The sequence below is a fragment of the Methylobacterium sp. E-025 genome, from assembly GCF_022829705.1.
Classification (GTDB): Bacteria; Pseudomonadota; Alphaproteobacteria; order Rhizobiales; family Beijerinckiaceae; genus Methylobacterium.
This window is the reverse complement of sequence record NZ_JAKSYR010000102.1, coordinates 394,277-451,443: the sequence shown is the minus strand read 5'-3', so window position 1 is coordinate 451,443 and position 57,167 is coordinate 394,277. Positions and strand designations below refer to the sequence as shown.

At 71.8% G+C, this 57,167-nt stretch carries 48 protein-coding genes; 32 read left to right on the top strand and 16 right to left on the bottom strand.

The window, feature by feature from the left end:
• Positions 1–85: 85 nt before the first annotated feature.
• The 5 genes from nadA to MKK64_RS14300 all read left to right on the top strand — a co-directional run bounded on the left by nadA (position 86) and on the right by MKK64_RS14300 (position 6,192).
• A complete protein-coding gene (gene nadA, locus MKK64_RS14320; protein WP_243935561.1) occupies positions 86–1,108 on the top strand; it encodes a quinolinate synthase NadA in 1,023 nt (340 codons plus the stop codon).
• Positions 1,105–2,631 (top strand): L-aspartate oxidase, encoded by a 1,527-nt coding sequence (locus tag MKK64_RS14315; protein ID WP_243935560.1) that lies wholly within the window; start codon positions 1,105–1,107, stop codon positions 2,629–2,631. The genes nadA and MKK64_RS14315 overlap by 4 nt, the downstream gene beginning before the upstream one ends.
• A complete protein-coding gene (gene nadC / locus MKK64_RS14310) occupies positions 2,628–3,482 on the top strand; it encodes a carboxylating nicotinate-nucleotide diphosphorylase (RefSeq protein WP_243935559.1) in 855 nt (284 codons plus the stop codon). The genes MKK64_RS14315 and nadC overlap by 4 nt, the downstream gene beginning before the upstream one ends.
• 136 nt (positions 3,483–3,618) lie before the next feature.
• On the top strand, positions 3,619–5,016 hold the full coding sequence (locus MKK64_RS14305) for a cytochrome P450 (protein ID WP_243935558.1): 1,398 nt from the start codon (positions 3,619–3,621) through the stop codon (positions 5,014–5,016).
• 516 nt (positions 5,017–5,532) lie between these two features.
• Entirely contained in the window at positions 5,533–6,192 is a 660-nt protein-coding gene (locus MKK64_RS14300; protein WP_147843841.1) for a L,D-transpeptidase, read from the top strand.
• 87 nt (positions 6,193–6,279) lie between these two features.
• Here the strand turns inward: MKK64_RS14300 and MKK64_RS14295 are convergent, their stop codons facing one another.
• Positions 6,280–6,729: a gamma-butyrobetaine hydroxylase-like domain-containing protein gene (locus MKK64_RS14295; RefSeq protein WP_243935557.1), complete on the bottom strand. Its 450-nt coding sequence runs from the start codon at positions 6,727–6,729 to the stop codon at positions 6,280–6,282.
• Between the two features lie 153 nt (positions 6,730–6,882).
• Between MKK64_RS14295 and moaA the strand changes: the two genes are divergently transcribed.
• Positions 6,883–7,902 (top strand): GTP 3',8-cyclase MoaA, encoded by a 1,020-nt coding sequence (moaA, locus tag MKK64_RS14290; protein ID WP_147843840.1) that lies wholly within the window; start codon positions 6,883–6,885, stop codon positions 7,900–7,902.
• A gap of 144 nt (positions 7,903–8,046) precedes the next feature.
• On the opposite strand, the gene MKK64_RS14285 is transcribed toward moaA, so the two are convergent.
• Genes MKK64_RS14285 through MKK64_RS14275 form a run of 3 tightly spaced genes read right to left on the bottom strand, consistent with a single transcriptional unit; the run spans position 8,047 to position 10,094 of the window.
• On the bottom strand, positions 8,047–8,673 hold the full coding sequence (locus tag MKK64_RS14285) for a TPM domain-containing protein (protein ID WP_243935555.1): 627 nt from the start codon (positions 8,671–8,673) through the stop codon (positions 8,047–8,049).
• Entirely contained in the window at positions 8,663–9,445 is a 783-nt protein-coding gene (locus MKK64_RS14280) for a TPM domain-containing protein (RefSeq protein ID WP_243935554.1), read from the bottom strand. The genes MKK64_RS14285 and MKK64_RS14280 overlap by 11 nt, the downstream gene beginning before the upstream one ends.
• Before the next feature lie 13 nt (positions 9,446–9,458).
• Positions 9,459–10,094, bottom strand: a complete 636-nt coding sequence (locus MKK64_RS14275; protein ID WP_147859166.1) for a LemA family protein — start codon at positions 10,092–10,094, stop codon at positions 9,459–9,461.
• A 179-nt stretch (positions 10,095–10,273) separates the two neighbouring features.
• Here MKK64_RS14275 and MKK64_RS14270 point away from each other — a divergent pair, with 179 nt between their 5' ends.
• Together MKK64_RS14270 and MKK64_RS14265 are read left to right on the top strand one after the other, a co-directional pair.
• Entirely contained in the window at positions 10,274–10,603 is a 330-nt protein-coding gene (locus MKK64_RS14270) for a SelT/SelW/SelH family protein (RefSeq protein ID WP_243935553.1), read from the top strand.
• A 7-nt stretch (positions 10,604–10,610) separates the two neighbouring features.
• Positions 10,611–12,872: a sensor histidine kinase gene (locus MKK64_RS14265; protein ID WP_243935552.1), complete on the top strand. Its 2,262-nt coding sequence runs from the start codon at positions 10,611–10,613 to the stop codon at positions 12,870–12,872.
• A 337-nt stretch (positions 12,873–13,209) separates the two neighbouring features.
• On the opposite strand, the gene MKK64_RS14260 is transcribed toward MKK64_RS14265, so the two are convergent.
• Both MKK64_RS14260 and MKK64_RS14255 read right to left on the bottom strand, forming a co-directional pair.
• Positions 13,210–16,473 (bottom strand): autotransporter domain-containing protein, encoded by a 3,264-nt coding sequence (locus MKK64_RS14260; protein ID WP_243935551.1) that lies wholly within the window; start codon positions 16,471–16,473, stop codon positions 13,210–13,212.
• A gap of 194 nt (positions 16,474–16,667) precedes the next feature.
• The gene (locus tag MKK64_RS14255) at positions 16,668–17,648 is read right to left on the bottom strand and encodes an NUDIX hydrolase (protein ID WP_147729042.1); all 981 of its coding nucleotides are present in this window, start codon (positions 17,646–17,648) and stop codon (positions 16,668–16,670) included.
• Between the two features lie 250 nt (positions 17,649–17,898).
• Between MKK64_RS14255 and thiE the strand changes: the two genes are divergently transcribed.
• From thiE to MKK64_RS14240, 3 genes are all read left to right on the top strand, one after another.
• Positions 17,899–18,624, top strand: a complete 726-nt coding sequence (gene thiE, locus MKK64_RS14250; protein ID WP_243935550.1) for a thiamine phosphate synthase — start codon at positions 17,899–17,901, stop codon at positions 18,622–18,624.
• Positions 18,621–19,433, top strand: a complete 813-nt coding sequence (gene thiD, locus MKK64_RS14245; RefSeq protein ID WP_243935548.1) for a bifunctional hydroxymethylpyrimidine kinase/phosphomethylpyrimidine kinase — start codon at positions 18,621–18,623, stop codon at positions 19,431–19,433. Before thiE ends, thiD begins: the two co-directional genes overlap by 4 nt.
• A gap of 126 nt (positions 19,434–19,559) precedes the next feature.
• Positions 19,560–20,183 (top strand): helix-turn-helix domain-containing protein, encoded by a 624-nt coding sequence (locus MKK64_RS14240; RefSeq protein ID WP_147729642.1) that lies wholly within the window; start codon positions 19,560–19,562, stop codon positions 20,181–20,183.
• 13 nt (positions 20,184–20,196) lie between these two features.
• Here the strand turns inward: MKK64_RS14240 and MKK64_RS14235 are convergent, their stop codons facing one another.
• The 5 genes from MKK64_RS14235 to MKK64_RS14215 form a co-directional block, all read right to left on the bottom strand.
• Positions 20,197–20,784 carry an ABC-type transport auxiliary lipoprotein family protein gene (locus tag MKK64_RS14235; protein ID WP_243935546.1) on the bottom strand — a complete coding sequence of 196 codons (588 nt, stop codon included), beginning with the start codon at positions 20,782–20,784 and terminating at the stop codon, positions 20,197–20,199.
• Positions 20,785–20,905: 121 nt separating this feature from the next.
• Positions 20,906–21,988, bottom strand: a complete 1,083-nt coding sequence (locus MKK64_RS14230) for an MlaD family protein (RefSeq protein ID WP_147729241.1) — start codon at positions 21,986–21,988, stop codon at positions 20,906–20,908.
• Positions 21,989–22,077: 89 nt separating this feature from the next.
• Complete coding sequence (locus tag MKK64_RS14225) at positions 22,078–22,887, bottom strand: ABC transporter ATP-binding protein (RefSeq protein ID WP_187275573.1); 810 nt, start codon at positions 22,885–22,887, stop codon at positions 22,078–22,080.
• A 25-nt stretch (positions 22,888–22,912) separates the two neighbouring features.
• Positions 22,913–24,013, bottom strand: coding sequence for an ABC transporter permease (locus MKK64_RS14220; protein ID WP_243935603.1), 1,101 nt, complete (start codon positions 24,011–24,013; stop codon positions 22,913–22,915).
• A gap of 110 nt (positions 24,014–24,123) precedes the next feature.
• Positions 24,124–25,347: an MFS transporter gene (locus tag MKK64_RS14215; protein ID WP_243935544.1), complete on the bottom strand. Its 1,224-nt coding sequence runs from the start codon at positions 25,345–25,347 to the stop codon at positions 24,124–24,126.
• A 151-nt stretch (positions 25,348–25,498) separates the two neighbouring features.
• Here MKK64_RS14215 and MKK64_RS14210 point away from each other — a divergent pair, with 151 nt between their 5' ends.
• The 3 genes from MKK64_RS14210 (at position 25,499) to MKK64_RS14200 (ending at position 28,006) form a co-directional block, all read left to right on the top strand.
• The gene (locus tag MKK64_RS14210) at positions 25,499–26,524 is read left to right on the top strand and encodes a hypothetical protein (RefSeq protein WP_243935542.1); all 1,026 of its coding nucleotides are present in this window, start codon (positions 25,499–25,501) and stop codon (positions 26,522–26,524) included.
• Positions 26,525–26,721: 197 nt separating this feature from the next.
• A complete protein-coding gene (locus MKK64_RS14205) occupies positions 26,722–27,450 on the top strand; it encodes an AAA family ATPase (RefSeq protein WP_243935541.1) in 729 nt (242 codons plus the stop codon).
• Between the two features lie 115 nt (positions 27,451–27,565).
• Complete coding sequence (locus MKK64_RS14200; RefSeq protein WP_147728889.1) at positions 27,566–28,006, top strand: DUF1489 family protein; 441 nt, start codon at positions 27,566–27,568, stop codon at positions 28,004–28,006.
• Between the two features lie 55 nt (positions 28,007–28,061).
• Here the strand turns inward: MKK64_RS14200 and MKK64_RS14195 are convergent, their stop codons facing one another.
• Entirely contained in the window at positions 28,062–35,180 is a 7,119-nt protein-coding gene (locus tag MKK64_RS14195; RefSeq protein WP_243935540.1) for a hypothetical protein, read from the bottom strand.
• Positions 35,181–35,452: 272 nt separating this feature from the next.
• Here MKK64_RS14195 and MKK64_RS14190 point away from each other — a divergent pair, with 272 nt between their 5' ends.
• Together MKK64_RS14190 and MKK64_RS14185 are read left to right on the top strand one after the other, a co-directional pair.
• The gene (locus MKK64_RS14190) at positions 35,453–35,767 is read left to right on the top strand and encodes an Hpt domain-containing protein (RefSeq protein ID WP_243935539.1); all 315 of its coding nucleotides are present in this window, start codon (positions 35,453–35,455) and stop codon (positions 35,765–35,767) included.
• Between the two features lie 217 nt (positions 35,768–35,984).
• Positions 35,985–36,305 carry a 2Fe-2S iron-sulfur cluster-binding protein gene (locus MKK64_RS14185; RefSeq protein WP_147726980.1) on the top strand — a complete coding sequence of 107 codons (321 nt, stop codon included), beginning with the start codon at positions 35,985–35,987 and terminating at the stop codon, positions 36,303–36,305.
• Between the two features lie 10 nt (positions 36,306–36,315).
• Here MKK64_RS14185 and MKK64_RS14180 read toward each other — a convergent pair whose 3' ends face one another.
• Entirely contained in the window at positions 36,316–37,491 is a 1,176-nt protein-coding gene (locus MKK64_RS14180; RefSeq protein WP_243935538.1) for a vWA domain-containing protein, read from the bottom strand.
• 246 nt (positions 37,492–37,737) lie between these two features.
• Between MKK64_RS14180 and MKK64_RS14175 the strand changes: the two genes are divergently transcribed.
• Positions 37,738–38,154 (top strand): hypothetical protein, encoded by a 417-nt coding sequence (locus MKK64_RS14175; protein WP_147726978.1) that lies wholly within the window; start codon positions 37,738–37,740, stop codon positions 38,152–38,154.
• 28 nt (positions 38,155–38,182) lie between these two features.
• Here the strand turns inward: MKK64_RS14175 and MKK64_RS14170 are convergent, their stop codons facing one another.
• Complete coding sequence (locus MKK64_RS14170; protein ID WP_147726977.1) at positions 38,183–40,027, bottom strand: cation:proton antiporter; 1,845 nt, start codon at positions 40,025–40,027, stop codon at positions 38,183–38,185.
• 287 nt (positions 40,028–40,314) lie between these two features.
• On the opposite strand from MKK64_RS14170, the gene MKK64_RS14165 reads away from it, so the two are divergent.
• The 10 genes from MKK64_RS14165 to MKK64_RS14120 all read left to right on the top strand — a co-directional run bounded on the left by MKK64_RS14165 (position 40,315) and on the right by MKK64_RS14120 (position 51,157).
• Positions 40,315–41,538: an ATPase gene (locus MKK64_RS14165; protein ID WP_147726976.1), complete on the top strand. Its 1,224-nt coding sequence runs from the start codon at positions 40,315–40,317 to the stop codon at positions 41,536–41,538.
• On the top strand, positions 41,535–42,185 hold the full coding sequence (locus MKK64_RS14160; RefSeq protein WP_147726975.1) for a hypothetical protein: 651 nt from the start codon (positions 41,535–41,537) through the stop codon (positions 42,183–42,185). Before MKK64_RS14165 ends, MKK64_RS14160 begins: the two co-directional genes overlap by 4 nt.
• A 120-nt stretch (positions 42,186–42,305) precedes the next feature.
• Positions 42,306–45,059, top strand: a complete 2,754-nt coding sequence (locus MKK64_RS14155; RefSeq protein WP_243935537.1) for a hybrid sensor histidine kinase/response regulator — start codon at positions 42,306–42,308, stop codon at positions 45,057–45,059.
• A gap of 89 nt (positions 45,060–45,148) precedes the next feature.
• Positions 45,149–45,631, top strand: a complete 483-nt coding sequence (locus tag MKK64_RS14150) for a chemotaxis protein CheW (protein ID WP_147726973.1) — start codon at positions 45,149–45,151, stop codon at positions 45,629–45,631.
• Between the two features lie 43 nt (positions 45,632–45,674).
• On the top strand, positions 45,675–46,067 hold the full coding sequence (locus MKK64_RS14145; protein ID WP_147726982.1) for a response regulator: 393 nt from the start codon (positions 45,675–45,677) through the stop codon (positions 46,065–46,067).
• A gap of 100 nt (positions 46,068–46,167) precedes the next feature.
• Positions 46,168–47,337 (top strand): chemotaxis response regulator protein-glutamate methylesterase, encoded by a 1,170-nt coding sequence (locus MKK64_RS14140; RefSeq protein ID WP_409567951.1) that lies wholly within the window; start codon positions 46,168–46,170, stop codon positions 47,335–47,337.
• Entirely contained in the window at positions 47,334–48,209 is an 876-nt protein-coding gene (locus MKK64_RS14135; protein WP_243935536.1) for a CheR family methyltransferase, read from the top strand. The genes MKK64_RS14140 and MKK64_RS14135 overlap by 4 nt, the downstream gene beginning before the upstream one ends.
• Before the next feature lie 174 nt (positions 48,210–48,383).
• Positions 48,384–49,022, top strand: a complete 639-nt coding sequence (locus MKK64_RS14130; RefSeq protein WP_243935534.1) for a hypothetical protein — start codon at positions 48,384–48,386, stop codon at positions 49,020–49,022.
• Between the two features lie 157 nt (positions 49,023–49,179).
• Positions 49,180–50,181, top strand: a complete 1,002-nt coding sequence (locus tag MKK64_RS14125) for an asparaginase (RefSeq protein ID WP_243935533.1) — start codon at positions 49,180–49,182, stop codon at positions 50,179–50,181.
• An 82-nt stretch (positions 50,182–50,263) separates the two neighbouring features.
• A complete protein-coding gene (locus MKK64_RS14120; RefSeq protein WP_409567950.1) occupies positions 50,264–51,157 on the top strand; it encodes a 3'(2'),5'-bisphosphate nucleotidase CysQ in 894 nt (297 codons plus the stop codon).
• Here the strand turns inward: MKK64_RS14120 and MKK64_RS14115 are convergent.
• The gene (locus MKK64_RS14115) at positions 51,135–51,587 is read right to left on the bottom strand and encodes a YHS domain-containing (seleno)protein (RefSeq protein ID WP_243935531.1); all 453 of its coding nucleotides are present in this window, start codon (positions 51,585–51,587) and stop codon (positions 51,135–51,137) included. The two genes, MKK64_RS14120 and MKK64_RS14115, sit on opposite strands and share 23 nt — an antisense overlap.
• Before the next feature lie 172 nt (positions 51,588–51,759).
• On the opposite strand from MKK64_RS14115, the gene MKK64_RS14110 reads away from it, so the two are divergent.
• The 5 genes from MKK64_RS14110 to lysA all read left to right on the top strand — a co-directional run bounded on the left by MKK64_RS14110 (position 51,760) and on the right by lysA (position 55,608).
• A complete protein-coding gene (locus tag MKK64_RS14110; RefSeq protein ID WP_243935530.1) occupies positions 51,760–52,416 on the top strand; it encodes a DUF1134 domain-containing protein in 657 nt (218 codons plus the stop codon).
• Positions 52,417–52,615: 199 nt separating this feature from the next.
• Entirely contained in the window at positions 52,616–53,317 is a 702-nt protein-coding gene (locus MKK64_RS14105; protein WP_243935529.1) for a hypothetical protein, read from the top strand.
• Positions 53,318–53,447: 130 nt separating this feature from the next.
• Complete coding sequence (locus tag MKK64_RS14100; RefSeq protein ID WP_147729929.1) at positions 53,448–53,714, top strand: 3',5'-cyclic-nucleotide phosphodiesterase; 267 nt, start codon at positions 53,448–53,450, stop codon at positions 53,712–53,714.
• A 132-nt stretch (positions 53,715–53,846) separates the two neighbouring features.
• Complete coding sequence (gene lptM / locus MKK64_RS14095; protein ID WP_147841207.1) at positions 53,847–54,206, top strand: LPS translocon maturation chaperone LptM; 360 nt, start codon at positions 53,847–53,849, stop codon at positions 54,204–54,206.
• A gap of 133 nt (positions 54,207–54,339) precedes the next feature.
• Positions 54,340–55,608, top strand: a complete 1,269-nt coding sequence (lysA, locus tag MKK64_RS14090) for a diaminopimelate decarboxylase (protein ID WP_243935528.1) — start codon at positions 54,340–54,342, stop codon at positions 55,606–55,608.
• Between the two features lie 15 nt (positions 55,609–55,623).
• On the opposite strand, the gene MKK64_RS14085 is transcribed toward lysA, so the two are convergent.
• Positions 55,624–57,096: a SulP family inorganic anion transporter gene (locus MKK64_RS14085; RefSeq protein WP_243935527.1), complete on the bottom strand. Its 1,473-nt coding sequence runs from the start codon at positions 57,094–57,096 to the stop codon at positions 55,624–55,626.
• Between the last annotated feature and the right edge of the window lie 71 nt (positions 57,097–57,167).

Here is a 57,167-nt window from a genome sequence, read left to right as displayed (position 1 = left end):
TCAGTCTCAGCATATCTAGACACGGCGATCCGGCGCGCCTAACTTAGGCGACACAATGCTCAAACTGAGCATAATGGAGGGCGCCATGGCGTCGACCGTGTTTCCCGTCTCCGCCCCCCGCGCCGTTCCGGCAGGGATGCCGCTGCCCGAGATCTACGCCCGGGTCAGCCGCCACATCCCGGCGATCGAATGGCCGGCGCTCGCCCCCGACATCGAGGCGATCCTCCGCCTCAAGCGCGAGCGCAACGCCGTGATCCTGGCGCACAACTATCAGGCGCCGGAGATCTTCCACACGGTGGCTGACATCGTCGGCGACAGCCTGGCCCTCGCCCGCGAGGCGGCGACGGTGAAGGCCGACGTGATCGTGCTCGCCGGCGTGCACTTCATGGCCGAGACGGCCAAGCTGCTGAACCCGGGCAAGACCGTCCTGATCCCGGATCTCGGCGCCGGCTGCTCGCTCGCCGACTCGATCACCGCCGCCGACGTGCGCGGCCTGCGCGCCAAGTATCCCGGCGTGCCGATCGTGACCTACGTCAACACCTCCGCGGCGGTGAAGGCCGAGTCCGACCTGTGCTGCACCTCCGGCAACGCCGTCGAGGTGATCCGCTCGCTCGGCGTGAAGCGCGTGCTGATGATCCCCGACGAGTTCCTGGCGCAGAACGTCCAGGCGGTGCTGCCCGAGATCGAGATCCTCACCTGGGCCGGGCATTGCGAGGTGCACGAGCGCTTCACCCCAGCCGACATCCGCGAGGTGCGCGAGAGCTATCCCGGCGTCACCGTCATCGCCCACCCGGAATGCCCGCCGGACGTCGTCGCCGAATCCGACTTCTCGGGCTCGACCGCGATGATGATGAACTTCGTCACCGAGAAGCGCCCGGCGCAGGTCGTGCTCGTGACCGAGTGCTCGATGGCCGACAACATCGCGGCCGCGAACCCGGACATCGAGTTCATCAAGCCGTGCAACATGTGCCCGCACATGAAGCGGATGAGCCTGTCGAACATCCGGCACGCCCTGGAGACCCTGACCCACGAGGTCGTCGTCGACCCGGCTTTGGCCGACCGGGCGCGCGCCGCGGTGGAGCGCATGCTCGCGGTGGGTGCGCGATGAACGCGTTCTCGCGCAACCCCGCCGACCGCGTCGTCGTCGTCGGCGCCGGCGTCGCGGGCCTGAGCGTCGCCCTGCGGCTCGCGCCGCGGCCGGTGACGCTGGTCAGCGCCGCGCCCCTCGGGCTCGGCACCGCCACCGGCTGGGCGCAGGGCGGCATCGCCGCCGCGATCGGCGCCGACGACGCCCCGTCGCTCCATGCCGCCGACACCGAGGCTGCGGGTGCCGGCCTCACCGATCCTGCGGTCGCCCTTCGGGTGGCCGCGGAAGGTCCGCGGCTGATCGACTGGCTGGTCTCGCTCGGCGCGCCGTTCGACCGCGACGCCGACGGTGCTCTGGCGCTCGGCCTGGAGGCAGCTCACGGCCGCCGCCGAATCGTGCGGGCGGGCGGCGACTCCACCGGCGCGCGCGTCCTAGAGACCTTGGTGCGTGCGGTGTTCGCGACGCCCTCCATCGAGGTGGTGACCGCCTCGGTCCACGACCTGCTTCAGGACGAGAACGGGGCGGCGGCCGGCGTCGTGTGCGAGCGCGACGGCGCGCGCTTCCGCATCCGTGCCCGCGCCGTCGTGCTCGCCACGGGCGGGGTCGGCGCGCTCTACGCCTCGACCACGAACCCGCGCGGCGCCACCGGCCGCGGCCTCGCGCTGGCGGCCCGGGCCGGCGCGGTGATGCGCGACCTCGAATTCGTGCAGTTCCACCCGACGGCGATCGCCGTCGGCGCCGACCCGATGCCGCTCGCCACCGAGGCGCTGCGGGGGGAGGGCGCCCGGCTCGTCGACGAGACCGGCGCCGCCGTGATGGCCGGCATCGCCGGCGGCGACCTCGCGCCGCGCGACGTCGTCGCCCGCGGCATCTTCCAGGCCCTGGCGCGGGGCCGCACGGTCTACCTCGACACCCGCGGGACGCTCGGCGCGGCGATGCCGACGCGCTTCCCCACCGTCGCGGGCCTGTGCGCGACGGCCGGCATCGATCCGGCGCGGCAGGCGATCCCGGTGCGGCCGGCCGCGCACTACCACATGGGCGGCATCCAGGTGGACGGCACCGGCGCGTCGAGCGTTCCCGGTCTCTACGCCAACGGCGAGGTCGCCTCGACCGGCCTGCACGGCGCGAACCGGCTCGCCAGCAACTCGCTGCTCGAGGCGCTGGCCTTCTCCGGCTTCATCGCCGACGCCTTCGACGCGATGCCTCCGGCCGCCGTCCTGCCCGAGATCCGCACCGCGCGCGCATCGAGCGACCTGCCGGCGATCCGGGCGATCATGGAGCGCCATGTCGGCGTGGTCCGCGACGCGGCCGGCCTGCAGATCGCCGTCGACGGCCTGTCGCGCTTGGCCGAAACGGGCTGCGACGCCGCGCTCACCGCCCTGATGATGGCGCAGGCGGCACTCGGTCGCTGCGAGAGCCGCGGCGGCCACTGGCGCAGCGACCATCCGCACGCCGCGCCGGCCCGGCACACCGAGGCGACGCTGCGCAGCCCCGGCGCGGCCCCATCCGAACCCGCGCGCACCGACGAGGCGTTGGCCCGATGAGCGATATCCTGCCCCTGCCGCGGCTCCTCGTGGAGCCGATCGTCCGCGCCGCGCTGCTCGAGGATCTGGGCCGCGCCGGCGACATCACCACCGATGCGATCGTGCCGCCGGACGCACGCCTGGACGGCGTCATCGCCGCCCGCCAGGACGGCGTGATCTCCGGCGTCGACGCCGCGGTGATCGCCTTTGCCCTGATCGATCCGGCGGTGCGGGCCGTGGTCGAGCGCGGCGACGGCGCCCGCGTCGCGCCCGGCGACGTGGTGATCCGGCTGTCGGGGCCGGCCCGCGCGATCCTCACCGCCGAGCGCGTCGCGCTGAACCTGCTCTGCCGGATGTCGGGCGTCGCGACCGCCACGGCAGGGCTCGTCGAGGCGGCGCGGCCGCACGGCAAGGCCTCGATCGTCTGTACCCGCAAGACCACGCCGGGCCTGCGCGCGCTGGAGAAGCACGCGGTGCGCGCCGGCGGCGGCTCGAATCACCGCTTCGGCCTCGACGACGCGGTGTTGATCAAGGACAACCACGTGGCGGTGGCCGGCGGCATCGTCCCGGCGATCGAGCGGGCGCGCGCCCGGGCGGGGCACCTCGTCAAGATCGAGGTCGAGGTCGACACGCTCGACCAGCTGCAGGAGGCGCTTTCGGTCGGCGCCGACGCGGTGCTCCTCGACAACATGAATCCGGAGCAGCTCACCCGGGCGGTGGCGATGATCGACGGGCGTGCGCTGGCGGAAGCCTCGGGCCGGATCACCGCGGCGACCATCGGCGCGGTGGCGGCGTCGGGGGTCGACCTGATCTCCTGCGGCTGGATCACCCACAGCGCCGCGATCATCGATCTCGGCCTCGACGCCGCCTGACCGGAACACCCGGACCGGTAGGTGCCTCCCGGCATCAGCCCTTGTGCCGCGACCGTCGGATCGGCATGGGAGGGTCGTCTCGGGGCGAGGCGAGGCGGTCCGGCAGCATCCGGCCCGGTGATCGGGTTGGGGTTCCATGGCGGTCGGCGTATCGGACGACGTGGCGGAACGGGCGGCTTCGGCGGCCGGCGATCCGCCGATTCCCGGCATGCCGCCGCGTCCGGCTCGGCGGCTGCCGACCTGGACCTTCCTGAGGACCGCCGCGACCAACTCGCTCGCGGCCTGCGACGCCGAGCTGTTCGAGCGCCTGATCGTCCCGCGCAACTACTGGAGCCAGCAGGTCCTCTTCGTCAGCGATCCTGACGCGATCCGTCACGTGCTGATCGACCGGTTCGACAACTATCCCCGCGTGACCTCGATCCGCCGCCTGTTCGAGACCGATCTGCGCACCGGCACCCTGGCGAGCGAGGGCGAGGTCTGGCGGCGGCACCGCCGCGTCGCGACGCCGACGATCGATCCGCGCTCGATCCGTCCCGACATCCCGGCGATGCTGGAACTGGCCGGCCGCATCGCCGACGCGGTCGAGGCCGAGGGCTCGACCGCGCCGGTCGATATCGAGCGCTCGGTCGGAAGCCTCTCGACGCTGCTGTGGAACCAAGTGGTCACCGGCGGCGATCCTGCCGGGTTGCCGATCCTGCGCTGGCTTTCGAAGGTGCCGCACAAGCCGCGGCTGATCGACCTGATCCCGAAGCCGCCTTGGCTCGCGGACCGCCTCGTCCACCGCCGCCGCGACCCGGCCCTGCCGCTGCTCGACGCCGACCTGCACGCGATGATCGCCGCACGGCGAGGGCCGGACTACGCCGGCCCGCACGACCTGTTGTGGCGCCTCGCCCACGGGCGCGACCGGCAGACCGGCGAAGGCCTGCCGGATGCGGAGGTGCGCGACGAGGCCGCGAGCCTGATCGCCGGCGGCGCGGCCTCCGTGCGAGCGCTGACCTGGATCTGGTACCTCCTCGCCCTGCATCCCACCGTCGAGGCGCGCTTCCATGCCGAGCTCGACGCGGCGATGCCCGACGGCGTCGCGACCCCCGACGCCTTGGACAAGCTGCCCTATACCCGCCGCGTGCTCGACGAGGTGATGCGGCTGTATCCGCCGATCCCCGCCATCCTGCGGCAGGCCGCGGCTCGCGACGTCGTCGGCGGCCACCGGGTCCGGCGCGGCGCGATCATCGCCGTGATGCCGTGGATCGTGCACCGGCACCGAAAGCTCTGGCGCGATCCCGACCTGTTCGATCCCGAGCGCTTCACGGAAGGCAACGGCGTCGGCCGCCCGCGGCTCGCCTACCTGCCGTTCGCGACCGGCCCGCGGGTCTGCGTCGGGGCATCCTTCGCGCTGACGCAGATGCTGGTCGTGATCGCCGTGCTCGGGCGCCGCTTCCGCTTCCGCCTCGCCTCCGACGCGCCGGTGGTGCCGTTCGGCGCGATCAGCCTGCAGCCGAAGGGCGGCCTGCCGGTGCTGGTCGAGTCGCGCTGAGCCAGCGGTCGAGCCCTCCAAAAGGAAAAAGCGCGTCCTCGATCTTGAGGAACGCGCTTCGGAAGGTGGCCCGTGGTCTCAGGATACGGGCGACGATCTCCTATCCGGTGCGGCAGGCATCCGTATCGGGGCATGGTGCCGAACAGACTACAAAGCCCGCGCGATGTCGCGGCTAGGACAGCGCTCGACCGGATGACGATCGGTTCGCGTCACGTCGCGGCAGGTCCTCATCTCGATCCCGCCGCACCGTCGCCGTATTCGGCAGCTGCCGGTAAAAGATGTTTCAGCGTTCGTTATCCACAGCGCGCGACCCGGCCACGTTCTCGCTCCGATACGGCAAAGCTGCCACAGTGTTGCCACCGTGTCACGGCGCGACGCGAACCATGGTGCGGCGCGGTTTCAGGCTTGGCTTTGGGCCGCGCTCGTTTACCCCTTGGCGAGACTTGGCACGGCATCGTGCCGAAGCGTCGTCCACCGCGTTCTCCACAATTTTCGCCTGCCTTTTGAGAGGCCTTGATGCGTCGTAACTTCGCCCTGATCGGGCTCGTTTGTGCGGCTGCCGCCTGGGCGGCGCCTGCACTCGCCTACGAGATCGACCCGTTGACCCGTCAGCCGCTGGACAACGCGCTGTCGGTGCGCGTGCGCCCGCAGGCGGTCCAGGCCGTGGCGGTCCCGACGGCTAACGCTTCGCTCAACGCAGCCGACCCGATGGCCTCCGCCGTCCCGCAGATGTCGGCGGTTCCGCGCGAGACCGTGGCCTATAACGGCCCGTACTCGGCCGGCACCATCGTCGTCTCCACCGCCGAGCGCCGCCTGTACTACATCCTCGGCAACGGCGAGGCTCTGCGCTACGGCGTCGGCGTCGGCCGTCCCGGCTTCACCTGGGGCGGCGTGCAGAACATCACGATGAAGAAGGAATGGCCGGATTGGCGCCCGCCGGCGACCATGCTGCGCCGCCGCCCCGACCTGCCGCGCTTCATGAAGGGCGGCATTGAGAACCCGCTCGGCGCCCGCGCGATGTATCTCGGCGGCTCGATCTACCGCATCCACGGCTCGAACGAGCCGGAGACCATCGGCACCGCCGTGTCATCGGGCTGCATCCGCATGGCCAACGAGGACGTGATCGACCTCTACACCCGCGCCAAGGTCGGCACGAAGGTCATCGTCCAGCGCTGATCGGCCGATCGCCGGTCCGGAACGGGACGGTTGCAGAACGAGAAAGGCCGGCGGAGACGCCGGCCTTTCTCGTTTCGCTGGCGGGTCTCAGTGGCAGCCGCACCCGCCGCCGCTGCCGCATCCGCCCTTCGCGGCGGCGTCCTTGGGGGAGCCTCCTTTGATCGGGGCGACCTTCGCGGTCTCCCGGTCCAGGCCGCGCTCGGCCAGCTCGGTGAGATAGGTCGACCAGCGGGCGTCGTACTCGCGGCCGAGCTCGTGCAGGTAGCCCCAGCCGAAGATGCCGGTGTCGTGCATGTCGTCGAAGCCGAGCTTGACCGCGTAGTTGCCGACCGGCTGGATCTCGAGGATCGCGACCGCGCGCTTGCCGCCGATCACCTTGCGCTCGGCCGGCGAGTGGCCCTGCACCTCGGCCGACGGGCTCGACACCCGCAGATACTCCGCCGGCAGCGCGTAGCGCCCACCATCGTCGAAGGCGATGTTGAGCACGCGCTTGTCTCCCGAAAGGCGGATCTCGGTCGGCCAGCGTTCCTCGGTCACGGTTGAACTCCCTTGCAACTTCTGAGGCCGGCGGCGCGTCTGCGTCCCTGCACGCGCTTGCCCACGGGCCTGCGTCCCATCATATGCGCATCCATGCTAGGTTCGTCATCCGATCGCCGCGCGGAAACTGCATCGCCGCCTTCAGAGTCCCGCATGGGCCATCAAAGCCACGTTCAGCCGGCGCCGCTGATCGACCCGTTCCAGCGGGCGATCACCTACCTGCGCATCTCCGTGACCGACCGCTGCGACCTGCGCTGCGTCTACTGCATGTCGGAGGAGATGAACTTCCTGCCCAAGCGCGACCTGCTCACGCTGGAAGAGCTCGACCGGCTCTGCGGGGTGTTCATCGATCGCGGCGTGCGCAAGCTGCGGATCACCGGCGGCGAGCCGCTGGTGCGTCGCGACATCATGCACCTGTTCCGCCGCCTGTCCCGCCATCTCGGCACCGGTGCGCTGGACGAGCTGACGCTCACCACCAACGGCACCCAGCTCGGGCGCTTCGCGGCCGAGCTCGCCGAGCTCGGCATCCGCCGGGTCAACGTCTCGCTCGATACCCTCGACCCGGAGAAGTTCCGCGCGATCACCCGCCGCGGCGACCTGCCCGTGGTGCTCGACGGCATCGCGGCGGCGCGGGCCGCCGGCATCAAGGTGAAGATCAACGCGGTGGCGCTGAAGGGCGTCAACGAGGACGAGATCGCCGACATGATCGCCTGGGCCCACGGCCTCGGCATGGACATGACGCTGATCGAGGTGATGCCGCTGGGCGAGGTCGACGGCGACCGCACCGACCAGTTCCTGCCGCTCTCGGTCGCCCGCGCGCGTCTCGAGCACCGCTACACGATGACGCCGCTGCCCGACCGCACCGGCGGCCCGGCCCGCTACGTCCGCGTCGAGGAGACCGGCGGGCGCCTCGGCTTCATCACGCCGCTGACCCACAATTTCTGCGAGAGCTGCAACCGTGTGCGCCTGACCTGCACCGGCAAGCTCTACATGTGCCTCGGCCAGGAGGACGCCGCCGACCTCCGTGCGGCCTTGCGCGCCTCGCCGGACGACGCGCTCGTGACGGCGGCCGTGGTCGAGGCGATCTCGCGCAAGCCTAAGGGGCACGACTTCGTTATCGAGCGCCAGCGCCCGGCCGCGGTGCCGCGCCACATGAGCGTCACCGGCGGCTAGGACCGGCCCGACCCCTCGATTCTCATCCCCACAATTCTCACGGTGAGGGGGTGAGCGGATATCCGCTTCCGGTATCCCAGCCGGGCGATCGCCTCCGTCGCGGTGCGGGGAGCGTTTGCCGCCATCGTCCGGACCGCTGCGGTCCTATTCCACGACGATGACGTGGTTCGGCAGCTCGTCCGGGTCGCCGCGGCCGGCCGGCACGTGACGCGCAAGCTCCGCTCCCATGCGTTCGACCGCGCGCAGAAGCCCGGCTTCCGCCTCGCCCTCGCGCAAGGCGGTGGTGAGGTCGGCGAGCGTCGCGGTCCAGTGCTCCGCGCCGACGCGATCCAGGATGCCCTGGTCGGCGACGATCTCGGCATGATGCTCGGCCAGCGACAGGTAGAGCAGGATCCCGGTCCGTCCGCGGGTGCGCCCCAGCCCGCGTGACCAGAACGCCCGGCGGGCGGCGTCGCGGGCCCGCGAGCGCCGGATACGACGCGGCGTCAGCGCGACGCGCAGCCGCTCCGACAGGGCCGCCGCGAGGAGGGCCGCCACGAGGGCGGCCTGCGCGAGCAGGATCGCTCCGGTGCTCCAGCTGGTCAGCACCAGCAGCGGCCAGGGTAGGATCAGGCCGGCGACGAGGGCCGTGACGTGCGCGACCGAGCGGTACTGCCCGGCACGGGCCGCCACCATCACCACGATCTCGCCGGCGGTGCCGGCCTCCGCGCGGCCAACGGCTCGCTCGATCCGTGCGTAGGCATCCGGCGTGAGCAGGGGGCTACCAATCACCCGAGGCACCTCCGCCGCCGGACGAGCCGCCGCCGCCCGAGAACCCGCCCCCATCGGAGAAGCCGCCGCCGAACCCGCCCGAGGTGCCGCCGCTCCAACCGCCGGTCCCCGGCCCAGGAAGAAAGACGATGCCGCCGCCGCGCCCGCGGCCGCCGCGGTTCATCCGCCACGCCACGAACAGGATGAGAAGGAACAGGCCGATGAAGATCGCGACCTGCGCCGGATCGACCTCGTCGGAACGGACCTTCGGCTTTCGCTGCCAGACCTCGGCGTCGCCCGAGAGGATCGAGAGCATGCCGTCGACGCCGGCGGTGATCCCGCCGGCGAAGTCGCCATCCTTGAAGCGCGGCGTGATCGCGCTCGCGATGATGACGCGGGACAGGGCGTCGGTGAGGGCGCCTTCGAAACCGTAGCCGACCTCGATGCGGACCTTGCGCTCGGTCGGCGCCACGATCAGCAGGGCGCCGTTGTTGGTCTTTGCCTGACCGATCTTCCACTCCCGGAACAGGCGGTTGGCGTAATCCTCGATCGTGGTGCCCTGAAGGTTCGGCACCGTCGCGACGACGACCTGATCGGAGGTCCTGTCCTCGTAGGCCTTGAGCTTGGCCTCCAGGGTCCCGCGCTGCTCGGGGGTGAGGATCCCGGCGGCGTCGACGACGCGCCCGGTCAGCTTCGGGAAGGTCAGCTCCGCAGCCGCCGCAGCCGTCCACAGCCCGGCGCAGGCCACGAGGGCGAGGACGAGGGGGAAGGCCCTGAGCGCTCCGCGCCGCATGCGCGGGAAATCCCTAGAACTTCACGTTCGGCGCCCGCTCGGAATTGGGCGTTGCCGTGAAGGTCTCCATCGGCTTCGATTCCGGGTAGAACCACGCCGCGATCCAGCGGCCGGGAATGGTGCGGATCTCGGTGTTGTAGGCCTGGACCGTGCCGATGTAGTCGCGCCGCGCCACCGCGATCCGGTTCTCGGTGCCCTCGAGCTGCGACTGCAGCGCCAGGAAGTTCTGGTTCGACTTCAGGTCGGGGTAGGCTTCGACCGTGGCCAGCAGGCGCCCGAGCGCACCGCTGAGCTGGTTCTGCGCGTCCTGGAACTGCTTGAACTTGGCCGGGTCGGTGATCGTCGAGGCGTCGACCTTGACGCTGGTGGCGTTGGCGCGGGCCTCGGTCACCTTGGTCAGGGTGTCCTGCTCCTGCTTGGCGTAGCCCTTCACCGTCTCGACGAGGTTCGGGATCAGGTCGGCCCGGCGCTGGTACTGGTTCTGCACCTCGCTCCAGGAGGATTTCGCCTGCTCCTCCAGCGTGGGAACGCGGTTGATCGCGCCGCAACCGGAGAGGCAGGACGCGAACAGCATCGCGATCAGCGCACCGGCGATGCGGGCGATGATCGGGCTGGTCCGCGGCGTTGCGAAGTCCGCACTCGACGACATGTCCACCACTCCTGCCTGCCTCGTCCGGCCCAGCTTGGCCGTAATCACGCCGACGTGAGATAGGGTGCCGCACCCGCCGGGAGAAGGGCCGCGCCGCGCGTTCGCGATGCATCGCGCGATCGTCCGGGCGGAGCCGATCGAGGTTGACAAGCCCATCGCCGCGGTGCGCTGTGCGCCCCATGGATGACACGCCTCAAGCTGCGGCGGACAAGCCGCGCGTTGCCATCACCTATTGTACCCAGTGCAACTGGCTCCTGCGGGCCGCCTGGATGGCGCAGGAACTGCTCTCGACCTTCTGCGACGACCTCGGCGAGGTCGCGCTGATCCCGGCGAGCGGCGGCGCCTTCTCGATCACCGTCGGCCCCGACACGGTCTGGGAGCGGACCCGCGACGGCGGCTTCCCCGACGTGAAGGCCCTGAAGCAGCGCGTGCGCGACCGGCTCGATCCGGCGCGCGATCTCGGCCATATCGACCGGCCGAGCTCCGATCGGCCGAAGTCCGACCCGTGATGGCGCGATGCTGCAGGACTACGCCCCCGATGACGCCGCCGCGCCCGCCCGCGATCCGGATGCTGCGGTGAGCCCGAGCGAGCTGCCCGCCGCCCGCGGCCGCCGCGGCCCGCGTCCGAGCTGGCTCCGCCGTCGCATCGAGCGGCTCGAGCGGAACGGCGCCTCGACGCAGGTCTACCTCGTCGCGCTGGTGATCGCGCTGATCGGGCCGGGCCTGATCTTCACCGCGATCCTGCTCGCCCGCTACGCCTCCGTCGAGCGTGCGCGCTTCGAGCAGGATGCCCGCGAGAACGTGCGCGGCATCGCCCTGTCGATCGATCGCGACACCGCCGGCCTGGTCTCGGTGCTGCAGACCCTCGCCACCTCGCCGCGCCTGAAGGATGGCGAGTTCGAGGCCTTCGACGCGCAGGCCCGTCTCGTCCGCGAGGCGATCGACCTCGACATCATGCTGCGCCGTCCCGACGGGCAGCAGATCGTCAACACCGGGATCAAGCGCGGCGGCATGCTGCCGATCACCGTGCTGCCGTTCGACAAGGAGATCGCCTCGGGCACCCAGCGGGCGATGGTGACCGGCTACCTTCCCGGGCCGATGCCGGGCGATGCCACCTACGGTGTCGCCGTGCCGGTGATGGTCGGCCCGAACGTCGCCTACATCCTCAGTTTCAGCGCGCCCGTGAGCCGCCTGCAGGCGATCCTCGCCCGCGAGGTCGTCGAGGGCTGGACCACCGGCATCTCCGACCGGCAGGCGCTGGTTCTCGCCCGCCTGCCCGACCCGGGCGCGATCGTCGGACGCCCGCGCCTCGCCAGCCTGCGGCAGATCCAGACCGAGACGCCCGGTGTCTGGCAGGGCAAGGACCGGCAGCACCGCCCGGTCGTCGTGGTGGAGGCGCGCTCGCGCCTCACCGGGTGGACGGTCGGCACCAGCATCCCGCAGACCCTCGTCGACGCGCGGCTGCGCCGCTGGGTCTGGGCCTTCGGCGGGTTCGGCCTTCTCGTCCTGGCGACGTCGTCGGCGCTCGCCGTCGTGCTGTGGTCGCGGGTGTCGCGTCCGCTGCGCCAGCTCGCGGCCTCCGGCCCGGCCCTGTCGCGCGGCGAGGCGATCCCGCGCATCGCCTCGCCGGTGCACGAGATCCGCCGCCTCGGCGACGTGCTCACCGACGCCTCGCTCCGGTTGAAGACCCGCGAGGGCGAGCGCGACCGCGCACTGGCCGACACCCGCCGCGGGCTCTCGGCGCTGCGGGAGAGCGAGGCGCGCTTCCGCCACATGGCCGATTCCGCGCCGGCGCTGATCTGGATGACGGACGAGGCTGCGACGGTCAGCTTCGTCAACATGCATTTCGAGCACATCTTCGGAATGCCGGCGACGGCGCTGGCCAACGAGGGCTGGCACAAGATCGTCCATCCCGACGACCTCGCCGGCTTCTCGGCCACCTTCACCGACGCCTTCGACGCGCGGAAGCCCTTCCGCACCGAGGTCCGGGTGATCGATCGCGACGGGGCGGTGCGCTGGCTCCGCTGCGAGGGCGTGCCGCGCCTCGACGACGGCGGCACCTTCCTCGGCTACACCGGCTGCAACGTCGACATCACCGATGCGAAGTCCGCCGAGGAGCACCTGCTCCTCCTGATCCACGAGCTGAACCACCGGGTGAAGAACACGCTGGCCACCGTCCAGTCGATCGCCAACCAGTCCCTGCGCAGCCTCGACGGGGCCGAGGCCGATGCGGCCCGCGGCGCCTTCGAGGCGCGGCTCCTGGCGCTCGCCCGCGTCCACGACGTGCTCACCCGCGAGAGCTGGGAGGGGGCCGAGATCGCCACGGTCGTCGCCGACGCGATCCGCCCGCTCGATTCCCCGGAGGTCTCGCGCTTCCGTGTCTCCGGGCCGCCGTTGCGGCTGCCGCCGCGGATCGCGTTGTCGATCGCCATGGCGCTGCACGAGCTCGGCACCAACGCGGTCAAGTACGGTGCGCTCTCGCGCGAAGGCGGCCGCATCGACATCGCCTGGACGCTCCGGCGCGACGACGAGGTCAGCCTCACCCTCCGATGGGTCGAGAGCGGCGGCCCGCCGGTGGCGAAGCCGACGCGCACCGGGTTCGGCTCGCGGCTGATCGAGCGCAGCCTCGCCCGCGAGCTCGCCGGCGAGGTCAATCTCGCCTTCGATCCCGCAGGCGTCGTCTGCACGATCGTGGCGCCGGTTCCGCCGCCCGGCCTGCTCGAGCGCAAGGGCGGCACCGACGTGCCCCGGATCGCGCCGCTGCCGCGATTCGGCTGATGGGGCGGGCGTTTCGGGATGGCCCGACGCAGACTCCACTGAGGTGCCTGCCGGCGTTCCGCGGATAGCGCGCACCGGAAGTCAAATGGGTAGGCGTCCCCCTATCCCAACCAACGCGCTCATCCTGAGGTGCTGCCTCGGCAGCCTCGAAGGAGCCCTCCTGCGATCGCGCGCCCGGCCGGCGGGCTCCTTCGAGGCTACCGGTTCTCGGAAGCGCTTAGGATCGAGATGAGGGGTTGGATCGGCGCGCAGGGACATCGCGTGAGACGCAAAATCGCCGCGACCCGAGGGTCGCGGCGGTGGAAATTTGGCCCGATCGTGATGGGTCCGAAACAGCTCAGAACCGGTAGGTGAAGTTTCCCTTGACGGCGTGGTCCTCGGCGCGGGACCCGACCTGCCCGGTGTAGGCGATGCCGAGGGTGGCGGCGGCCGAGACCCGCAGGTCGAGGCCGGCTTCCGCCACGAGGGCGTCGCGGTCGATCGGGATGCCCGCGGTGAGGAAGGCCGGGCCGGTGGCGCCGAAGGCCAGCAGCGCCGTCGGCACCACGTCGCCGAAGGCCCGGCGGTAGCCGAGCAGGCCGTGGGCCGAGACCGGCGCGCCGAGGCCGAGATCGAAGCTCGTCTGCGCCCGCACGCCGGCGGTGGCCGCCCCGAGGTCGTAGTCGCGGGCGAACCCGGTCAGCGCGGCGATCCCGCCGGTCTCGGTGAAGCGGTCGCGGCCGATCGCGACGACGGCGCCGCCGACGAAGGGCTCGATGTAGGACAGCTCCGCCGGGACCGGGGCGGCGTCCTGGCCGACGGGCGGCGCGGCGCCGCCCAGGAAGAGCTTGTAGCCGATCTCGCCGAAGCCCTGGATCGTCGAGCCGCCGGTGCGGGCGCTCGGCGTGTCGGCGAAGCCGGCGAACGCCACCGTCCGGGTCAGGCGCGCCGCGTTGTCGGCGTAGACCGCGCCCAGCCGCAGCGAGACCGGCCCGCGCTCGTAGCCGCCGTAGAGGCCGCCGAAGCCGCTCTCGATCGAGCCCGATTGCAGGCGCCCGGCCGTGTCGAGGCTGGTCGCGGTGTAGCCGCCGGCCACGCCGAGGCGGAAGCCGCCCGCGACGCGGACATCGGCGCCGAGCACGAAGCCCGAGGTCTGGCGCGACAGGCTCGCCGCGTTGCCGTCGCTGCGGGCCTGCCCGAAGCTGCCGAAGCCCTGGCCCCAGAGCCCGAACACCCGCGGGTCGAGGGTGCGGACGGCGACCGGCACCGGCGCGGCGCGGCGACCGGGCAGGTCGGCGGCGTAGGCGGCCGGCAGGCGGCCGTAATCGGCGCCCTCCGCGAAGCCGGGGGTGGCGCCCCAGCGCATCCGATCCAGGATCGCCTCGCGGACGAAGAACGCGGTCTCGAACTCGGCCGAGACCGTGCTCGCGTGGATGTCCCCGGTCAGCGCCCGGAAGGCTCCGACCGCCTCGGGCGTCGTCAGCCCGATGGTGCGGTCGTAGGCGCCGGTGCCGGGGCCCCCGGCCTGGATCGCGTTGGCGACCGCGCCCTGGTTGCGGGTCTGCGCAATCGTCGCGAACGCGATGTCGTTGCGGGTCAGCGTGAGGTCGACCTCGTTGGCCTGGTAGCGCAGCGTCGGGGTGAGGAAGGCGAAGTTCGCGGTCACACCCGCGAACTGCCCGGCCACGCCGCCGCCGGCGGTGAGGATCGCGTACTGCGTGCGCGGATCGTAGGTGCCGGGCGCCGCGAGCACCTGCACGGTGCCGCCGGCGAGCGTCGCCGTGCCGGCGACCGCGAGCCGGTCGGACTGGCCGGCGGCGTTGGCCTCGACCTGAAACACCGAGCCGGCCGCGAACGCCGCGTTGCCCGCGACGGTGAGCGTGCCGATGGAGTTGCCCGGCGCCACCGTGCCGCCCGAAAGCGCGCTGATGCCGCCGACCGTGCCGGTGCCGCCGAGCAGGCCGCCGTCGTTGACCGTGGCGAGGCCGGCGATTGTGCCGTTGGCGTAGAGCGCGCCGCCGTTGCCGACGGCGACGTTCGTCGTCAGCGCGTCGGCGGCATCCATCCGCAGGGCGCCGGTGACGTTCCCGAAGTAGCCGGCGGCCGAGTACAGGTCGAGACGGCTCCAGTAGCTCAGCGCCGTGCCGTAGAAGGCGGCGAGCGCGTTGGTCTCGGTGTTGAGGAGGATCTGGTTGATCGTGCCGGTCTGCAGGTTGCCGTAGAGGCCGCCGTTCGGCGCGATCGTCCTGGCGGCGGTCGTGCTGCCGCCGTAGAGCGGCGCCAGCAGGATCGAGGCGTCGGGGCCGTTGACGGGCGCCGTCTCGCGCGGCGCCTGGGCGAAGGTGAGGGTCGGCAGGCCGTAGGTCAGGCGGGCCTGGTACAGCGCCTGGTTGGCGGCGGAGGGCACGTACGGGTTGCTCGCGGTGTTGGCGGCACTCGCCGCGCAGGCCGCGACGGTGTTCCCGCACTGCGCCGCCTCGTAGGCCTGCAGCTCCGCCGCGGCCCGGGTGAACAGGCCCGGCATGTTGATCGCCGTGCCTGTCGTCGCGGCGTTGTTGATGTAGGCCGGGTTGGTGAAGGTCTGGGCGAGGTCGTAGGCCGAGAAGGCGCGCGAGGCGATGATGTCGAGCGGATAATGCACGCCGAGCACGATGCGGTCGTTGGCGTAGTCCGAGGCGCGCAGCAGCATGTTCTGGTACTGCTGCGGCACCAGCATCGCGAGCAGGTAGCCGTCGGTATAGGCGTACTGGGTGTGCCCGCTCGGGAAGGACGGGTTGGTGGCGATGCCGCTCAGCGCCGTCGGGTCGAACACGTTGTAGCGGCTCGCGGCGACCTGGATCGGCCGCGAGGAGCCGTAGACGTCCTGGCCCGCTTGCGTGTTGCGGACGCCGTAGGCGAGGTCGAGGACGCTGTCGAAGCGGTTGGGCAGCGTGCCGGTCGTCCCGGCCGCCCCGGCGGGCGAGCCGGCGGGGATCGTGTAGGGACCGGTGGGCAGGGTGTAGCCGGCCGGCGCCACCGCCGGGATCGGCGGCGCGTTGCCGGAGGGCGCGGTGCTCGGGTTGTTCGCTGCCCCGTTCGCGAAGTAGCTCTTCGCCACGCCGAGGTTGGCGCTGAGCACCGTGTAGGCCTGATTCAGGAGGTTGAAGGTATTGGTGAGCGGCCCGCTCGTCGCGGTGCTCGCCCGGATGCCGGTCTGGTAGATCGCGCCGAGCTGCGGCCCGAGCCCGCCCACGGGTTGGTAGGGGTTGAGGCCGCCCGGGCTCTGCGCCACCTGCAGCGGCAGGCCGCCCGCGAGGTTGTCGCCCGGCCCGAGATTGACCCGCGTCCCGTCGAGGAGGGTGATCGTCGTCGCGAAGGCGGCGCTTCCGGGCAGCGCCTTGTCGCTGATCGCCCGCTGCTGGTCGGCGACCGAGGCGCCCTGGTTCTGGGCGATGGCCTGCGAGAGGTTGAGCTGCAGCGTCTGCTGCCCGACCGCCGTTCCGTTCAGCGAGAGGAACGGCGCGAGCAGGTTCAGCACGTTGACGTTGGCCGGCGTCGTGTTCGCGGTCTGCGCCTGGACGGCTGCCGGCCCATAGGCCGCGACGACCACCGCGGCGATCGAGACACCCTGCTTGAAGTCCATGATTCGTCCCCTCGTGCCGATCTTCGGCGTTCTGAGAGCAGGACTAGCGAAGTCTACGTCGGAGTCTTCGTCATAATCCAGTCATAATATTGAGAAGTACGTGGGGTTGCTGAAAAGCAACAAGTATTATCATGTGCTGGCTAAATACCTCGGCCCGGAACACGGCGTCTCGAGGATGACTTTGCCGGCTCGCATCACTGCGACCGGCGCGACGGCGTCAGGCGCAGGCCGGGGGCGGGGCGCTCGAGCAGGACCTCACGGCGAAAGCGGACCAGGCGCGCCGGCCGCCCGGCGGTGCCGCTGGTGACGCCCTCGGTCTCCTCCACCAGCCCCTGCTGCGCCACCAGCCGGCGGAAGTTCTGCTTGTGGAGCTGCGTTCCCGACAGGGCCTCGACGGTGCGCTGAAGCTGGAGCAGCGTGAAGTGCGGCGGCATCAGCTCGAACACCACCGGGCGATACTTGATCTTGCCGCGCAGGCGTCCGATCGCGGTGGCGAGCACCCGGCGATGGTCGAACGCCATCGGCACTCCCGTCGGGTCGCCGGGGCGCGCGGGCCCGGCATTGCCGGCGGCTTCCGGGATCAGCCCCGCCTCGAACAGCAGCTCGTAGCGTTCCAGCACGCGCTCCTCGTTCCAGGTCGCGCCGTTAAGGCCGAAGGTGAGGCCGAGGCGGTCCGCGCGCGAGCGCCGGAGCTTGGCATCGGTCGGCGCGCCGGCCCAGGCCAGCAGCTCGGCCTCGATCGCATCGAGCTCGGGCGGCCGGCCCTTCCGGAAATCCTCGTAGGGCAGGTAGCGGTACCAGTTGCGCCAGGCCGCCTCGGCCAGGCCCGCCGGGCGCTCCTCGCGCACGAGGGCGAGGTAGGCCACCGACAGGGTGTGGACGCCTGCCCTGGCGTCGGCCTGCCGGTCGCGGTCGCCGAAGGTGTAGAGCTGCTCGACGTAGCCCAGGCGCTGGTGGGTCTGGCGCTCGACCCAGGCGCGCAGGCCGCGCTCCAGGGTGGCATGCTCCGACACGAGCGGCCCGGCCGGCAGCCCGTCGCCGCGTCCCGCGGCTTGGTCGGCCACCTGGACGGTCAGCGCCCGCGGCTCGCCCTCGGTGGCGGCGATGATCGCCGCGGCGAGCCCCACGGAGGAGGGGCTGGGCACCGTCCCGGCCGCGCGCAAGTCCGCCGACATCGTCTTTCCCGTCGCCCTGTCCATCGCATGACCCGCCGCCCAAGGCCGAGCGGTCGTCGATGGAGCGGCCGCGCATCGACCTGTCGTTGCTTAAGCCGCAAACGGCCGCAATCCGTCAACGCGGCGCCGACATTCTGGCGGGGATGGCGCCCTCTTGCCTCCGAGGCCGAAAGCGCTTGCTAAGCGGCTCTGCGGTGGCCAGACAGGGCCGAACGCGCCGGGACGACAGCCGGTCGTGAGGAGGCGGGCGATGCAGGCGGGCGGCAGCCTCGGAAACGCGACGACCGGCCGCGCGTCCGGTCCGACGGTCGACCTGCGCCTCTACGGTCTCCTCGACGTCGGCGTCTGCGGCGACGACGGGCCTCGCCTCGCCGACATGGCGGCGGCGGCGGTCGCCGGGGGCTGCACCCTGTTCCAGTATCGCGAGAAGGACATCGCCGACGCCCGCGCCGCGCTCGCCCGCATCCGCGCGATCCATGCGGCCCTCGCCGGCCGCGCGCCGCTGCTGGTCAACGACCGGGTCGACCTCGCGCTGGCCGCGGGTTGCGAGGGCGTGCATCTCGGCCAGTCGGATCTGCACCCGGCCGATGCCCGCCGGCTGCTCGGCGACCGGGCGATCGTCGGGTTGACGCTGAAGACCGGCGCGCAGGCCGACGAGCTCTATCGGCTGCCGGTGGATTACGCCTGCATCGGCGGCGTCTTCGCCACGACCAGCAAGGACAACCCGGATCCACCGGTCGGCCTCGACGGGTTCGCGCGGATCGCGTTCCGCGCCAGGCTCGCCCGCGGCACCGCGGTGCCGGTCGGCGCGATCGCCGGCATCGACGCGAGCAACGCCGCCGCGGTGATCGCCGCCGGCGCCGACGGGATCGCGGTGATCTCGGCCCTGTTCGGGGCGGAGGCGGTCGAGGGCCGGGCGCGCGACCTGCGGGCGCGGGTCGACGCGGCGCTGGCCGAACGAGGAGCTGCCCGATGACGCCGATCGCGCTGACCATCGCAGGATCGGATTCGGGCGGCGGCGCCGGGATCCAGGCCGATCTGAAGACCTTCTCCGCGCTCGGCGTCTACGGCGCCAGCGCGATCACGGCGCTGACCGCGCAGAACACGCGCGGCGTCCAGGGCATCCACGACGTGCCCGCCGACTTCGTCGCCGCGCAGATCGACAGCGTCTTCTCTGACCTCGCCGTGACGGCGGTGAAGATCGGGATGCTGTCGCAGCCGGCGGTGATCGAGGCCGTGGCCGCGGCGCTCGAGCGCCACGCCATCCCGCGGCGCATCCCGGTGGTGCTCGATCCGGTGATGGTCGCCACCAGCGGCGACCGGTTGATCTCGGACGACGCGGTGATGCTGCTGCGCAGCCGCCTGATGCCGCTCGCCGACCTGATCACCCCGAACCTGCCCGAGGCGGCGAGCCTTCTCGACGAGGCACCGGCCGCCGACGAGAACGGCGCGGCCGCGCAGGCCAGGCGCCTCGTCGCGGCGGGCGCCCACGGCGTGCTGATCAAGGGCGGCCATGCCGCGGGCGACGAGAGCGTCGACCATCTGCTGACCTCGGAGGGGCTGGTGCGGCGCCTCTCGGGCGCACGCCACCCGACGCGCAACACCCACGGCACCGGCTGCACCCTGTCGGCCGCCGTCGCCGCCGGCCTCGCGAAGCGCCTCGGCCTCGAGGCGGCGGTCCGGGCCGCCAAGGCCTACGTCGCCGCCGCGATCGCTGCCGCCGACGACCTCGCGATCGGCGAGGGGCATGGGCCGGTCCACCACTTCTTCGCGATCTGGGCCTGAACGCCGAACCGGCACGCTGCCGCATCCGCGCCGGTCGCCTTGCATCCGCGGGGGGATTGCGTTTGTAGTAGCGCACGTTCGTTCCGATAAACGGAACGCGATGGCGGAACGCGGATGGCTTCGGCGATGCAGGAACAGGCGGAACGGCCGGGTCGGGGCCGGGACATGCTGAGCGGAGCGGCCGTGCTGTCGGGACAGCTCGGCAAGACGATCCAGCGCCTGCGCAAGGCCTACAACCTCTCGCTGTCGGAACTCGCCGAGCAATCCGGCGTCGCCAAGTCGATCATCAGCCAGATCGAGCGCAACGAGACCAACCCGACGCTGGCGACGATCTGGCGCCTGTCGCAGGCGCTCGACGTCTCGATCGAGCGGGTGCTGGCGGCCAACGACGAGGAGCCCTTCATCGAGAAGTCCTCGCGCGCCGACACGCCAATCCTCGTCTCCGAGGACGGCAAGGTGCGGCTGGCGATCATCGGCTGGGTCAAGACCATCGAGTGGCTGCAATGGTACGAGGTCTCGGCCGACCCGGGCGGGGTGCTCGATTCCGATCCGCACCAGCGCGGCTCGGTCGAATCGCTCTCGGTCTCGGAGGGCTGCTTCGAGGTCGACATCGGCGGTGTCGTTCAGCGCGCGCGCGCCGGCGAGACCCTGCGCTACCGCTGCGACCGCCAGCACGTCGTCCGCTGCACCGGCGATGTGCCGGGCCGCGCGACGATGGTGGTGATCATGAAGGCGGCGGTGATGGAGTGAGCGGCCCGGGCGCTCAGCGCCCGCCGTTCACCCAGCGCACCAGGTCCGCGAGCACGGTGCCGAGCGCCTGGTCGAGCGCCCGCGCGCCGTTGCCGGCATCGACCGCGGTGACGGGCACGCGCGCCGTGAAGATCCGGGCCGCGACCACCTTGCCGGTGCCGTCGGCGACCAGCTTGGCCGAGATGTCGACCACCGCCTCGCCGGTGCCGGCCGCGATGTCGAAGGCGCGGATCTCGGAGATGAGCTGGTAGTCGGCCACGACCTTGTCGCCGGGGCGCGAGACCGAGCGCAGGCGGCCGGCATTCTCCAGGCTCTGGATGATCCGGGTCTGGATCAGGCGCGGCAGGCGATCGGCCCATTGGCCGCCGCCGAGGAACGAGAGCGAGCCGCCGGCCTCGCGCACGATGATCCGATCGGCCTCGAACGGCTGGATGCCCACCGGCTCCGCGACCACGATCGCGCGCGCGCTCGCGGCCGGGCGGCCGGCGGCCGGCAGCGCCATGAGGTCGAAGGTCAGCGGCGCGGCGCCCCCGCCGCAGCCGCCGAGGATCGGGGCGACGAGCGAGGCGACCAGGGCCAGACCGGTAACGGGACGGAGCATACGCGATACCTGAACGTTCCCGGCCGGGTGGCCGGGAACGGATGAAGCTGTGCCGTTCAAACTATTCGGCCGCATGAAATGTGCCGTGCGGCGAGGCACATCGACCCGGAACGGCGCGACTTCAGCGGCCACCGTTGTATTCCGGCAACGACGGCTTGCCGCCGAAGATCACCTGCGAGGGGTCCCGCTCCAGCGTCCGGACCGTGCGGTTCAGGGTGTTGAGCGTGCGTTGCCCGTCGGTCGACAGGGCCTCGACCTCGCGTCGGCCGGTGCCGCTGAGCCGCCCGAAGCTCGTGGCGATGTTGGCGGTGCGCTTGTCAAGGTTCTCGGACAGGGTCCGGAACGCCTTGCCGGCGTCGCGCACCGAGATCGCGGCCTCGCGCACCTGCGTGAAGGTGCTGGCGCCGGCCTCGCCCGAGGCGGATCCGAGGAAGCCCTCAGCGCCCTTCAGCACGGCGTCGATCCGGTCGGCCGAGGCGTTGAGCTTGCCCGCCAGCGACCGGGCGTCGTGCAGGCCGGCCTCGATGTCCGGGCTCGACGTCGCGAGCGCGCTCGAGAACCGGTCGGCGTTGTCGATCACGCGGTTAAGCTTGCTGCCGTCCACCGCCTTCACCAGGCTCGAGACGGCGGGCCCGGCCTCGGCCAGCGTCTTCGAGAAGCTCTCGACGTTGGCGAGCGTGCGGGTGATCGCGCCCTCGTTGCCGGCGACCAGCTTGTCGAGGCGCTGGAGCACGTCGTCGGCCCGCTGCGCGATCTGCTTGGCGGCGGCCATCATGTCCTGGATGTCGGACGAGTCGGCGAAGATCGTCGGCATCTCGCCGTTCGTGCCCGGCGCCAGCGCCGGCGCGTCGGCGTTGCCGCCGTTGAGCGCGATCACCGAGACGCCGGTCAGCATCGCCGAATCGAGGCGCGCGCGGGTGTCGGCGCGCAGGGGCGTCGAGGGGGCCACCTTGATCTCGGCGATGACCCGGCGCGGGTCCTGCGGCAGCAGGTGGACGTCCGTCACCTCGCCGACCTTGATGCCGTTGAAGGTCACGCTCGACCCGCGCGACAGCCCGCCGACGCTGCCCGAGAACACGACGCGCACCGCCTGGCTCACCTGCCGCGACGAGCCGCCCGACAGCCACAGCACGAAGCCGAAGCCGACCAGGATCACCCCGAGGGTGAAGGCGCCGATGAGGGCGAAGTTCGCACGGGTCTCCATGATCTCAGGCCTTCCGCCAAGCTGTGGCATTCGTGCGGTGCGCGGGCGCACCCGCGCGGCGCGCTGGCATCCGCCCCCGGTGCGAGCGGTCACGCATGGGCGGGGACGCCCGTCCGCACCGGCGCCGCCGGGACGATCGCGCGGGCTCGCTTGCCGTGGAAGTACGAGCGCAGCCACGGGTGGTCGTGCGCCAGCATCTCGTCGATCGTGCCGGCGGCGATGATCTGTCCGTCGCCGAGCGCCGCGATGCGGTCGCATGCGGTGTAGAGGCTGTCGAGGTCGTGCGTCACCATGAAGACGGTGAGGCCCAGGGTCTGCTTGAGGGTCGCGACCAGCTCGTCGAACTCGCCGGCGCCGATCGGGTCGAGGCCCGAGGTCGGCTCGTCGAGGAACAGGATCTCGGGGTCGAGCGCGAGCGAGCGGGCCAGCGCCGCGCGCTTGATCATGCCGCCCGACAGTTCCGAGGGCAGCTTGTCGGCGGCATCCGGCTTGAGGCCGACCATCTCGATCTTGAGGCGCGCGAACTCGTCGAGCAGGCGCTCGGACAGGTTCAGGTGCTCGCGCATCGGCATCTGGATGTTCTGCTTCACGGTGAGCGCCGAGAACAGCGCGCCCTGCTGGAACAGCACGCCCCAGCGCTGCTCGACGCCGCGGCGCTCGGCGATGGTGAGGCCGTCCATGTCCTGCCCGAACACCTCGATGGTGCCCGAGCGCTTGGCGACGAGGCCGAGGATCGTGCGGGTCAGGACCGACTTGCCCTGGCCCGACGGGCCGACGAAGCCGAGGATCTCGCCGCGGCGGATGTCGAGGTTCAGGCCCTTCAGGATGGTGCGGTCGCGAAAGCCGACGACGAGGTCGCGGACGCGGATGATCGGTTCGGGTTCGGTCGTCTCGGGCATGGCGTCTGGGTTTCGCACCGGATCCTCAGAAATCGATCGCCGCGAAGAACACCGCGAACAACCCGTCGAGGACGATCACCATGAAGATGGATTTGACGACTGAGGCGGTGACGTGGCGCCCAAGCGATTCCGCCGAGCCCTCCACGGCGAACCCCTCGATCGTCGCGATGATGCCGATGATCAGCGCCATGAACGGCGCCTTGATCAGCCCGACGAGGACGTGGTGGACGCCGACCGCCGCCTGCAGCCGCGCCAGGAACTGCTCCAGCGTGAGCCCGCCATAGGCCATCGCCGTGAGGCCGCCGCCGGTCAGCGCCGCGAGCGCCGCGATCAGCGTCAGCATCGGCAGCCCGACGACGAGGGCGAGGATGCGCGGAACGATCAGGATCTCGATCGGGTCGAGCCCCATCACGCGCAGGGCGTCGACCTCCTCGCGCATCCGCATCGAGCCGATCTCGGCGGTGAAGGCCGAGCCGGAGCGTCCGGCCACCATGATCGAGGTGAGCAGCACGCCGAGCTCGCGCAGGATCAGGAGCCCGATCAGGTTGACGACGAAGGCCGCCGCCCCGAAGCGCTGGAGCTGGAAGATGCCCTGCTGCGCGACGATGCCGCCGACGAGGAACGAGATCAGGAAGATGATCGGCACGCCGCGGAAGGCGACCTGCTCGATCTGGTTGACGAAGGCCCGGCCGCGGAAGGTCGACGGACGCGACGCCACGCGCAGGCACGCGGCGATCACCTCGCCGAGGAAGGCCAGCCCCGTGATCAGGTCGTGCCCGCCGCGGACCACGCGGCGGCCGAGGCCGTCGAGCATCGCGAAGACCCGGCCCTGGCGGACGGGAGCGGCCGGCTCGGGATCGCGCAGGTGCATCTCGCCGAGCAGGATGCGGTGCTCAGGCCGCACGCCGGCATAGCTCAGGCGCCCGCCGGCCGCCTCGATCTCGCCGCGGGTCCGCTCCAGCACCCAGGCGCCGAGGGTGTCGAGGCGCGCGACGGCGCTCAGGTCGACCATCACGGGGCGGCTCCTGGCCTCGGCGGCGATCCGCGCCGCGGCGATCTCGACCGCGCCGCCCTGGTCGGCCGTCCAGCGCCCGTCGAGCGCGACGCGTCCGTCGCCCGGCGCGATGGTCGCGCCGGCGGGCTGCCGGTCGAGTCGATGCGTCGGCGTGGTGTCGTTGGCCTGCACGAAGCCTGTGTCCCTCGATCGGCGCGGTCTGCCTGCGCGATATGTTCAGATTAGGGTTGACGGTCCGTATCGTGCCGCACCGCAACCGGAGGCTGCCCGGTGGCAGGGACCCGGGCCGCGGCCCGGCTCGCGGCGGCCGCAGTCAGGGCGAGGCCCGCGACCGCGAGCGGCGCCATCGCCAGGAAGACGAGGGGCCCGCCGGCCCGGTATGCGAAGCCGCTGAGCAGCGTGGCGCCGGCCGCCGCCGTCGCGTTCGCGGCGCTGAGCGTGCCCTGCGCCCGGCCGCGGGCGCCGTCCGGGGCGAAGGCGGAGACGGCGGCCATTGCCCCGAGCTGCGTCGCGCCGAAGGTCAGCCCGTGCAGGGCCTGGAGGCCGACGAGGGCGGGCAAGGTGTCGCCGAGGGCGTACATCCCCACAGCGCGAACCAGCGCCGCCCCGCCGCCGAGGGCGAGATAGCGGAACGGCGTGCGCCACGCGGCCGGCAGGCGGGCGACGCAGGCGAACAGCACGATCTCGGCGACGACCCCGATGCCCCAGAGCGCGCCGACCGTCGCGGTCGAGAAGCCGTGCGCGGTCCAGTGGATGCTGCCGAAGGCGTAGATCGCCGCGTGGCTCGCCTGGATCGCGGCGGCGGCGGCGACGCAGAGCTTGAGGCGCAGCGGCAGCCGTGGACGAAGCCCCTCCGCGTGCTCCGGCGCCGGCGCGGCGACCGAGCGGCTGGTGAAGGCCACCACGCTCGCGATCAGCGCCAGCCCGGTGAGCAGCAGCGGCACCGCGAGGGTTTCGCCCATCGCCGTGAGCAGCGCCCCGCCGGCGAGGTTGGCGATGAGGAACGCCACCGAGCCCGACATCCGGATCCGCGCGTAGTCGAGCCGCGGCTGCCGGCGGACGGCGGCGAGGGTGAGGTAGTCGATGCTCGGAACCAGCGGCGCGCCGGCGACCGCGTTGAGCAGCACGAGGAGCGCCAGCGCAGGCCAGCTGATCCCGGCGCCGGCCGGCATCAGGGCGTAGGTCGCCGCCAGGGCGAGGCTGCCCGTCAGCAGCAGCGCCCGGGCGCCGACGCCGCGATCGATCAGGCTCATCAGCGGTGCGGTGGCGACGATGCGCGTGGCGATCGGCAGGGCGAGCAGCAGCCCGATCACCGAGGCGTCGAGGCCGAGCGCGGCGAGCCAGACCGGCATGAACGGCATCGCGATGCCGATCTCGACGAAGACCACCGCGTAGAGGAGCGACAGGCGGAAACGGCTGGGCTCGAGGGTCGGGGACGCGGCCAAGGTCTCGGATCGATGCGGGGTGGATCGGGACGGGAGCGGCCACCGTAAGCCGCCGTTAAACCGATCCTGTCAAATTGCGCTCTTGCCAGAGTTGCGCCGGAGCCGGGTCTCGTCCCACCGCGCGAGGCTATCGCCTTCGAGGACGCGTATCATGTCCGGTTCCCACTCGCTGACGGCCTTCGAGCTGACCGAGTACGAGGCCATCGAGGCGACCATGAGCGGGAGCGCCCGCGGGCGCTGGTTCCTCGCCGAGTATGCCCGCCGCAACCGCAGCGCCGACACGAACGTGCTGCTCGACGCGATCGCGCGGCTCGAATCCGCGGTTACGGACGGGCACGGCCCGGACGCGGTCAGCCATTTCCGCGGCGACATCATGGAGATGGCGAGCGCGATCAGCCGGACCAAGGCCGAGATCGCGGCGATCACCGATCCCGATCACGACCAGACCCGGCTCGGCATCGCCTCGGAGGCGCTGGACGCGATCGTCCAGGCGACCGAGCGGGCGACCACCGACATCCTCACCGCCGCCGAGCAGGTTCAGGAAAGCGCGTGGTCGCTGCGCGAGCACGGCATCGACGAGGCGGCCTGCGACGCCCTCGACCGCTACGCGACGCAGATCTACACCGCCTGCTCGTTCCAGGACCTCACGGCGCAGCGCACGAGCCGGATCGTGCAGACTTTGCGCTATCTCGAGGAACGCCTGATCGCGATGATGGCGATCTGGGGCGATGCCGGCGCTCCGGTCCCACCGGCGCCGGGCTACGCGACCTCGCGCCCGGCCCGCGAATCGCGGCCCGAGGACCTCGATCAGAGCGACGTCGACCGCTATCTCGGCATGGACGCGCCGGCGGTGATCGCCGCCGCGCATGCGGCTCTCCGCGCGATCGAACCCGGTGCGGTGCCGCTCCACGACGACATCGTGTTCCTGCCCTCGGCGCCCGAGCCCGAGCCCGAGCCCGAGTCGGCCGCGGAGGCGTCGGACGTCGAGGCCGAGCTGGATTGGGCCGACGATTTCGAGGCGCAGATCGCCTCCGAGGACGACGCCCTCGAGTTCCGGGCTGCCGACGCGGCACCCGCCGACATCAGCGCCGAATCGCATCCGCCCGCGGAACGTGCGCTCAGCTTCGCCGAGATCGATGCGCTCAGCGTCGAGGAGAAGCTGGCGCTGTTCTGCTAGGGCTCCGCCGAGCGAGCGCGAGACCGCCCTCCGATCCGGGACCGCGCCTGCGCCGGCGAACCACGGCGGGGCGACGCGTTCCCCGAAGCTCGGCATCGCGCCTCGCGCCGCTTGCGCCCCCGTGAGATCGCCGCCCCTATGGGCCAGAGGGGCGAAGCGACGGAGGCCGGGCGTTGCCGAGGTATCGGAACAAGTCGTTGCCGCCGCCGTACCTGAAGCGGGTCTGGCTGCCCGACGACGCGGTCTACGATAGCGACGCCTATCCCTACTGCCTTCCGCTGTTCCGGGAGGGCGGGTTCGAGCTCGCGTTCGATCGTCCGGTGACCATCATCGCCGGCGAGAACGGGGTCGGGAAATCCACCCTGCTGGAGGGCATCGCGGTCCTCGCCGGGTTCGACGAGAGCGGTGGCGGCGCGGGCTACCGCGCCGTCGACAACGCCCGGGCGCCCGAGACCAGCGGCGGCGACCTCGCGCGCGTGCTCCGGGCGAGCTGGCTGCCGAAGGTCGGTCGCGGCTGGTTCTTCCGGGCGGAGAGCTTCTTCTCCGTCGCCCGCTACCTCGACGAGGTCGGCAGCCCCAGCGCGGATTTCCTATCCTACTCGCATGGCGAGGGCTTCATCCGGTTCTTCGAGGAACGCTGCGCCAAGCCCGGGATCTTCCTCTTCGACGAGCCCGAATCCGCCCTGTCGCCGAACCGGCAATTCGACTTCCTCAAGCTCTTGAAGCGCATGGAGGCGGGCAACCAGACCCAGGTGCTGATCGTCACGCATTCGCCGATCATCATGGCCCATCCCGGCGCACGGCTGCTGCGGATGAGCCGGCACGGCCTCGAGCCCGTCGCCCTCCAGGACACCGAGCATTTCCGGATCCTGCGGCAGTTCGTGAGCGATCCCGAGGGCATGATCGAGGCGATGACCGACGCGTAGCGACGATCGCGCGGCCGGAACCGGTAGCCAGGACGAAGGGTCGCGCGTTCGCCGCAATGATCCGGCGTTACACCCTGCGCGCATCGCCCGGCGCCTGCGAGAGACCGACGACATCGTGGCCCTTCACCTGCTCAAGCTCTGCGTCGGCCCCGCCTCGATCGACGAGTTGGAGGCGCGTCAATCTCGATTCCGCGACGAGGCGTTGCGGCTCGGTGCCGATCCGGCGCCGGTCCACACCACGCGGATGGTCCCGAAGCGGCGGGCCGAGATCGCCGGGCACGGCTCGATCTACTGGGTGATCAAGGGCACGCTGAGCTGCCGCCAGGCGATCACCGCGATCGACCTCGTCACCGGCGACGACGGCATCGGCCGCTGCCGCCTCGTCCTCGATCCGGCGATCGTCGCGGTGACGCCGCGGCCGTGCCGACCGTTCCAGGGCTGGCGCTACCTGACCCAGCGCGATGCGCCGGGGGACCTCGGCATCGGCGCGGCCGCCGACCTCGCCGCCATGCCCGAGGCCCTGCGCCGCGAGCTGGTCGGTCTCGGTCTCCTATGATCGGACAAACGAAGGGCGGCCCCGATGGAGCCGCCCTTTTCGCGTCTGGCAGGCGTCAGGCGCCCTCGAACCGCCCGCTCGCATGGGCCAGCATCGTGTAGACCTTGCCGGTCTCGGAGGTCAGGTAGGCGTCGGCGCGGGCCGCGTCGCGGTCGTTGCGGGCCACGTCGCCGAGCAGGCGCTCGAACTCGCTGACGTAGCGGTCGACGGTGCGGTGGAACTCGGCGTCGGCACGGTAGCGGCGCTGCATCTCCAGGAAGGTCTGCTTGCCCTGCGGCGTGTAGATCTTGATGTCGAACAGGTTCGGCTCGCCGCGACGATAACGCTCCCACAGGTCGACCGCCGTGCGGTGGTCGATCATCCGCGCGATGTCGGCCGAGATCGTCTCCAGGGCGATCCGACCGGTCTCCACCGCGGCCTTCGACGTGCCCGGGGCAGGAACGGGGGGCTCGGCGACGCCGGCCTCGTCCTCGTCGTCGAGCGAGGCCCGCGTCAGCAGATCGGACAGCCAGCCGCGCTTGTCGCCGGAGGCCGGGCCTGCCGTCGGGCGGACCGGGGACGCGGGACGCGCGGCCGGGGTCTCGGCCCGTGCCGTCCCCACGGGCCGCGCCGGGGCGGCCGGGGCCGCCGGCCGGGCGGGAGCCGCCGAGGGAGGCGTCCGCGCCGCTGCCGGGGCGGAGGTCGCGGCCGCCGCCGGCTGCGCCGGAGCCGGGCGCGAAGCCGGAGCGGCACGACCGCCGGCCTCCGCCGTCCGCCGCTGCTCGGCCGCCTGCGGCTGAACCACGTCGACCGCACGGTTCGAGCGGGCGACGAGGGCCGAGAGCTCGTTCAGCGCCTTGATCTGATCGGAGACCACGCGCCGCATCTCGCCGGTGGCGTCCTGGGTCTCCTGCGGCAGCTCCAGCACGCCGCGGGCGAGGTCGGCGCGGGTGGCGTCGAGCTCGGTCCGGATCGCCCCGGCCATCTCGCGCATGCCGGCGACCGACTCGCCGAAGCGAGTCTGTGCCTCCGCGAAGACGGTGCGCATCTCGACCGAGGCGGCGGCGATGGCGGCGCGGACGGACTCGGCGGTCTTCTCGCCCTCCGCGTCGGCTCCAGTCCGGAGGCCGTCGAAGGCCTCCGAGACACGGGCGCCGGCGGCGCCGGCCGACTGCGTGAGGCTTTCGCCGACGGCGCGAGCGCGCTCCTCGGCGGCGCGCAGAGAACGCTCGATCGCCTCGGCGAAGGCCGCGGTCTGGCTCTCCAACGAAGCCGAGCGCTCCTGCAGGCCGGCCAGAGCCGTCTCCATCGCTTCCTCGCGGCCCGACAGGCTGGCGGCGAGCCGGCCCTCGACACCCTCGAGCGACCCGGCGGCGCGGCCGAGCTCGGCCACATGGGTGCGGGACTGCTCGGCCAGGGCGCGGCTGCGGCCGTCGAGGGCCTTGGCCAGGCTCGTGGCCTCGCGCACGGCCCCTTCGGCGACGCCGCGCAGGGCCTCGACCTGGGCCGAGACGCCCTCGCTCGCTGTCCCGGTCTGCGCCGCGACCTCCTGCAGCGCCTCCTGGATCTGCTGGACGCGGTTGGCGAGGCTGCCCTCGATCGCGCCGAGATTGGCATCGGCACCGGCGACGAGATCCATGAGGGCCGCGTTCGCCGCCTCGATCCGCGCGACCACGCTGCCGAGGTCGCGCCGCAGGCGGTCGTTGACCTCGGACAGGCCTGCGATGGAGCGGGCCGCACCGTTCTCGACCGCGGCGCGCAGCGCTTCGGCCGATTCGCGCGATTGCAGGGTCAGCGCCTCGGTGCGCTCGCGCAGCGCCTCGATCAGGGGCTCGCCGGTCTCGGCGAGCACCCGCTCGATCGCGGTGCCGCGCTCGGCCAGGGCGCCGGAGAGCTGCAGCACCGGTCCGTCGATCACCGCCCGCAGGCGGTCGATATGGCCCTTCATGGTGTCCGCGACCGTGCGGCCGGTCCCGTCGACGCGCTCGACCAGGGCGCCGCCGCCCTCCTCGATGCCGCGGACGATGGTCTCGGCGCTCTGCGCGAGGCGGCGTGCCAGGGCCTCGCCGCGGGAATCCACCAGCGTGCCGAGCGCGTCGGCGCGGCGTTCGAAGCCGGCGGACAGGGCCTCGGTCCGCTCGTCGAGCAGCGCCGCCATCGCGGCGTTGCGCTCGTCGAGGGTCGCCCCGAGCGCCGCCGTGTGGGCGTCGGCCAAAGCCGCGTGGCTGCGGGCGCGCTCGTCGAGCGCCGCCACGAGGGACGCCATCCGCTCCTCGACGAGGCCGGCGAAGGCGTCGTGGCGGTCGTCGAAGGCCGTGGCGAGCGCGTCGCCGCGCGAGGCCACCAGGGTGGCGAAGGTCTTCATCCGGCTGTCGATGCGCTGGGTGAAGGCCTCGCTGCGGCCATCGACGCTGACGGTGAGGGCCGTACCCTGCGCCTCGACGGTCTTGGCGAAGGCATCGGTCCGCGCCTGCAGCAGATCGGCGAGGTCGGCCATGCGGGCGTCGAAGGCCTCGGTGATTGCCCGGGTGCGGGCCTCGACGTCGCCGCCGAGGGCCGAGGTGCGGCTTTCGAGCAGGTGCTCGATCGTGCTGGTCGCCTCGTCGAAGAGGGCGCGCAGGCCGTCGGTGCGGGCCGCGACCATCCGGGCGAAGTGCTCGGCACGATCCTCGACGGCGCTGCCCAGCGCGTGGCCACTCTCGTCGAACAGGGAGCGCAGGGTCTGCGTCCGGGTGTCGACGGTCTCGGCCAGCTGCCGCCCGCGGCTCTCGACCAGGCCTTCGAGGGCGTCGTGCGCTTCGGCGAAGGCGGTGCGCAGGGCGGACGTGCGCTCGTCCAGCGCCTCGGTGAGCTGGCGCTCGCGGGCGTCAACGAGCTGCGCCAGCGCGGCCGGCGCCTCGTCGAACACCGCGCGCAGCGTCGCGACGCGGGCGTCCACGTTCGTGGCGAGATGATCGCCGCGGCCTTCGACCACCGCATCGAGGGCGGCATGCGCCTGCTCGAACAGGGCGCGCAGCATCTGCGCCCGGGCGTCCACGGTCTTGGCGAACTGTGTCCCGCGGCCGTCGACGAGGTCCGCCAGCGCATGCAGGCGCTCGTCGAACAGGGTTCCCATCGCCTGGGTCCGGTCGTCGAGGGTGCTCGTGGCGTGGCCGAGCGTGGTCGCGATGGTCTCGACCAGCTCGCGGCCGCGGCTGTCGAGGGCGTCGTGGAGCGGGCCCATGCGGCCGTCGAGGCTCGACGACAGGGTCGTGGCGTGCTCGTCGAGCAGGAGGCGGATCTGGTTTGTGCGGGCGTCGAGCAGGTCGTGGACCGTGCGCACGCCCTCGTCGAGCAGGCCGCTGATGTCCGAGGTGCGGGACGAGAGGGTGCGCCCGAGGCGCCCCTCGCCGTCGCCCAGCATGCGCTCCGCGTCGGCGATGGTCTGCTGCAGCTTGGCCAGCACGCTCTCGCCGCGCTGGTCGATGACCTCGCCGAGCGAGGTGCCGCCGCGGTCGAACAGGCGGGCCAGCTCGGTGATGCGGCCGCCGATGGCGCCGAACACCATGCGGCCCTTCTCGTCGAGCTCGTTCGACATCGCGGCGGTGCGCTCGTCGATGAGCTGGCCGAGCAGGTCCGAGCGCTCGGCGAAGGCGCGCCGTACCGTCTCGGTCTGGGTCGCGAGCGCCGCGTCGGCGCTGGTCGCCCGCTCCTCGATCAGGGCGACGAGTTCCTGGACGCGGCCGGCGAGCGCGACGTCGATGCCGCCGGTCCGCTCCTCGATCGCGCGGGTGAGGTCGGCGACGCGCGCGGCCATCGCCGCGTCGATGCCGCTGGTGCGGCTCTCGATCGTCTTCACGAGGTCGCGGGTCCGGCTGCCGAGTTCCTCGTCGACCGCGCGGGTGCGGCTCTCGATCAGGCGGATCGCCTCGAAGGCCTGGGCACCGAAGCGCTCGTCGACCAGGCGGCTGCGCTCTTCCAGCGCCGCGCCGATCGCCTCGAGGCGGCCGAGCACGCCGGTGTCGAACCGTCCGGCCCCCTCGTCGAGGCAGCGGGCGATCTCCTCGCTGCGGAGCGCGAGGGCGTCGCTGATGGCGACCGCGCGGGACGCGATGTCCTGGCCCAGGCCCTCGGTCCGGCTGTCCAGCGCCTGCACGAGGTCGCGGCTGCCCTCGGCCATGATCCGCGCCATCTCGCCGGTGCGGCCGACCAGGGCCTCGTTCAGCGCCGTCGCGCGGGTGCCGAGATGCCCGTCGATGTGGGTAACGAGGTTGGCAAAGGTCTCGCCGATCTCGCTGGAGCGCTTCGCCGAGCGCTCTTCCAGCGCGCCGAGATGGGTCTCGACCGCGTCCTGCGCGTCGCGGGTGCGTTCGGCGATGGATTCGGCGACCGCCTTGCCCTTCACGGAGATGATCCGGTCCATCTCGGCCAGGCTGCCGCCCATGGTCTCGCCGAGCGTGCTCGTGTCGCGGGAGATCTTGTCGGCGAGGATGTCGCCGCGGGCGATGATGTCCTGCAGGGCGGCGAGCCGGCTGCCGATGGTCTCGTCGATCGCCTTGACCCGCACGTCGGCGGTCTCGCCGAAGCTGGCGCCGCTCTGGTGGAGGGCGTCGGCGACGCGCGCGCCCTGCGTCGCGACCGCGAGGACGATGTCGCGTCCGGTCCCGGCGATCCGCGCCTGGGTCTCCTCGGCATGGCTGGCGAGGAGGTCGGTGACGCCGCGGCCGTGCTCGCCGAAGGCCGCCTCGATCGTGCGCATCCGGGCGGACAGCTCCTCGGCGACCTGATCGGCGGCGCGGGCGATGGCGCCTGTGGTCTCGTTCGAGCGCGTCGCGAATTCGGCGTTGAGCGAGCCCATCGCGGTGCGCAGGGCCTCGATCGCCGCCTCGGCGCGGCTGCCGAGCTCGCCCCCGGTCTCCTCCGAGGCGGCGCGGATCCGGCCGAGCAGGCCGGTCATGTGCGTCTCGACGGCACCCGTCACCTCGCCGGAGGTCGCGCGCAGCGCGTCCATCGCGGCGTCGACGCGGGCGGCCATCTCGGCGGTCTGGGTCGCGGTGGCGCCGTGCGCGGCGGTCGCCGCAAGGCCGATCGCCTCGGCGGCCTCGGCGCTGCGGGCCGCGAGGTCGGCGGCGGTGTCGGCCAGGCGACGCTCGAAGATCTGAACGGCCTCGACGGTGCGGGCCTCGAGCTCGCCGGTGGCGCCGGCGGCCGAGCGGCGCATCGCCTGCGCCGCCTCGGCACCGGTCGCGCCGATCGAGACCGTGGTCTCCTCCGCCGAGCGGCGGAAGCTGTCCACGGCCTCGGCGGTGCGCGCCGCGATCTCGGCCGAGAGGGTCGCGATGGTCTCGCGGAGCGAACCGGTGGCGCCCGAGGCGCCGTGGGCGAAGGTGTCGCCGAGGTTGGCGAAGGCGGCCTCCAGGCTGGAGGCGGCCTCCTGCGAGCGCTGGGCCACGAGGCTGCCGGCGCGCTCGCCCGCCGCGTCGAGGCGGGTCTCCAGGTCGCCGCCGTGGAGGGTGATGGTTTCGTGCAGGCGCCCGGCGATCGCCTCGATGCGGTCGGCGACGCCGCCGCCGCCGGTGGTGACCGCTTCCGCGACCCGCTCGGCGGTGCCGACAAGGTCGTCGCGGACGGCGGCGGCGCGCGACGCGAAGGTCTCGATGACCCCCGCGGCGGCGAGCGCCAGCCCGGCCTGGGCGTCGCGGCCGCGCGCCTCGATCGACGCGGCGACGCCGTCGCCGGCGGTCTCGATCTCGGTGCGGAGCGCGGCGCCGCGGCCGGCGATGTCTTCGGACAGGGCGGTGCCGGTGGCCGCGAAGTGCGCGCGCAGGGCGTCGCCGGTCTCGGCGAAGCGGGCGGTGATCTCGCCGCCGGTCTGGGTGAAGCGCTCGGCGAGCGCGTCGCCGCGGCTGAGGAACGTGGTCTCCAGGCTTCCCGCCGAGCGCTCGAAGCTCTCGCGCACCGTCGCGCCCTGGCGGTCGAGGGCGTCGATCACGCCGGCACCGGTCTCGGCGAGCGAGCGTGCGACTTGGCTGGCGTTCTCGGCCAGCCGCTCGGTCAGCGCGCCGCCGGTGCTCTCGAACACCCGGGTCACGTCGGCCGCGCGGGTCTCGAACGACCGCATCAGCGTCTCGCCGACCTCGGCGATCGAGCCGCGCACGCCTTCGCTGGTGGCGGCGAGCCGCGCGATCAGCTCGTCGCCGCGTCCCGACATCACGCCGACGACGCGGTCTCCGGCCTCGCCCAGCGACGTCGTGATGGCGTCGCCGCGCGCGTCGAGCGCGCCGGTGACGCGCTCGCCGGCGCCGGTCATCGCCGTGACGATGCGCTCGGCCGCGCCCTCCAGCTCCTGCGTCAGGCTCTGATGCGAGCCGGTGATCGCGCCACGCACGCGCTCGGCGTTGGCGACGATGGACTCGCGCTGCGCCACGAGCTCGTCGACCAGGGAGCGGATGCGGATCTCGTTGTCGGAATAGGCGCGTTCCAGGGTCGCGATCTCGCCGCGGACCAGGGTTTCAAGCTCGCCGGCCCGGGCCAGGGCCCGCTCGACGCCGTCGCCGACCGCCGCGACCTCGCGGCGGACGGTCTGCGACATCGTCAGCACCGCGTCGGTGGAGAAGCTCTCGGGCTCGGCCAGGCGGATCGCGACCTCTCCGACGGCGCGCGCCACGAGGCGCATCTCCTGGGCCCGCACGGCCAGCATGCCGGTGATCAGGAACAGCACCACCGGCCCGACCAGCGCGGCGGCGCCGACCGTGGCCTGCAGCGCGGTGAGGCCGGTCAGAAATCCCTTCAGGTCGCCGCCGGACTGGTTCCAGGCCAGCAGCGCGAGCCCGTTGACCCAGAGGAACGCCGCCAGCGCGGCCAGGATGTAGGGAGTCCGCGCCGGGCGCACGCGCAGCGTCTGCTGGAGGATTCCGATGTTGCGCCGGTCGTCGTTGGCCACCAGCGAGCGGTCGGGCGGAAGCAGGCCGCCTTCGCGATGCGCGCGCTCCCGGCCGGGCGGCGGCACGTCGGAGGCGAGCGGCGGATCGAGGTCGAGGCGCGGCGGGCTCAGGCGCCCGCCTTGCTCCTGCAGCGGGTCGCCGTCGCCTACATCGGGCAGGCGCGGCTCGGTCCGGGTCTCGGCCTCGGGCGTCAGGACCTCGAGGTTCAGCGCCTGCTCGATCGCAGAGAGCGCCGCCTCGGCCGGGTCCTTCAGCTTCTTTTCGGTGGCCATGCAACGCCTCGTTACGCGATCTCGCGACCGCCGGCGAGAGCCGGTGGCGGAGACACAACTACCCGTTTACCAAGTCAATTTAGACCCCGCCGGTCCCCCCGGATACCCGATCGGGGACCCCGCTTAGGAATTCCTTAACGGAATGGTTACCAAGGCGGAGCGGACCTGGCGGACAGGCCGCCAACCCATGATGCAGCAAGGATGATCCGGTGGCGACCGCTTTGCGGCGCGCCCTGTGGACAGCCGGGATGCAGATCCGAGGAAGCCCGACCGTGGACGCCATCGACCGTGCGCATCTCGACGCGCAGACGTTCGGAGACGCGGATCTGGCCGCCGAGCTCCTCGGCCTGTTCGCGGAGCAGTGCCTGCGGATCCTGCCGCGCCTGTCCGATGCGGCGCTGCCGGGGCAGGACCGTGCCGATCTCGCCCACACCCTGAAGGGCTCCGCCGCCTCGGTCGGCGCCGGGCGCGTGCGCGATCTCGCCGCCGCCGCCGAGTCGGCGCTGCGCGGGGGCGGCGACGGCGCAGACGCGGTGGCCGCCCTCGGACCGGCGGTCGCGGCCGTGCTCGCGGAGATCGCCGGCTGATCCTGAGCGGTCGACATCTGCGGCATAAGCGGTTCGGGTTGCAGGGGAGGGGAACACGCCGCGGCTTGCCGCGTAGCTTGCAGCGACAAACCCATCCCTCAGGTGTCCGCCGACGCGTCACAACGTTCGCGTGCTTGCAATCCGCGTCATGCCCCGCCAAGCAGGCCCGGCGCTCGCCGGACATTTGCCCGCCCGATCCACGAGCCCGGAGTTACGGATGCCCAAGATCACCTACGTCGATCATGCCGGAACGGCGAGGACCGTCGAGGGCAGCGTCGGCGCCACCGTCATGGAGACGGCGTTGCGCAACAACGTGCCGGGGATCGACGCGGAGTGCGGCGGCGCCTGCGCCTGCGCCACCTGCCACGTCTACGTGGCCGACGATTGGGCCGAGGCGGTCGGGCCGGCCGAGGACATGGAGCAGGACATGCTCGATTTCGCTTCCGACGTGAAGGCGACGTCCCGGCTCTCGTGCCAGATCCGCATCAAGCCCGAGTTCGACGGGCTCACGGTTACGACGCCGGCCCGCCAGGGCTGAGCGATCGGGTTCAACGCAGCAGCGCCCGCATCGCCCCGTCGAGGCCTTCCAGCGTCAGCGGGAACATGCGGTCGGAGAACAGCCGCCGCATCATCGCGATCGATTGCGTGTAGCCCCATTGCGGCGCCGGCACCGGGTTGAGCCACACCGCCTTCGGGAAGTGCGCGAGCACCCGCTGGACCCAGGCCGCGCCGGGCTCCTCGTTCGAGTGCTCCACCGATCCGCCGGGCGCCGCGATCTCGTAGGGGCTCATCGAGGCGTCGCCGACGAACACCACGCGGTAGTCCGACGGATAGGTGCGGATCACGTCGACGAGCGGCGTCGCCGCGTCGTGGCGGCGGCGGTTCTCGGTCCACACCGCCTCGTAGGGGCAGTTGTGGAAGTAGAAGTGCGCGAAGTGCTTGAACTCCGAGCGCGCGGCCGAGAACAGCTCCTCGACCTGCTCGACGTGCCAATCCATCGAGCCCCCGACGTCGAGAAACAGCAGCACCTTCACCGCGTTGCGCCGCTCCGGCCGCAGGCGCACGTCGATGTAGCCCTGGCGGGCGCTCTCGCGGATCGTGCCGTCGAGGTCGAGCTCGTCGGCCGCCCCGGTGCGGCCGAAGCGGCGCAGCCGCCGCAGGGCCAGCCGCATCGTGCGGGTCCCGAGCTCGACGGTGTCGTCGAGATCCTTGAACTCGCGCTTGTCCCAGACCTTCACCGCGCGGAAGTTGCGGTTGCCGTCCTGGCCGATGCGGATGCCCTCCGGGTTGTAGCCGTAGGCGCCGAGGGGCGAGGTGCCGCCGGTGCCGATCCACTTGGAGCCGCCCTGGTGGCGCTCCTTCTGCTCGGCGAGCCGCTGCTTCAGGGTCTCGAACAGCTTGTCCCAGCCGAGCGCCTTCATCTCCGCCTTTTCGGCATCGGTGAGGTACTTTTCGGCGAGCTTGCGCAGCCATTCCTCCGGAATCGCGGTTGGCGCCACAGCCTCGCCGACGGTTTCCAGGCCCTTGAAGACCGACCCGAACACCCGGTCGAACCGGTCGAGATGGCCCTCATCCTTCACCAGGGCCGTACGGGCGAGAAAGTAGAACTCCTCGACCCGCTTCTCGGCGAGGTCGCGCTCGAGCGCGCCCAGCAGGACCAGGTACTCGCGCAGGGAGACGGGGACGCGCGCCTCGCGCAGCGCGGTGAAGAACTGAAGCAGCATCGCTCGATAACGCGCCGCGGCGGGCAACGGGTCAAGCGCCGGTTGCGATCACCCGAAGGGCGGTGCGGCGGGACGATGGGCTCCGGCAGGCCAGGATTCCTGGGTACAAGTCCTCATTCCTGTTGATATCCCGTCGAGTCGGGCTCGCACGGTCACGCAAACAGTCATCGGAATCGATCATCTCGGATGCATCGAGTCCAGCCGGGCGTGGCGAGAGTCAACATGCCCGGAATCAGGAGGTCTGCGATGGCAGTCATCCTACGCAACATGTCCGAATTCAAGCGGTTTCTCGGGAAGCCGGGCGCGATGATTCAGGTCGTTCGCAACACCTTCATGGATCGCCAGCCCGAGGCGGCCCGCGCGGCCTACCGCGACAAGGGCATGTACCTGCCGCGCACGGTCCAGGCGATCTCGCGCAAGGCGGCGGTGTTCGCGCTGAAGGGGCATCCGGGAACGGTCTGGCTGTACTGGGACAAGGGCGCCCGCGGCTGGCGCTTCAACGGCGACACCGTGACGGTGCCGCTCTCGATGGGGCTGGGACCGCCCGACGAGATCGTCTACCGCTGCAGCTTCGCAGAGGGGCTCGAGCCGGCCCGCGCGGTCCGGGCGGCCAAGCCGGAGGCGCGCGACTGGCACGGCGAGGCGATGCCGAACCTGATCTGACCGCAGGCGCGCGGCGTCCGCGCCCGGCTCAGGCGCGCCGTACCACCGGAGCGGGCTCGTCCTTGGGAGGCGCCTCGCGCGGCGCCTCGTGCGCCTTGCCGACGGTGCGTCGCGCCCGGAAGACCGGGCGCGTATCGGTCTCCTTGCGCTTGAGCATCGCGCGGTACTCGTCGCGGCGCTCGTGGATCGAGGCGATGACGAGGCCCATCGGCACGCCGACATCCACCAGCACCGCCTCCGACAGCTGAAGCGAGGCCTCGATCGTCTCCGGCACCGCGTCGTCGACGCCGAGCTCGTAGAGCGCGGTCGCGTGCTTGGCGTCGCGGGCGCGCGCGACGATGGTCAGGTCCGCCCGCTCGGCGCGGGCGGCCATCACCACCGCCTCGACCGCGTGCGGGTTGTCGAGGGTCACCACCAGCGCCCGCGCGGTGGCGATGTCGCAGCGGCGCAGCAGCTCGGTGTTCGAGGAATCGCCGAAATAGACCGGCTTGCCGAGCCGGCGCTGCTCGGCGACGCGGGCGGCGTCCGCGTCGAGGGCGAGGTAGGGGATCTTGTGGCGGGCCAGCATCTCGCCGACCTGCCGACCGACCCGGCCGTAGCCGGCGACGATGACCCGGTCCTGCTGCTTGTCCGGCGGCGGGTCGGCCCGCACCCGCCCGGCCTGGTTCTTCGAGGCGCGCTTCCCGATCCGCCGGCCGAGCGCCGCGAGGCCCGGGATCATGATCATCGTCACGGTGGTGACGATCAGCGCCGCGCCCCCGACCGGCTCCGGCACCAGGCCGCCGGCCATCGCGCCGCCGATCAGCACGAAGGCGAACTCGCCGCCCGGCCCGAGCAGCATCGCGGTCTCCAGGGCGACGGCGCGGGAGAGCTTGAGCGCGGGCGCCGCCATCACCACGACCGCCGCCTTGATGAACAGCAGCGCGAAGGCGAGCCCGAGGATCGCGCCGGGCGCCGCCAGCAGCTGCGCGGGATCGAGGTTCATCCCCACGGAGACGAAGAACACCCCGAGCAGGAGCCCCTTGAACGGATCGATCGTGGCCTCGATCGCCCGGCGGTACTCGGTCTCGGCGAGCAGCAGCCCGGCGACGAAGGCGCCCAGCGTCATCGACAGGCCCGAGGCGGCCGCCGTCAGCGCGGTCGCGACGATGACGAGCAGGCAGGCCGCCATGAACAGCTCGGCCGACTTGGTGCGCGCCACGAGGTGGAACAGCGGCCGAAGCGCGAGGCGGCCGGCGACCACGATCAGCACCAGGGCGATCGCCGCCTGGGCGAGAGCCAGAGCCAGCGCGCCGCCCATGTCGGCGCCGTCGCTGCGGCCCGACACCGCGATCGCGAACAGGACCGGCGCCACGGCAAGGTCCTGGAACAGCAGCACCGCGAAGCTCGCGCGCCCGGCCGGCGTGTTGAGCCGCCGCTGCTCGGCCAGCACCGGCAGCACCACGGCGGTGGAGGACAGCGCCAGCGCGATGCCGACGATCACTGCGCCCGCCAGCGGGACCTTCAGCCCGAACAGGATCGACCCGATCACCAGGGCCGAGCAGATCACCTGGATCGAGCCGAGGCCGAAGACCAGGCGCCGCAGCGTGCGCAGCCGCTCCCAGGACAGCTCGACGCCGATCATGAACATCAGGAAGATCACGCCGAACTCGGCAAGATGCGCGATCTCGGTGCGGTTGCCGATCGTGAACAGCGAAACCCAGTGGAACTGGTCGGCGAAGCGACCGAGCCCGAACGGCCCGAGGAGCGCGCCGGCCCCGATGAAGCCCAGCACCGGGCTGATGCGCAGGCGATGGAACAGCGGCACCACCACGCCCGCGGTGACGAGGAACAGGATCGCTTCCTTGTAGGAGCCGGCATGGACGTCGGGCATCGGCGGTCGGTTCGAACCTCTTGGTCGGGTGGCGCTGCTTTGGGTCGCCGCGATCATGCGAGGTGGGCGCCGCGCGAGCAACCTCGAAACGCCGCCGCGGCGCGATTGGACGGCCGCCCCGCCCAAATTCGCGACTTCGAAGTGAGGCATTTGCGCCACCCCGGATGCGGTTCCGGTGGATGGCCGCCATGCGGCCCAAATTCGGCACAATGCCCGCTTAGCGAAAACGATTAACGAACGGTTACGCTCAACCGCGCGTCGCATACGATCCGAGCTTAGAGAGCCCCATGCGAAAGATGCCCCCGAGCCGGGAGGTCCAGCGCGAGCGCCGTGCCTGGGCTATCGAGTCCGACAGGTGGACGCACGAGCGCCATGTCGAGAAGGGCTATCGCATCAAGTGGGGCTACGTCGCGATCGCCTATCTCGTCGAGTTCATGGTCATCGGCGCCTCGCTCTGGGGCGCCTGGCTGTTCGCGGCGGTCTACAGCGACGGCGACAACCACGCCTTCTACTTCATGCTGCTGGCGCCGCTGGTCTACGCCGCGGTCGAGCTGTGCCGCGTGCCGCTGGGCATCCTGGCGCGGACGCAGCGCTCGTACTTTATTCGCGCGCTCGCGGTCGTCGGCATCATCTTCGCCGCCGGCGTGACGACGAAGTCGGTCTCGCAGCTCGGCGAGATGATGTTCCATCCCCGCCTGATGGAGGCCTCCAAGACCAAGACCGCGCTCAAGGACGCGCAGGCCGACCGGAGCACCATCGACAACCGCATCGCCTCGGCCGACGCCCGGGTCGCGCAGTACACGACCGAGCTCGACCAGATCGAGAAGCGCGCCGCCGACAACGCGGCGCAGCTCTCGGCGCTGCCGGCGCAGCGCTGCGAGAAGGTGTTCGGCACCAACAGCCGCGGCGTGCGCTACCAGAACCTGAAATGCGTCACCGACCCGCGCACCGCCACGCTCTCGTCGAGCGTCGCCAAGGCCTCGGCCGATCGCGGCGTGCTGACCAAAGACCTGGAAGAAGCGCGCAAGGCCCGTGCGCAGCTCGACCGCGGCGCCGCCGAGCGCAAGGTCGCAGACGCCGAGCAGGCCTACCGCAACGCCGTGAACCGCTCGCAGCTGCACTCCTTCACGGCGATGGTCTACGGCGTCGATCCGATCGACGTGTCCGAGCAGCAGGTGCACGCCTTCCTGCGCATCTTCGTGTTCCTGCCGGCCCTCTGCGCCGCCTTCGCCTCGACGATCCTGGCGCTCTGCGCTGTCTCGGTGCGCAAGACCTTCATGGACGAGGACGACCTCGGCGCTGCCGTGAACCCGGAGGCGACGCCCTACATGCTGGAATCGATCACCGAGGCGCTGAAGCAGAACCTCGAGCCGGTGCTGCCGCGGCAGAACCGTGAGGCGGCGACGGGCGCGGTGATCCCGATCAACCGCCCGGCCACGGGGATCGCCCCGGGGATCGCGGCCGCGAACCAGCCGAACCTTCCGGCCGCCAGCGCGGGAGCGGGCGCATGAGCTATGTCGCGCAGGGGTCGCCGGAGAACATCGCGCTCGCGCAGCAGGTCAACGGCCGGCTGCGGGCGGAATCCCGCATCGTCTTCGCCCGCGCCTTCCTGTTCCGGGCGGCCGGCGCGGGGATCTTCACCGCGCTGGCCGGCATCGGCATCGGCGCGGCGGCCTACGGCTGGGCCACAATGAACCAGTTCGACACCGCCGCCGAGAAGATAGCCGCCGCGATGCAGGCGGCGCTCTCCGACGTGACGCTCAAGACCAAGGGCGAGGTGACGCTGACCGACAACGTGCTGAAGCTCGAAGGCGGCCTGCCGAAGGCCGCTGGCGCCCCGACGCCGACGAAGGCGCAACTCGGGGCCGACGCGGCGCCGGCTTCGAAGGCGATCGTCAACACAACCTTCACCGTGTTCAAGCAGGTGCCCTATCTCGACGGGCAGATCGTGACCGGCTGGAACTTCAAGGACAGCGCCGACCAGCCCTACCAGCAGTACTGCTATTTCTCCCGGCGGTCCAACGAGTCGAAGGGCCAGGTGGAGATCAAGATCGATCTCGCGATGGACGGTAAAACCCTGCCGCAACCGCAAAAATCGGACGTGAATCTTGCGATCCTCGCCTCGAACTGCGTCTGGCACGATGGCAAGTCGCTGTAACGCAGGCCGACACGACGCCATCGCACGAAAAAACGGGTCCGAGGAAACGCTTCCCTAACCGCTCGCGCGCCAGGATGCGTCCGCACGAACGTGCGTGCAGACGTGATCCGAGTACCGCCGATGGACGACCTTCTGCGCGAGTTTCTGACTGAGAGCGGCGAGCATCTCGACACCGTCGACACGGAACTCGTCCGGTTCGAGCAGGATCCGAACAACGAGACGATCCTCCGGAATATCTTCCGCCTCGTGCACACCATCAAGGGAACCTGCGGCTTCCTCGGCCTGCCGCGGCTGGAAGCACTGGCGCATGCCGCCGAGACCCTGATGGGTCGCTTCCGCGACGGTCTCGCGGTGACCAGCCCGGCCGTCAGCCTGATCCTCGCGACGCTCGATCGCCTGAAGCTCATCCTCGCCGACCTCGAAGCCACCGGGACCGAGCCCGCGGGCAGCGACGCAGACCTGATCGAGGCGCTGGAGCGCATGTCGCTCGGCACGCCCGAGGCCGCCGCAGCTCCCGAGCCCAAGATCGCCGAGGCCAAGCTCCCGGAGCTTAAGATTCCGGAGCCGAAGCTGCCCGAGATCGTCGTGCGCGAGAGCAAGCCCGGCGAGGTCTCGCTCGAGGACCTCGAAGCCGCGTTCCTCGCGGCCCCCGGCCCCGACGATGCCCCCTCCGCCTGGATGCCCGAGCCGGCGCCGATCGCTCAGGCGCCGGTCGCCCCGGCTCCGATCGCACAGGCACCGGCGGCCCCCTTGCAGGAAGCTCCGGCCCCGCTCGCGAAGGCCCCGGTGTCGGGCGATGCGCCGGCCGAGGCCCCCGAGGGCGGCCTGGCCAAGATGCAGACCATCCGGGTGAACGTCGACACCCTCGAGCACCTCATGACGATGGTGTCCGAGCTGGTGCTGACCCGCAACCAGCTCCTCGAGATCGCGCGCAAGCACGAGGATTCGAGCTACAAGGTCCCGCTGCAGCGGCTCTCCCACGTCACGGCCGAGCTGCAGGAGGGCGTCATGAAGACGCGCATGCAGCCGATCGGCAACGCCTGGCAGAAGCTGCCGCGGGTGGTGCGCGACCTGTCGAGCGAGCTCGGCAAGCAGATCGACCTGGTGATGCTCGGCGCCGAGACCGAGCTCGACCGGCAGGTCCTCGAGGTCATCAAGGACCCGCTGACCCACATGGTCCGGAACTCGGCCGACCACGGCCTCGAATCGACCATGCAGCGGATCTCGGCCGGCAAGCCGGCCCGCGGCTCGATCCGCCTCTCGGCCTACCACGAGGGCGGGACCATCACGATCGAGATCGCCGACGACGGCAAGGGCCTCGATCTCGTCGCGATCCGCAAGAAGGCCGTGGAGCGCGGGATCGCGACCCAGGCCGACGTCGAGCGCATGACCGACGCGCAGGTCGCCAAGTTCATCTTCGACGCCGGGTTCTCCACCGCGGCCGCCGTCACCTCCGTGTCCGGCCGCGGCGTCGGCATGGACGTGGTGAAGACCAACATCGAGACCATCGGCGGCGTGATCGACATCGCCACGCAGAAGGGCGTCGGCACCACCTTCACCATCAAGATCCCGCTGACGCTGGCGATCGTCGCCGCCCTCATCGTCCGGGCCGGCGAGAGCCGCTTCGCGGTGCCGCAGCTCGCGGTGCTCGAGCTGGTGCGGGTCGACGCCACCGCGCCGCAGCGGATCGAGCGCATCAACGATGCGCCGGTGCTGCGCCTTCGCGAGCGGCTGCTGCCGATCGTGACCCTCAAGGGCCTGCTCGGCCAGGACGACACCGGGACCGAGACCGGCTTCGTGGTGGTGGCCCAGGTCGGGCGCCAGCGCTTCGGCATCCTCGTCGACGAGGTCTTCCATACGGAGGAGATCGTCGTGAAGCCGATGTCCTCGAAGCTGCGCCACATCCCGCTGTTCGCCGGCAACACCATCCTCGGCGACGGCGCCGTGGTGCTGATCGTCGACCCGAACGGCATCGCGCGGCAGGTCAGCCAGGGCGCGCAGGGCGGCGGCCCGATCGAGGCCGAGGCCGAGGCGGCCGAGCTCGGCGACCCGAAGACCACGCTCCTCGTGTTCAAGGGCGGCGCCGGCAGCTTCAAGGCGGTTCCGCTGTCGCTCGTCACGCGGCTGGAGGAGATCGACGCCGGCAAGGTCGAGTGGCTCGGCGGGCGTCCGCTGATCCAGTATCGCGGCCGGCTGATGCCGCTGGTCCCGGCCGACGAGGCCATCGCGATCCGCACCGAGGGGACGCAGGCGCTGGTGGTGTTCTCCGACGGCGACCGGGCGATGGGCCTCGTGGTCGACGAGATCGTCGACATCGTCGAGGAGCGCCTCGACATCGAGATCGCGGCCGAGCGTTCGGACCTGATCGGGTCGGCGGTGCTGCGCGGCCGCGCCACCGACATCATCAACATCGCCCACTTCCTGCCGCTGGCCTACGACGACTGGGCGCGCGGCGCGAAGGCGGCCTCGGCGAAGACCGCCACGCTGCTGCTCGTGGACGATTCGGCCTTCTTCCGCGACATGCTGAGCCCGGTGTTGAAGGCCGCCGGCTACCGCGTCGTCACGGCGCCCGGTGCCGAGGAGGCGCTCGCCATCCTCCAGGCGGATGGGCGGATCAGCATCGTGGTGACCGACCTGGAGATGCCGGGCCGCAGCGGCTTCGATCTCGTCGGCGCGATGCGGGCGGGCGACCCGCGGGTCGCCGGTCTGCCCGTGATCGGCCTCACCGGCACCATCGGGGCCGATGCGGTCGAGCGGGCCCGCACCCTCGCGATCAGCGACCTCGTGGCGAAGTTCGACCGCAGCGGCCTCGTCGCGGCGCTCGCCGAGCTCGATGCCGCGCCGAACGCGGCGCTCCGCGCCCACGCCGCCTGAGACCGGCCCGTCCCGACGGTGCCGCGCCGATCCCGGCGCGAACCGACCATCCTGGTTTGACGGCGCCGCGACGCCGGGGAGACACCACCATGCAGGCTGCCAACAGCAACGCCACGGAGGCGGGAACGACCCAGGACTTCGTGACCGTCTTCGTCGGCGACACGATGTTCGGGCTCGCCATCGACCGGGTGCACGACGTGTTCATCCCGGCCGGCGTCACGCCGGTGCCGTTGAGCCCGCCCGAGATCGTCGGCCTGCTGAACCTGCGCGGACGCGTCGTCACCGCGATCTGCCTGCGCCGCCGGCTCGGCCTTCCGGCGGCCGAAGGTGCGGCGCGCATGGCGATCGGCCTTGAGCAGGGCGGCGAGACCTTCGCCCTCGTGGTCGACGGCGTCGGCGAGGTGCTGAAGCTCGGTGTCGAGACGCACGAGCCGGTGCCGATCAACCTGGATGCCCGCTGGCGCGACCTCGCCCTCGGCGTCCATCGCCTCGACGGCCGGCTGCTCGTCATCCTCGACGTCAACGCGCTGCTGGTCTTCGCGTCCGAACGCGCCGGCGCGACCGCAGCGTGACGTCGCCGACAGCAAAGAGCCGAGAGGGCAAGACGCCGTGACCATCGCTTCAGCCGAAACCCGCACCTGCCTCGTGGTCGACGATTCCGCCGTGATCCGGAAGGTGGCGCGACGGATCATCGAGACGCTCGGCTTCGACGTCTCGGAAGCCGAGGACGGCAGCGACGCCCTGCTGCGCTGCGCCGAGGCGATGCCCCAGGTCATCCTGCTCGACTGGAACATGCCGAACATGGACGGCTACGCCTTCCTCCAGGCCCTGCGCCAGCGGCCCGACGGCAACGGCCCGAAGATCCTGTTCTGCACGACCGAGAATGACGTCGGCGCCATCGCCCGGGCCCTCCGGGCGGGCGCGGACGAGTACATCATGAAGCCGTTCGACCGCGACATCCTGACGGCCAAGCTCGAGCAGGTCGGCGTCGTCCAGGCCGCGGCCTGACGCAGGCCCGATCCGGCTGCCCACGTCGGCTCGGTCGAGCCGGCTGGACCGCGACGTCGAACGACCCCCACTCCCCCATCGTCATTGGGATGCCGAACCCATGCTGGCCGCCAACCCGAGCCTCGCGCCCAAGCCGTGGGCGACCGTGTCCGTGCCGATCAAGGTGCTGATCGCCGACGACTCGGCCGTGGTGCGCGGGCTCGTCGCGCGCTGGATCGGCGAGGCCGGCTTCACCGTCGTCGGCACCGCCTCGAACGGCCGCATCGCCGTGGAGATGATGACGCGGCACGATCCGGACGTGGTGCTGCTCGACATCGACATGCCCGAGCTCGACGGCACCGAGGCGCTGCCGCGCATGCTCGCGGCCAGCCCGACCGTGCAGGTCGTGATGATGTCGACGCTGACGACGCGCAACGCCGACATCTCGCTCAGGTGCCTCGCCCTCGGCGCGGTCGATTATCTCGCCAAGCCCGAGAGCAACCGCGGCGTCACCACCTCCGACGCCTTCCGCGCCGACCTCGTGGAGCGGGTGCGGCTGTTTGGCGCTGCCCGCGCCCGCCGCCGCGGCCCGGCGCCGGCCCCGATCGCGCCCGGCGCCGCCCCCTCGCCGATGCCGGCCCCGTCGGCGCCGCGCCCGAGCGCCCCGGTCACCCTGCGCCCGAAGGCCCGCACCGGCCTAACCCCCCGCGTCCTTCTCGTCGGCGCCTCGACCGGCGGCCCCCGGGCGGTCGGCGAGATGCTCGAGAAGATCGGCGCGGCGACGCTGCGCCGGCTGCCGATCCTGATCGTCCAGCACATGCCGCCGATCTTCACCGCGGTCTTCGCCGAGCACCTCGCCACCCGCACCGGACTCGTCGCGGCCGAGGGTAAGGCCGACGAACGGCTCAAGCCCGGGCGGATCTACGTCGCGCCGGGCGGGCGCCACATGGGCCTGACGGGGGGGGCCGGCCGAGAGCCGGTGATCCGCCTCGACGACGGACCACCGGTGAACTTCTGCCGGCCGGCCGTCGACGTCCTGTTCAAGGACGCCGCCGCCCTGTTCGGGGGCGCCACCCTCTCCGTCGTGCTCACCGGCATGGGCTCGGACGGCACCCACGGCGCCCGCGCGCTGTGCGAGGCCGGCGGCGCCGTGCTCGCACAGGACGAGGCGACGAGCACCGTCTGGGGCATGCCCGGCAGCATCGCCAAGGCGGGGCTGGCCCAGGCCATCCTGCCGCTTCCCGAGATCGGCCCTGCGCTGCGCGCCATGATCACGGGACAGGCGGCATGACCGAGCTCGAATTCGATTTCCTGCGCGCCTACCTCAAGCAGCGCTCCGGCCTCGCGCTCACCCCCGAGAAGCGCTACCTCGTCGAGAGCCGGCTCACCCCCGTCTGCCGCCGCTTCGGCCTCGCCACGCTGCGCGACCTCGTCGGCACCTTGAAGATCTCGCGCGATTCGTCGATCGAGAAGGCGGTCGTCGAAGCGATGACCACCAACGAGACCTTCTTCTTCCGCGATCGGACGCCGTTCGATCTGTTCCGCGACGTGCTGCTGCCTCAGGCGATGGCGCGCCGTGCCGGCCAGCGCCGGCTGCGCATCTGGTGCGCGGCGGCCTCGACCGGCCAGGAGCCGTATTCGCTCGCGATCCTGCTGCAGGAAGCTGGCGCCAAGCTTGCCGGCTGGCAGGTCGAGATCGTCGCGACGGACCTGTCCACCGAGGTGATCGAGAAGGGCAAGCTCGGGCTCTACAGCCATTTCGAGGTGCAGCGCGGGCTGCCCGTGCAGTGGCTGCTGAAGTACTTCACCCAGATCGGCGAGCAGTGGCAGATCGCCCCGGCCCTGCGCGCGATGATCGATTACCGGCCGCTCAATTTGCTCAACGGCTTCGAGGCGCTCGGCTGCTTCGACGTGATCTACTGCCGCAACGTGCTGATCTACTTCGATACGCCGACCAAGGCCGACATCCTCGGGCGGCTCGCCGAACGGCTTGCACCGGAAGGCGCGCTTCTTCTCGGCGCGGCCGAGACGGTGATCGGCCTCACCGACCGGCTGAGCCCGAACCCGCAGCACCGCGGCCTCTACGGCGTGGCGCAACCGGCCCTGCGCACGGCGCCTCCGCTCCCCGCCGCGTTCCCGCAATTGCGGGTCGCCGCCCGCTGACTCGGGCGAGCATCACAGTACGATTTACGCTGCGGGAAGAGGGGGGAACGACCGCTGGGCGCTGCTGGAAACATACCGAAACATTAAGGCGAACAGATCCTTAACCGCGGCGTGGGCACTTTGCACACGGACCCGCGGCCGGGCGTTTCCGGCAGCTTCACGGGAAAGCCGCCCATGAGTTCGATCTCCAGCACCACCGCCTCGCAGATCCAGGCGCCGCAGCGCCCGGCGCACGCCCACAAGAACCGGGTCGCCTCCGAGATCGACAGCGAGGCCTCGGCCGGCGCCATCTCCGCGACCGACGCCACCGCGCTCACCAGCGCCCTCGACTCGATCGACGCCAGCCTCAAGTCCGGCGAAACCGCGAACGGTGCCGCGTCGGCATCGTCGAGCACCGCCGCCGCGTCGCGGCTCGACCCCTCCCAGATCAAGAGCCGGATCGACGGCCTGATCGCCGACCAGGTCACCAACGGAACGCTGACCAGCGACCAAGCGGCGACGTTGACGTCGCTGTTCGCCAAGGGAGGCGCGAAGGGCGAGGCAAAGGATGGCGGGGTCGGCGGTGCGGGCGGCCCGCCCCCTGGACCGCCCCTCGGCGCGGCGCCGGACGGCAACGACCTGTCCGATGCGTCGAGCACGGATCCCGACGCCTCGGCCTCGGGCAGCACCAGCACCGCGTCGACGAGCGATCTGCTGGCGAGCTTCATCAAGCAGCTCCAATCGACGCAGGCGAGCGCGACCGGCTACGCGTCGAGCGGGTCTTTCAGCACGAGCAGCAACGCCTCGGCCCTCGTGTTCGACTTCCGCAGCTGAGCCGCCTCGACGCGCGCGGTGTCGCCATCCTCGGGGCGAGCGAGCCGGCACCGCGTCCTCGCCCGGCACATCGTCCGTCCCCGGCGATGCCGCGAGACAACCGCCGGCCTCAGCGGGTAGGACGCGGTCTCGACGCGAAGCGAGCAGGAGACATTCGATGACGGCAAGGCCGAAGGTCGCGTTCATCGGCACCGGCGGGACGATCTCGTCGCTCGGTCGCGATCCCCTCGACATCCTCGACTACACCGCGACCGGGAACCGCCTGGAGGCGCAGGCGATCCTCGATGCCGTGCCGGAGGTGCGCGCGGTCGCCGAGATGGTGCCGGTCGCCTTCCGCGCCGTGCCGAGCCCGGCGATCGGCTTCGCGGAATGGCGCGACCTGGCGACGACCTGCGAACGCCTCGTCGCGGAGCATCGCGACCTCGCCGGCATCGTCATCGGGCACGGCACCGCCACCCTCGAGGAGACCGCCTACGCCCTGAGCCTGACGCTCACCGTCGACGTCCCGGTGGTGCTCGTCGGGTCGCAGCGGCCGATGAGCGCCCTGTCGAGCGATGCCGGGCTCAACCTCGTCGCGGCGATCCGCACGGCGGCGTCGGCGCAGTCCCGCGGGCGCGGCGTCCTCGTCGTCCTAAACGACGAGATCCAGGCGGCACGCGAGGTGACCAAGACCTCGGTCGCCCGGCTTCAGACCTTCCGGACGCCGGATTTCGGGGTGCTCGGCCACGTCGACGGCGCCTCGGTGCAGTACTACCGCCGCTCGGAGCGGAGCCACGCTCCGGGAACGCCCTTCGACATCCGCGCGCTCGATGCGCTGCCGCGGGTCGACGTGTCCTACGGCTATGCCGACGCGGACGGCACGGCGGTGCGGGCCTTCCTCGCGGCCGGAGCGCAGGGCATCGTCTCGGCGGGGCTGGCGCCGGGCATGACGCCGCCGCGCGAAGCCGACGCCCTCGAGCAGGCGGCCGCCGCCGGGATCGTCGTGGTGCAGTCGACCCGGGCGGGCAGCGGCGTCGTCCCGCTCACCACCCGCCTGAGGGAGCGCGGCATCCTCAGCGCCGACAACCTGACGCCGCAGAAGGCCCGCATCCTGCTCGCGCTCGCCCTGACGGTGACGCGCGAGCCCGCGGAGATCGCGCGGATGTTCGCCACCTACTGAGACGCGTCGGGACGGGCCGAACCCGATTTCGGCCTCCGCCATCGACAAGGATCGGTGGGTGGAGCAAGACGGTGCCATGACAATGGCGGCATCATCCATCGTCTCCCTCTCCGGGCCGGAACGCGAGCGCATCGCCGCGTACCTGGCCGAGATCGCCTGCGCCGCCGGCGAGATCCTGCTCGGCCACCACGGCAACGACTGCCCGCACGTGCTCAAGGTGGACGGCTCGCCCTCGAGCCATGCCGACCTCGAGGCCGAGCAGCTGATCCTGGCCAAGCTCCTGGAACGGTTTCCGGCGATCCCGGTGGTGGCCGAGGAGACCTGCCACGACGTGCCGCCCGCCGACCGGTTCTTCCTGGTCGACCCCCTGGACGGCACCCGCGACTTCCTCGCCGGCAGCCCGGAATTCGCCGTATGCATCGCCCTGATCGAGGGCAACCGCCCGGTCGCCGCGGCGCTGGCCGCGCCGGGCGTCGGCCGCGTCTGGCACGCGGGCGTCGCCGCGCACGAGGCGCCGATCGAGGCCGGCCGCCCCGGGCCCTCTCGCGCCGTCCGAACCCGGCCCGAGCCGCGGGACGGGCTGACCGCGCTCGGCAGCCGGCGCCACGGCGATTCCGAGACCGAGGCCTGCCTCGACGCGCTCGGCGTGACATCGCGCCGCGCGGCCGGCTCGGCCCTCAAGTTCGCGCTGATCGCCTCGGGCGAGGCCGACCTCTACGTCCGCTGCGGACCGACCATGGAATGGGACACCGCGGCCGGCGACCACATCCTGACCTCCGCCGGTGGCCGTGTCGTCACCCCCACCGGCCGGCCGATCATCTATGGCCGGCACGCGATGGCCTATCGCAACGGCCCGTTCGCGGCTCTGGGCGATCCGGCGCTCGCCGCCCGGGTCGCGCTTCCCGATCGCGGGCCGATCCTGCGGCCGCGGGAGGGCGCAGCGGTGACGCGGCTCACTCCCGTCCTCCGTCCGTGAGCGGCTGCAGGCTCGGCCAGGACGCCTCCGCCCGCTCCGCCAGCGTGGGGTCCGCCAGCACCCGATCCCGTCGCTCGGCGTTGCGGAACAGGTAAAGGCGCTCCTCGATCACCGCGAAGACCAGCGGATCGGCGTCGACCAGCCGTCCGTCGAGGATGCCGACGACGTCGTATCCGCCCAGCCGCGGCGTGTAGACCGTAGGGTCGCGCAGGTAGGCGGCGCGGTTGGCGGCACCGGCGAAGCGCCAGGTCCTGCCGCCGCCGGAAGCCTCGAACGCGGACGAGCCCGCCCGCGGGCCCTTCGGCAGGAAGTAGCTCACCGGGTCGAAGCCCGAGAGCGCGAGCGGGCCGGCGACGGGCGTCTGTCCGATCGCCGGCTCCGCGAGGCCCGCCAGGACGAGGATGGCGCAGTCACGCCGCGTTAACCACATCGTGTCCACCTGTCCCCTAGCTCGCGCCCGGATCGACCGCCGTGCGCTCCGGCGGCAGGTCTGCCGCATGTCCTTGGGGGCGGACGCAAGGCATCGTCCAGGTGCGCATCCAAGTCCAGGCGCGCGATCGCGTCCCATGACGGCGCCGCCTTCAGCGGATCGAGGAGGAACCATGACCACACCCGATTCCCCCCGCACGGCCACCCTGCGGCAGGACGCGCCGACACGCCGCCGCGCCCTGGCCGGCCTGAGCTCGGCCGGGCTCCTCGCCTTGTCGGCGGCCGCGTTCGGCGTTTCCGCGAGCGTGCCGGCCTCCGCCCGCGGCGTCGAGGATCCCGGCGCGCCGGAGACCTTCCGGCCACGCGAGATCGTCGATTCCGGCCACAAGTTCTTCGGCAGCGTCTCGCGCGGGCTGGCGCTCACGGTGCAGGAGGCGACCAAGCGCTGGGGCGAGCCCAACGGCTACATTCTCGGCCAGGAAGCCTCCGGCGCCATCGTCGGCGGCGTCCGGTACGGCGAGGGCACGCTCTACACCCGCAATGCGGGCCAGCGCCGGATCTACTGGCAGGGCCCGACCCTCGGCTTCGACATCGGCGGCGACGGCGACCGCACCATGATGCTGGTCTACAACCTGCCGGCGGTGAATGGGATCTACCGCCGCTTCGGCGGGGTCGACGGCTCGGCCTACTTCGTCGGCGGCTTCGGCATGACGGCGGTGACCAACGACGGCATCGTCGTGGTTCCGATCCGGACCGGCGTCGGCGCCCGCCTCGGCATCAACGTCGGCTATCTGAAGTTCACCGGCACGCCGACCTGGAATCCGTTCTGACGCGGCCGAATCGCGACTTCGCGCCCGCGCGCAAAACCGGTTAGACTGCGCGTCAGCTTCGGCCGGGCATGCTCGGCCCACGGGCACGGCATCCGGGTTCAGCCCCGGTGTCCGGGCTCGTTCTGCGTGTGGTCGCATCGTCGCACGAGCGGGCAGGGTCCGGTCTTGCGGCGGCGCTCAAGGGATCGAGTTCGCCCGCGTGATCGAAACCGTGATGGTCTTCGCCCTCGGCTTCCTGGTGGCGATCCTGTGCGCGCTGCTGGCGCTGCCCGCAGTGAACGCGCGCGCCGCCCGCCTGGCGCGGCGCCGGACGGAGGCGCAGCTGCCGCTGTCCGTCGGAGAGATCGCCGCCGAGAAGGATTTTCTGCGCGCCGAGTTCGCGGTGCGGCAGCGGCGGATGGAGCGTGCCGTCGAGGACGCGCGCACCAAGCGCCAGGCCGACATGGCGGCCCTCGGCAACCGCACCATGGAGGCGGCCGCCCTCGCGCGCGACGTCGCCGCGCGCGACGCCGAGATCGCCGAGGCGCTGGCGCTTCGCGGTCGTCTCGAGAACGAGCTTTCGACCGCGCAGGCCGACGGCTCGTCGAGCCTCGCGACCCTGCTCTCCCTGGAAGAGGCGCATGCCGACCTCCTGGACAGCCTGCTCGCCGCGCGGAACGCCCTCGGCACGGTCGAGGACGTCCCATCCGATGCCGGCGCGGCGGAGAGCGAGGGCAGCGTGCGCGAAAAGCTCGCGGCCACCGAGGCGGCGCTCGCCAAGGCCGTGTCCGACCGCGGGGAGGCGGTCGAGCGCGAGAATGCGGACCTTCGCCGGCGCATCACCGAGGTGGCCGACACCCTGACGCAGCGCGAGCGCCTACCGCCGGTGGCGGCCTACGCGATGCGTGCCTCCTCGCACTGAGCGGCCGTCGAGCCACCAAAATCCTAGGGTTGCGGTTGCGAAACCGCGCCGCGATGCCTTGTTTCCACCACGCGATGGCATCATCGCACCGCCATCCCCCCTCTCGATCCGACAGATGGAACGACGCCCCATGGCCTTGAAGCTCATGTCCCTCGCCCTCGCGCTCGGCCTGGCCGTGTCGTTCTCCGCACCGGCCTCGGCGGCGCCCGAGACCAAGCGCGGCAACGAGACCCTGAAGAAGTACTGCACCGGCGATTACCTGAACTATTGCGGCAACCTCGCCCCCGAGGACCCGAAGCTCGATGCCTGCTTCGAGAAGAACTGGAAGTCGCTCTCCGAGAATTGCCGCCGGGCGATCGACGCCTACGAGGCGACCAACGGCGACAAGAAGGGCTGAACCGCCCGCTCGACCGAGCCGGTTCGGAGCGAAGCTGTGGCGCGCGAACGCTCGCCTCGCGTTCCGGCAACGGCTAAGGTGCGATCCTCCCTCGGGAGGACCGCCCCAGAAGTGCCCGCCGGACCCTCCGCGATGCCGCCCACCCGCGTCCTGACGTTGACTCTCGCCACAGGCCTCGCCGCGCTCGCGCTGGCAGGGTGCGGCCGCCGCGGAGCCCTCGAGCCGCCGGGCGCCTCGGCGACGACGCCGCAACGGAGTGCAGCCCAAGGCACCCCCACGGCGACGGCCGGACCCCGGACCCTTCCGCAGAGCACCGGCCTCGGCGGCGGCACGCCGGAGCCCGATCCGTCCGCGGTCCGCGACGGCGACGAGCTGCCGCCCTCCGCGCTCGCCCCGGCCTCCGGCACGGAGGCGCCGGTCGAGACCGGCCGCGGGGCCAAGCGCGGCTATCGCATCCCGAAGGATCCCTTCATCCTCGATCCGCTGCTGTAGCGCGCCGCTCCCGCGCCGGATCGCACGGCGCCCTCGTCTTCCACCCTGCTCTCCCGCCCCGGGGGAGGCTTCCCCGCGGACGGGATCTCGAGCCGAACGGCGGATCTCGACGCTTCCCGTACACGGCCGAACGATGCACCATTTCCAGGATCGCGATGGACGCCTGCACGCCGAGGACGTCGACCTGACGGCCCTGGCCGAGCGGGTCGGGACGCCGTTCTACTGCTACAGCACCGCAACCCTGGAGCGGCACTTCCACGTCTTCGCCGAGGCGTTCTCGGGCGACGACGCGCTGGTCTGCTTCGCCATGAAGGCGAACTCCAACCAGGCCGTGTTGGCGACGCTCGCCCGACGGGGCGCCGGCATGGACATCGTCTCCGAGGGCGAGCTGCTCCGCGCGCTTCGGGCCGGGGTCGACGCGCAGAAGGTCGTGTTCTCCGGCGTCGGCAAAACCCGCGACGAGATGGCGGCAGCGCTGAAGGCCGGGATCTACTGCTTCAACGTCGAGAGCGAGCCCGAGCTGCTGGCGCTGTCCGAGGTGGCGACCAGCCTCGGGATCGAGGCGCCGGTCTCGATCCGGGTCAATCCCGACATCGACGCGGGCGGCCACGCCAAGATCTCGACGGGCAAGTACGAGAACAAGTTCGGCATCCCGATCACGCGCGCGCCCGCCGTCTACGCCCTGGCGGCGACCCTTCCGGGCCTCGCGATCCACGGCGTCGACATGCATATCGGCAGCCAGATCACCGATCTCGCGCCGTTCGAGAATGCGGCGCGGCTGCTCGCCGGGCTGGCCGGCCGGTTGATCGCCGAGGGCCATCCGATCCGCCACATCGATTTCGGTGGCGGCCTCGGCATCCCCTATCGCGACGACAACGCAGCGCCGCCGGACCCGGCGGCGCTCGCCGCGACGATCCGCCCGCATTTCGCCCCGCTCGGCCTGCGGCCGGTCTTCGAGATCGGCCGGATGATCGCGGGCAATGCCGGCATCCTGGTCACCCGCGTGGTCTACGTGAAGGAAAGCGAGGGGCGCACCTTCGTCATCGTGGATGCCGCGATGAACGACCTGATCCGGCCGACCCTCTACGAGGCCTATCACGCCCTCCGCCCGGTGGAGGCTCCGGCCGCCGACGCGCCGCGCGTGACGGCGGACGTGGTCGGACCGGTCTGCGAGACCGGCGACTATCTCGCCCTGCAGCGCGAGATGCCGCGGGTCGTCGCCGGCGACCTGATCGCGGTGATGACGGCGGGCGCCTACGGAGCGGTCCAGGCCGGCACCTACAACACCCGCCGCCTCGTGCCCGAGGTGCTGGTCAGCGGTTCGCAGGCGGCGATCGTGCGCCCGCGCCAGAGCTACGACGCGCTGATCGGCCTCGACCGGATGCCCGACTGGCTCGCCTGAGCGCCGGCCGTCGCGTCAGTGTTCCGGTGCTGCCATCGCACCGGGCTTGTCGTGGGTGCCGAGACGTTCGACCAGGGTCGCGCTCGCGCGGTTGAGGCCGACGATCTCGACCGCCCGGCCGTGATGGCGGAACTTCAGCACCACCCGGTCGAGGGCATTGATCGCCGTGATGTCCCAGAAATGCGCCGCCGAAAGGTCGAGCACGATCCGCTCGGCGTCGTCGCGGAAATCGAACGCGCCGTGGAATGCCTCGGCCGTCGCGAAGAACAGCTGCCCGGTGACGACGTAGGTGCGGACCACGCCCTTCCGGCGGCTCTCGACGCGGAAGACGCGGGCGACCTTGCGCGCGAAGAACACGCCCGACAGCAGCACGCCGACGAGGACGCCGCGGGCGAGGTCATGGGTTGCGACCACCACCGCGACGGTGGCGAGCATCACCACGCTGGACGAGCCCGGGTGCCGGGCGAGGTCGCGGATCGAGCGCCAGGAGAAGGTCTGGATCGAGACGAAGATCATCACCGCGACCAGCGCCGCCATCGGGATCTGCCGGACGTAGGCGCCGAGCGCGACGATCAGGAACAGCAGGAAGCAGCCCGCCCACAGGCACGACAGGCGACCGCGGGCGCCGGAGGTGACGTTGATCACCGTCTGCCCGATCATGGCGCAGCCGGCCATGCCGCCGAAGAAGCCCGAGACGATGTTGGCGGTGCCCTGGCCGAGGCATTCCCGGCTCTTGTCGCTGCCGGTATCGGTCATCTCGTCGACGATCGCCGCCGTCATCAGCGATTCGAGCAGGCCGACCACGGCGACCGTGGCGGCGTAGGGCAGGATGATCCGCAAGGTCTCGAAGCTCAGCGGGACCTGCGGCGGCAGGAACGAGGGCAGGCTGCTCGGCAGCGCGCCCATGTCGCCGACCGTGCGAATCGGCAGCGCCAACGCGATCGCGGCGATCGTCAGGACGACGATGCAGATGAGCGGGGAGGGCACCACCCTGGTGAGGCGCGGAAGGCCGTAGATGATCGCCAGCCCGATCGCGACCATCGCGTAGACGGTCGGACCGCGCCCGATCAGCTCGGGCATCTGAGCGAGGAAGATCAGGATCGCGAGGGCATTGACGAAGCCGGTGATCACCGAGCGCGAGACGAAGCGCATCAGGTCGCCCAGCCGCAGCAGGCCGGCGCCGATCTGGATCAGGCCGGCGAGGATCGAGGCGGCCAGCAGGTATTGCAGGCCGTGCTCGCGCACCAGCCCCGCCATCACCAGGGCGGTGGCGCCGGTGGCGGCCGAGATCATCGCCGGCCGTCCGCCGACGATCGCGGTGGTCACCGCGATGCAGAACGAGGCGTAGAGCCCGACCTGCGGATCGACGCCGGCAATGAGCGAGAAGGCGATCGCCTCCGGAATGAGCGCGAGCGCGACGACGGTGCCGGCGAGGAGCTCGCGCGGCACGTGCGGGGCCCATTCGGCCCGCAAGGTTTGAAAGGTCATGCAAAGGATCCGGCCCGCGCCCGCGGAGGGCGGCGTGCGGGCTCATGAGAGACGGGATTTCGACGGGAGAC

Coding starts and splice junctions, on each gene's coding strand:
- MKK64_RS14230 (WP_147729241.1), bottom strand. CDS start 21,988: ATGGAGACCCGTGCGAACTTCGCCCTCATCGGCGCCTTCACCCTCGGG.
- MKK64_RS14170 (WP_147726977.1), bottom strand. CDS start 40,027: ATGCCCGACGTCCATGCCGGCTCCTACAAGGAAGCGATCCTGTTCCTC.
- MKK64_RS14110 (WP_243935530.1), top strand. CDS start 51,760: ATGACCACACCCGATTCCCCCCGCACGGCCACCCTGCGGCAGGACGCG.
- MKK64_RS14225 (WP_187275573.1), bottom strand. CDS start 22,887: ATGCCCGAGACGACCGAACCCGAACCGATCATCCGCGTCCGCGACCTC.
- MKK64_RS14125 (WP_243935533.1), top strand. CDS start 49,180: ATGACGGCAAGGCCGAAGGTCGCGTTCATCGGCACCGGCGGGACGATC.
- MKK64_RS14265 (WP_243935552.1), top strand. CDS start 10,611: ATGCTGCAGGACTACGCCCCCGATGACGCCGCCGCGCCCGCCCGCGAT.
- nadA (WP_243935561.1), top strand. CDS start 86: ATGGCGTCGACCGTGTTTCCCGTCTCCGCCCCCCGCGCCGTTCCGGCA.
- thiE (WP_243935550.1), top strand. CDS start 17,899: ATGCAGGCGGGCGGCAGCCTCGGAAACGCGACGACCGGCCGCGCGTCC.
- MKK64_RS14120 (WP_409567950.1), top strand. CDS start 50,264: ATGGCGGCATCATCCATCGTCTCCCTCTCCGGGCCGGAACGCGAGCGC.
- MKK64_RS14185 (WP_147726980.1), top strand. CDS start 35,985: ATGCCCAAGATCACCTACGTCGATCATGCCGGAACGGCGAGGACCGTC.
- MKK64_RS14100 (WP_147729929.1), top strand. CDS start 53,448: ATGGCCTTGAAGCTCATGTCCCTCGCCCTCGCGCTCGGCCTGGCCGTG.
- moaA (WP_147843840.1), top strand. CDS start 6,883: ATGGGCCATCAAAGCCACGTTCAGCCGGCGCCGCTGATCGACCCGTTC.
- MKK64_RS14195 (WP_243935540.1), bottom strand. CDS start 35,180: ATGGCCACCGAAAAGAAGCTGAAGGACCCGGCCGAGGCGGCGCTCTCT.
- lysA (WP_243935528.1), top strand. CDS start 54,340: ATGCACCATTTCCAGGATCGCGATGGACGCCTGCACGCCGAGGACGTC.
- MKK64_RS14280 (WP_243935554.1), bottom strand. CDS start 9,445: ATGCGGCGCGGAGCGCTCAGGGCCTTCCCCCTCGTCCTCGCCCTCGTG.
- MKK64_RS14270 (WP_243935553.1), top strand. CDS start 10,274: ATGGATGACACGCCTCAAGCTGCGGCGGACAAGCCGCGCGTTGCCATC.
- MKK64_RS14255 (WP_147729042.1), bottom strand. CDS start 17,648: ATGTCGGCGGACTTGCGCGCGGCCGGGACGGTGCCCAGCCCCTCCTCC.
- MKK64_RS14150 (WP_147726973.1), top strand. CDS start 45,149: ATGCAGGCTGCCAACAGCAACGCCACGGAGGCGGGAACGACCCAGGAC.
- lptM (WP_147841207.1), top strand. CDS start 53,847: ATGCCGCCCACCCGCGTCCTGACGTTGACTCTCGCCACAGGCCTCGCC.
- MKK64_RS14165 (WP_147726976.1), top strand. CDS start 40,315: ATGCGAAAGATGCCCCCGAGCCGGGAGGTCCAGCGCGAGCGCCGTGCC.
- MKK64_RS14140 (WP_409567951.1), top strand. CDS start 46,168: ATGCTGGCCGCCAACCCGAGCCTCGCGCCCAAGCCGTGGGCGACCGTG.
- MKK64_RS14210 (WP_243935542.1), top strand. CDS start 25,499: ATGTCCGGTTCCCACTCGCTGACGGCCTTCGAGCTGACCGAGTACGAG.
- MKK64_RS14160 (WP_147726975.1), top strand. CDS start 41,535: ATGAGCTATGTCGCGCAGGGGTCGCCGGAGAACATCGCGCTCGCGCAG.
- MKK64_RS14260 (WP_243935551.1), bottom strand. CDS start 16,473: ATGGACTTCAAGCAGGGTGTCTCGATCGCCGCGGTGGTCGTCGCGGCC.
- MKK64_RS14315 (WP_243935560.1), top strand. CDS start 1,105: ATGAACGCGTTCTCGCGCAACCCCGCCGACCGCGTCGTCGTCGTCGGC.
- MKK64_RS14305 (WP_243935558.1), top strand. CDS start 3,619: ATGGCGGTCGGCGTATCGGACGACGTGGCGGAACGGGCGGCTTCGGCG.
- MKK64_RS14130 (WP_243935534.1), top strand. CDS start 48,384: ATGAGTTCGATCTCCAGCACCACCGCCTCGCAGATCCAGGCGCCGCAG.
- MKK64_RS14085 (WP_243935527.1), bottom strand. CDS start 57,096: ATGACCTTTCAAACCTTGCGGGCCGAATGGGCCCCGCACGTGCCGCGC.
- nadC (WP_243935559.1), top strand. CDS start 2,628: ATGAGCGATATCCTGCCCCTGCCGCGGCTCCTCGTGGAGCCGATCGTC.
- MKK64_RS14115 (WP_243935531.1), bottom strand. CDS start 51,587: ATGTGGTTAACGCGGCGTGACTGCGCCATCCTCGTCCTGGCGGGCCTC.
- MKK64_RS14275 (WP_147859166.1), bottom strand. CDS start 10,094: ATGTCGTCGAGTGCGGACTTCGCAACGCCGCGGACCAGCCCGATCATC.
- MKK64_RS14135 (WP_243935536.1), top strand. CDS start 47,334: ATGACCGAGCTCGAATTCGATTTCCTGCGCGCCTACCTCAAGCAGCGC.
- MKK64_RS14300 (WP_147843841.1), top strand. CDS start 5,533: ATGCGTCGTAACTTCGCCCTGATCGGGCTCGTTTGTGCGGCTGCCGCC.
- thiD (WP_243935548.1), top strand. CDS start 18,621: ATGACGCCGATCGCGCTGACCATCGCAGGATCGGATTCGGGCGGCGGC.
- MKK64_RS14155 (WP_243935537.1), top strand. CDS start 42,306: ATGGACGACCTTCTGCGCGAGTTTCTGACTGAGAGCGGCGAGCATCTC.
- MKK64_RS14180 (WP_243935538.1), bottom strand. CDS start 37,491: ATGCTGCTTCAGTTCTTCACCGCGCTGCGCGAGGCGCGCGTCCCCGTC.
- MKK64_RS14240 (WP_147729642.1), top strand. CDS start 19,560: ATGCAGGAACAGGCGGAACGGCCGGGTCGGGGCCGGGACATGCTGAGC.
- MKK64_RS14235 (WP_243935546.1), bottom strand. CDS start 20,784: ATGCTCCGTCCCGTTACCGGTCTGGCCCTGGTCGCCTCGCTCGTCGCC.
- MKK64_RS14175 (WP_147726978.1), top strand. CDS start 37,738: ATGGCAGTCATCCTACGCAACATGTCCGAATTCAAGCGGTTTCTCGGG.